This window comes from Oceanobacillus alkalisoli (genome assembly GCF_022213125.1).
Lineage (GTDB): Bacteria > Bacillota > Bacilli > Bacillales > Amphibacillaceae > Oceanobacillus > Oceanobacillus alkalisoli.
On record NZ_JAKNRA010000011.1, the window covers coordinates 57,672 to 113,714 of the forward strand.

67 protein-coding genes, 1 rRNA gene, 1 pseudogene and 2 other annotated features (1 of these 71 cut by a window edge) are annotated in these 56,043 nt (G+C 41.2%); of the genes and pseudogenes, 4 read left to right on the forward strand and 65 right to left on the reverse strand.

From position 1 onward, the window contains the following. The 4 genes and pseudogenes from L3V42_RS13500 to L3V42_RS13515 all read left to right on the forward strand — a co-directional run. A pseudogene (locus tag L3V42_RS13500) lies at window positions 1-335 on the forward strand (ImmA/IrrE family metallo-endopeptidase) (it extends 114 nt beyond the left edge of the window). Window positions 336-426: 91 nt separating this feature from the next. Beyond that, window positions 427-840 (forward strand): hypothetical protein, encoded by a 414-nt coding sequence (locus L3V42_RS13505; protein WP_238472213.1) that lies wholly within the window; start codon window positions 427-429, stop codon window positions 838-840. A gap of 4 nt (window positions 841-844) precedes the next feature. Beyond that, window positions 845-1,450, forward strand: coding sequence for a tyrosine-type recombinase/integrase (locus tag L3V42_RS13510; RefSeq protein ID WP_238472214.1), 606 nt, complete (start codon window positions 845-847; stop codon window positions 1,448-1,450). 366 nt (window positions 1,451-1,816) lie between these two features. Next, a complete protein-coding gene (locus L3V42_RS13515) occupies window positions 1,817-2,734 on the forward strand; it encodes a class I SAM-dependent methyltransferase (protein ID WP_077706763.1) in 918 nt (305 codons plus the stop codon). Window positions 2,735-2,868: 134 nt separating this feature from the next. On the opposite strand, the gene L3V42_RS13520 is transcribed toward L3V42_RS13515, so the two are convergent. The 65 genes from L3V42_RS13520 to rrf form a co-directional block, all read right to left on the reverse strand. After that, window positions 2,869-3,294 carry a YhfM domain-containing protein gene (locus tag L3V42_RS13520; protein ID WP_235763026.1) on the reverse strand — a complete coding sequence of 142 codons (426 nt, stop codon included), beginning with the start codon at window positions 3,292-3,294 and terminating at the stop codon, window positions 2,869-2,871. A gap of 261 nt (window positions 3,295-3,555) precedes the next feature. Next, on the reverse strand, window positions 3,556-3,948 hold the full coding sequence (gene rpsI / locus L3V42_RS13525; protein ID WP_235763025.1) for a 30S ribosomal protein S9: 393 nt from the start codon (window positions 3,946-3,948) through the stop codon (window positions 3,556-3,558). Between the two features lie 18 nt (window positions 3,949-3,966). Beyond that, entirely contained in the window at window positions 3,967-4,404 is a 438-nt protein-coding gene (gene rplM / locus L3V42_RS13530) for a 50S ribosomal protein L13 (protein WP_235763024.1), read from the reverse strand. A gap of 192 nt (window positions 4,405-4,596) precedes the next feature. Beyond that, complete coding sequence (gene truA, locus L3V42_RS13535; protein ID WP_235763023.1) at window positions 4,597-5,340, reverse strand: tRNA pseudouridine(38-40) synthase TruA; 744 nt, start codon at window positions 5,338-5,340, stop codon at window positions 4,597-4,599. A 10-nt stretch (window positions 5,341-5,350) separates the two neighbouring features. Then, window positions 5,351-6,154, reverse strand: coding sequence for an energy-coupling factor transporter transmembrane component T family protein (locus L3V42_RS13540; protein ID WP_235763022.1), 804 nt, complete (start codon window positions 6,152-6,154; stop codon window positions 5,351-5,353). After that, window positions 6,147-7,019 (reverse strand): energy-coupling factor ABC transporter ATP-binding protein, encoded by an 873-nt coding sequence (locus L3V42_RS13545; RefSeq protein WP_235763021.1) that lies wholly within the window; start codon window positions 7,017-7,019, stop codon window positions 6,147-6,149. Before L3V42_RS13545 ends, L3V42_RS13540 begins: the two co-directional genes overlap by 8 nt. Next, window positions 6,995-7,834, reverse strand: coding sequence for an energy-coupling factor ABC transporter ATP-binding protein (locus L3V42_RS13550; protein WP_235763020.1), 840 nt, complete (start codon window positions 7,832-7,834; stop codon window positions 6,995-6,997). Before L3V42_RS13550 ends, L3V42_RS13545 begins: the two co-directional genes overlap by 25 nt. Before the next feature lie 1,041 nt (window positions 7,835-8,875). Further along, window positions 8,876-9,229 (reverse strand): 50S ribosomal protein L17, encoded by a 354-nt coding sequence (gene rplQ, locus L3V42_RS13555; RefSeq protein ID WP_235763019.1) that lies wholly within the window; start codon window positions 9,227-9,229, stop codon window positions 8,876-8,878. Between the two features lie 40 nt (window positions 9,230-9,269). Further along, a complete protein-coding gene (locus tag L3V42_RS13560) occupies window positions 9,270-10,214 on the reverse strand; it encodes a DNA-directed RNA polymerase subunit alpha (protein WP_235763018.1) in 945 nt (314 codons plus the stop codon). Between the two features lie 248 nt (window positions 10,215-10,462). Continuing rightward, window positions 10,463-10,852, reverse strand: coding sequence for a 30S ribosomal protein S11 (gene rpsK / locus L3V42_RS13565; RefSeq protein WP_235763017.1), 390 nt, complete (start codon window positions 10,850-10,852; stop codon window positions 10,463-10,465). Window positions 10,853-10,876: 24 nt separating this feature from the next. After that, a complete protein-coding gene (rpsM, locus tag L3V42_RS13570; protein ID WP_235763016.1) occupies window positions 10,877-11,242 on the reverse strand; it encodes a 30S ribosomal protein S13 in 366 nt (121 codons plus the stop codon). Window positions 11,243-11,260: 18 nt separating this feature from the next. Beyond that, window positions 11,261-11,374 (reverse strand): 50S ribosomal protein L36, encoded by a 114-nt coding sequence (gene rpmJ, locus L3V42_RS13575; RefSeq protein WP_010095733.1) that lies wholly within the window; start codon window positions 11,372-11,374, stop codon window positions 11,261-11,263. Between the two features lie 28 nt (window positions 11,375-11,402). Further along, on the reverse strand, window positions 11,403-11,621 hold the full coding sequence (gene infA, locus L3V42_RS13580; RefSeq protein ID WP_156857249.1) for a translation initiation factor IF-1: 219 nt from the start codon (window positions 11,619-11,621) through the stop codon (window positions 11,403-11,405). Window positions 11,622-11,956: 335 nt separating this feature from the next. Next, the gene (locus tag L3V42_RS13585) at window positions 11,957-12,607 is read right to left on the reverse strand and encodes an adenylate kinase (RefSeq protein ID WP_238472215.1); all 651 of its coding nucleotides are present in this window, start codon (window positions 12,605-12,607) and stop codon (window positions 11,957-11,959) included. A gap of 36 nt (window positions 12,608-12,643) precedes the next feature. Next, a complete protein-coding gene (gene secY / locus L3V42_RS13590) occupies window positions 12,644-13,939 on the reverse strand; it encodes a preprotein translocase subunit SecY (protein ID WP_235763014.1) in 1,296 nt (431 codons plus the stop codon). Beyond that, window positions 13,939-14,379 (reverse strand): 50S ribosomal protein L15, encoded by a 441-nt coding sequence (gene rplO, locus L3V42_RS13595; RefSeq protein WP_235763013.1) that lies wholly within the window; start codon window positions 14,377-14,379, stop codon window positions 13,939-13,941. Before rplO ends, secY begins: the two co-directional genes overlap by 1 nt. A 28-nt stretch (window positions 14,380-14,407) precedes the next feature. Next, a complete protein-coding gene (gene rpmD / locus L3V42_RS13600; protein ID WP_156857253.1) occupies window positions 14,408-14,590 on the reverse strand; it encodes a 50S ribosomal protein L30 in 183 nt (60 codons plus the stop codon). A 13-nt stretch (window positions 14,591-14,603) separates the two neighbouring features. Then, entirely contained in the window at window positions 14,604-15,107 is a 504-nt protein-coding gene (gene rpsE / locus L3V42_RS13605) for a 30S ribosomal protein S5 (RefSeq protein ID WP_235763012.1), read from the reverse strand. A 24-nt stretch (window positions 15,108-15,131) separates the two neighbouring features. Further along, the gene (gene rplR / locus L3V42_RS13610; protein ID WP_235763011.1) at window positions 15,132-15,494 is read right to left on the reverse strand and encodes a 50S ribosomal protein L18; all 363 of its coding nucleotides are present in this window, start codon (window positions 15,492-15,494) and stop codon (window positions 15,132-15,134) included. A gap of 30 nt (window positions 15,495-15,524) precedes the next feature. Next, entirely contained in the window at window positions 15,525-16,061 is a 537-nt protein-coding gene (gene rplF / locus L3V42_RS13615; RefSeq protein ID WP_235763010.1) for a 50S ribosomal protein L6, read from the reverse strand. Window positions 16,062-16,089: 28 nt separating this feature from the next. Beyond that, window positions 16,090-16,488, reverse strand: coding sequence for a 30S ribosomal protein S8 (rpsH, locus tag L3V42_RS13620; RefSeq protein WP_235763009.1), 399 nt, complete (start codon window positions 16,486-16,488; stop codon window positions 16,090-16,092). 29 nt (window positions 16,489-16,517) lie between these two features. Continuing rightward, window positions 16,518-16,703: a type Z 30S ribosomal protein S14 gene (locus L3V42_RS13625; protein WP_156857258.1), complete on the reverse strand. Its 186-nt coding sequence runs from the start codon at window positions 16,701-16,703 to the stop codon at window positions 16,518-16,520. Window positions 16,704-16,729: 26 nt separating this feature from the next. After that, window positions 16,730-17,269, reverse strand: a complete 540-nt coding sequence (gene rplE / locus L3V42_RS13630) for a 50S ribosomal protein L5 (protein ID WP_235763008.1) — start codon at window positions 17,267-17,269, stop codon at window positions 16,730-16,732. Between the two features lie 27 nt (window positions 17,270-17,296). Continuing rightward, entirely contained in the window at window positions 17,297-17,608 is a 312-nt protein-coding gene (gene rplX, locus L3V42_RS13635) for a 50S ribosomal protein L24 (RefSeq protein WP_235763007.1), read from the reverse strand. Between the two features lie 34 nt (window positions 17,609-17,642). Beyond that, window positions 17,643-18,011, reverse strand: coding sequence for a 50S ribosomal protein L14 (rplN, locus tag L3V42_RS13640; RefSeq protein WP_156857261.1), 369 nt, complete (start codon window positions 18,009-18,011; stop codon window positions 17,643-17,645). 43 nt (window positions 18,012-18,054) lie between these two features. Further along, window positions 18,055-18,318, reverse strand: coding sequence for a 30S ribosomal protein S17 (gene rpsQ, locus L3V42_RS13645; RefSeq protein WP_235763006.1), 264 nt, complete (start codon window positions 18,316-18,318; stop codon window positions 18,055-18,057). A gap of 25 nt (window positions 18,319-18,343) precedes the next feature. Beyond that, window positions 18,344-18,544 (reverse strand): 50S ribosomal protein L29, encoded by a 201-nt coding sequence (gene rpmC, locus L3V42_RS13650; RefSeq protein WP_156857263.1) that lies wholly within the window; start codon window positions 18,542-18,544, stop codon window positions 18,344-18,346. Next, entirely contained in the window at window positions 18,534-18,968 is a 435-nt protein-coding gene (gene rplP / locus L3V42_RS13655; protein ID WP_235763005.1) for a 50S ribosomal protein L16, read from the reverse strand. The genes rpmC and rplP overlap by 11 nt, the downstream gene beginning before the upstream one ends. A gap of 17 nt (window positions 18,969-18,985) precedes the next feature. Then, window positions 18,986-19,627: a 30S ribosomal protein S3 gene (rpsC, locus tag L3V42_RS13660; protein ID WP_235763004.1), complete on the reverse strand. Its 642-nt coding sequence runs from the start codon at window positions 19,625-19,627 to the stop codon at window positions 18,986-18,988. Window positions 19,628-19,630: 3 nt separating this feature from the next. Then, the gene (gene rplV / locus L3V42_RS13665) at window positions 19,631-19,972 is read right to left on the reverse strand and encodes a 50S ribosomal protein L22 (RefSeq protein WP_238472216.1); all 342 of its coding nucleotides are present in this window, start codon (window positions 19,970-19,972) and stop codon (window positions 19,631-19,633) included. A gap of 21 nt (window positions 19,973-19,993) precedes the next feature. Further along, window positions 19,994-20,272: a 30S ribosomal protein S19 gene (gene rpsS / locus L3V42_RS13670; protein WP_156857267.1), complete on the reverse strand. Its 279-nt coding sequence runs from the start codon at window positions 20,270-20,272 to the stop codon at window positions 19,994-19,996. A gap of 56 nt (window positions 20,273-20,328) precedes the next feature. After that, the gene (gene rplB, locus L3V42_RS13675; RefSeq protein WP_235763002.1) at window positions 20,329-21,159 is read right to left on the reverse strand and encodes a 50S ribosomal protein L2; all 831 of its coding nucleotides are present in this window, start codon (window positions 21,157-21,159) and stop codon (window positions 20,329-20,331) included. Between the two features lie 29 nt (window positions 21,160-21,188). Further along, window positions 21,189-21,476: a 50S ribosomal protein L23 gene (rplW, locus tag L3V42_RS13680; protein WP_235763001.1), complete on the reverse strand. Its 288-nt coding sequence runs from the start codon at window positions 21,474-21,476 to the stop codon at window positions 21,189-21,191. Beyond that, the gene (gene rplD / locus L3V42_RS13685) at window positions 21,476-22,099 is read right to left on the reverse strand and encodes a 50S ribosomal protein L4 (RefSeq protein ID WP_235763000.1); all 624 of its coding nucleotides are present in this window, start codon (window positions 22,097-22,099) and stop codon (window positions 21,476-21,478) included. The genes rplW and rplD overlap by 1 nt, the downstream gene beginning before the upstream one ends. Before the next feature lie 25 nt (window positions 22,100-22,124). Next, entirely contained in the window at window positions 22,125-22,757 is a 633-nt protein-coding gene (rplC, locus tag L3V42_RS13690) for a 50S ribosomal protein L3 (RefSeq protein WP_235762999.1), read from the reverse strand. 28 nt (window positions 22,758-22,785) lie between these two features. Continuing rightward, the gene (rpsJ, locus tag L3V42_RS13695; protein WP_235762998.1) at window positions 22,786-23,094 is read right to left on the reverse strand and encodes a 30S ribosomal protein S10; all 309 of its coding nucleotides are present in this window, start codon (window positions 23,092-23,094) and stop codon (window positions 22,786-22,788) included. Window positions 23,095-23,672: 578 nt separating this feature from the next. Next, window positions 23,673-24,863, reverse strand: a complete 1,191-nt coding sequence (tuf, locus tag L3V42_RS13700) for an elongation factor Tu (protein WP_235762997.1) — start codon at window positions 24,861-24,863, stop codon at window positions 23,673-23,675. 120 nt (window positions 24,864-24,983) lie between these two features. Next, a complete protein-coding gene (gene fusA / locus L3V42_RS13705) occupies window positions 24,984-27,062 on the reverse strand; it encodes an elongation factor G (RefSeq protein ID WP_235762996.1) in 2,079 nt (692 codons plus the stop codon). 42 nt (window positions 27,063-27,104) lie between these two features. Further along, window positions 27,105-27,575: a 30S ribosomal protein S7 gene (rpsG, locus tag L3V42_RS13710; RefSeq protein WP_235762995.1), complete on the reverse strand. Its 471-nt coding sequence runs from the start codon at window positions 27,573-27,575 to the stop codon at window positions 27,105-27,107. Window positions 27,576-27,615: 40 nt separating this feature from the next. Continuing rightward, window positions 27,616-28,032, reverse strand: a complete 417-nt coding sequence (rpsL, locus tag L3V42_RS13715) for a 30S ribosomal protein S12 (RefSeq protein ID WP_156857276.1) — start codon at window positions 28,030-28,032, stop codon at window positions 27,616-27,618. A gap of 319 nt (window positions 28,033-28,351) precedes the next feature. Then, window positions 28,352-31,960: a DNA-directed RNA polymerase subunit beta' gene (gene rpoC, locus L3V42_RS13720; protein WP_238472217.1), complete on the reverse strand. Its 3,609-nt coding sequence runs from the start codon at window positions 31,958-31,960 to the stop codon at window positions 28,352-28,354. A gap of 292 nt (window positions 31,961-32,252) precedes the next feature. Then, window positions 32,253-35,789 carry a DNA-directed RNA polymerase subunit beta gene (rpoB, locus tag L3V42_RS13725; protein WP_238472218.1) on the reverse strand — a complete coding sequence of 1,179 codons (3,537 nt, stop codon included), beginning with the start codon at window positions 35,787-35,789 and terminating at the stop codon, window positions 32,253-32,255. Window positions 35,790-36,147: 358 nt separating this feature from the next. After that, window positions 36,148-36,750, reverse strand: a complete 603-nt coding sequence (locus L3V42_RS13730; RefSeq protein ID WP_235762992.1) for a class I SAM-dependent methyltransferase — start codon at window positions 36,748-36,750, stop codon at window positions 36,148-36,150. Between the two features lie 162 nt (window positions 36,751-36,912). Beyond that, on the reverse strand, window positions 36,913-37,278 hold the full coding sequence (rplL, locus tag L3V42_RS13735) for a 50S ribosomal protein L7/L12 (protein ID WP_235762991.1): 366 nt from the start codon (window positions 37,276-37,278) through the stop codon (window positions 36,913-36,915). Window positions 37,279-37,323: 45 nt separating this feature from the next. Beyond that, a complete protein-coding gene (gene rplJ, locus L3V42_RS13740) occupies window positions 37,324-37,827 on the reverse strand; it encodes a 50S ribosomal protein L10 (protein ID WP_235762990.1) in 504 nt (167 codons plus the stop codon). A gap of 54 nt (window positions 37,828-37,881) precedes the next feature. Next, window positions 37,882-38,028, reverse strand: a sequence feature (ribosomal protein L10 leader region). Between the two features lie 46 nt (window positions 38,029-38,074). Beyond that, entirely contained in the window at window positions 38,075-38,767 is a 693-nt protein-coding gene (gene rplA / locus L3V42_RS13745; RefSeq protein ID WP_235762989.1) for a 50S ribosomal protein L1, read from the reverse strand. Window positions 38,768-39,162: 395 nt separating this feature from the next. Continuing rightward, complete coding sequence (gene rplK / locus L3V42_RS13750) at window positions 39,163-39,588, reverse strand: 50S ribosomal protein L11 (protein WP_235762988.1); 426 nt, start codon at window positions 39,586-39,588, stop codon at window positions 39,163-39,165. Between the two features lie 183 nt (window positions 39,589-39,771). After that, the gene (nusG, locus tag L3V42_RS13755; protein WP_235762987.1) at window positions 39,772-40,305 is read right to left on the reverse strand and encodes a transcription termination/antitermination protein NusG; all 534 of its coding nucleotides are present in this window, start codon (window positions 40,303-40,305) and stop codon (window positions 39,772-39,774) included. Window positions 40,306-40,452: 147 nt separating this feature from the next. Next, window positions 40,453-40,620, reverse strand: a complete 168-nt coding sequence (secE, locus tag L3V42_RS13760; RefSeq protein ID WP_235762986.1) for a preprotein translocase subunit SecE — start codon at window positions 40,618-40,620, stop codon at window positions 40,453-40,455. A 31-nt stretch (window positions 40,621-40,651) separates the two neighbouring features. Next, the gene (rpmG, locus tag L3V42_RS13765) at window positions 40,652-40,801 is read right to left on the reverse strand and encodes a 50S ribosomal protein L33 (protein ID WP_235762985.1); all 150 of its coding nucleotides are present in this window, start codon (window positions 40,799-40,801) and stop codon (window positions 40,652-40,654) included. A gap of 80 nt (window positions 40,802-40,881) precedes the next feature. Next, window positions 40,882-41,511 (reverse strand): RNA polymerase sporulation sigma factor SigH, encoded by a 630-nt coding sequence (sigH, locus tag L3V42_RS13770; protein ID WP_235763084.1) that lies wholly within the window; start codon window positions 41,509-41,511, stop codon window positions 40,882-40,884. A 143-nt stretch (window positions 41,512-41,654) separates the two neighbouring features. Further along, the gene (locus L3V42_RS13775) at window positions 41,655-42,164 is read right to left on the reverse strand and encodes an NYN domain-containing protein (protein ID WP_235762984.1); all 510 of its coding nucleotides are present in this window, start codon (window positions 42,162-42,164) and stop codon (window positions 41,655-41,657) included. Then, window positions 42,164-42,910: a 23S rRNA (guanosine(2251)-2'-O)-methyltransferase RlmB gene (gene rlmB, locus L3V42_RS13780; RefSeq protein WP_238472219.1), complete on the reverse strand. Its 747-nt coding sequence runs from the start codon at window positions 42,908-42,910 to the stop codon at window positions 42,164-42,166. The genes L3V42_RS13775 and rlmB overlap by 1 nt, the downstream gene beginning before the upstream one ends. After that, on the reverse strand, window positions 42,900-43,322 hold the full coding sequence (locus L3V42_RS13785; protein ID WP_235762982.1) for a Mini-ribonuclease 3: 423 nt from the start codon (window positions 43,320-43,322) through the stop codon (window positions 42,900-42,902). The genes rlmB and L3V42_RS13785 overlap by 11 nt, the downstream gene beginning before the upstream one ends. 2 nt (window positions 43,323-43,324) lie before the next feature. Continuing rightward, window positions 43,325-44,725: a cysteine--tRNA ligase gene (gene cysS, locus L3V42_RS13790; RefSeq protein ID WP_238472220.1), complete on the reverse strand. Its 1,401-nt coding sequence runs from the start codon at window positions 44,723-44,725 to the stop codon at window positions 43,325-43,327. Continuing rightward, entirely contained in the window at window positions 44,715-45,371 is a 657-nt protein-coding gene (gene cysE, locus L3V42_RS13795; RefSeq protein ID WP_235763083.1) for a serine O-acetyltransferase, read from the reverse strand. The genes cysS and cysE overlap by 11 nt, the downstream gene beginning before the upstream one ends. Before the next feature lie 94 nt (window positions 45,372-45,465). After that, window positions 45,466-45,682 (reverse strand) — a binding site (T-box leader). A gap of 55 nt (window positions 45,683-45,737) precedes the next feature. Then, window positions 45,738-47,210, reverse strand: a complete 1,473-nt coding sequence (gltX, locus tag L3V42_RS13800; RefSeq protein ID WP_238472221.1) for a glutamate--tRNA ligase — start codon at window positions 47,208-47,210, stop codon at window positions 45,738-45,740. A gap of 110 nt (window positions 47,211-47,320) precedes the next feature. Beyond that, entirely contained in the window at window positions 47,321-48,418 is a 1,098-nt protein-coding gene (locus tag L3V42_RS13805) for a PIN/TRAM domain-containing protein (RefSeq protein ID WP_235762979.1), read from the reverse strand. A 96-nt stretch (window positions 48,419-48,514) separates the two neighbouring features. Beyond that, complete coding sequence (gene radA, locus L3V42_RS13810; protein WP_238472225.1) at window positions 48,515-49,885, reverse strand: DNA repair protein RadA; 1,371 nt, start codon at window positions 49,883-49,885, stop codon at window positions 48,515-48,517. A 202-nt stretch (window positions 49,886-50,087) separates the two neighbouring features. Beyond that, window positions 50,088-52,517: an ATP-dependent protease ATP-binding subunit ClpC gene (clpC, locus tag L3V42_RS13815; RefSeq protein WP_235762978.1), complete on the reverse strand. Its 2,430-nt coding sequence runs from the start codon at window positions 52,515-52,517 to the stop codon at window positions 50,088-50,090. Between the two features lie 12 nt (window positions 52,518-52,529). After that, window positions 52,530-53,591: a protein-arginine kinase McsB gene (gene mcsB / locus L3V42_RS13820; protein WP_235762977.1), complete on the reverse strand. Its 1,062-nt coding sequence runs from the start codon at window positions 53,589-53,591 to the stop codon at window positions 52,530-52,532. After that, window positions 53,588-54,139: a protein-arginine kinase activator protein McsA gene (gene mcsA, locus L3V42_RS13825; RefSeq protein ID WP_255783470.1), complete on the reverse strand. Its 552-nt coding sequence runs from the start codon at window positions 54,137-54,139 to the stop codon at window positions 53,588-53,590. The genes mcsB and mcsA overlap by 4 nt, the downstream gene beginning before the upstream one ends. 25 nt (window positions 54,140-54,164) lie before the next feature. Beyond that, complete coding sequence (locus tag L3V42_RS13830) at window positions 54,165-54,629, reverse strand: CtsR family transcriptional regulator (protein WP_235762975.1); 465 nt, start codon at window positions 54,627-54,629, stop codon at window positions 54,165-54,167. Window positions 54,630-54,884: 255 nt separating this feature from the next. Next, a complete protein-coding gene (locus L3V42_RS13835; RefSeq protein WP_235762974.1) occupies window positions 54,885-55,586 on the reverse strand; it encodes an MgtC/SapB family protein in 702 nt (233 codons plus the stop codon). A gap of 136 nt (window positions 55,587-55,722) precedes the next feature. Next, a 5S ribosomal RNA gene (gene rrf / locus L3V42_RS13840) occupies window positions 55,723-55,838 on the reverse strand. Window positions 55,839-56,043 lie beyond the last annotated feature (205 nt).

The following is a 56,043-nucleotide window of genomic DNA, read 5'->3' on the forward strand; positions in this document are numbered from 1 at the left end:
GGGGATCTTTGGGATACTACACGTGCTACAAAAGGATTCAATCTATCCATATTAATGATAATATAGATGAGACATTGCAAAGGTTTGTCTGCGCTCATGAATTAGGCCATTCGTTATTGCATAAAAGTGAAAATGCACCTTTTTTAAAAAATAACACCTTTTTCTCTACTAATAAAAATGAGGTAGAGGCTAATACATTTGCAGTTGAATTGCTTATTCCAGATAAATGTATTTATGAATTTAAAGATACAAGCGTTACCATAAATGAAGTAGCTCAAACGTATGGCGTTCCAGAAGAAATGTGCAATCTGAAAAAAATTGATCATATAAAGTAGGTATGCAAATATTGCATTCTTTTTTTTAACACATATATAGAACATATATTCTCACATGTCTATCCTGCTGATATGAAAGGTGGTAAGGAAATTGAAAAATCCAAATGGATACGGCTCCGTATGCAAATTATCCGGTAAACGAAGAAAACCATTCGCGGTCATAGTCACTACTGGATGGAATGACGAAGGAAAACAAAGACGGGAGTATCTAGGATATTATAAAAGTAGAAAAGAGGCAATGGTAGCATTAGCTGATTACAATAATAACCCATATGATTTATCAGCTGGCAAGCTCACATTTAAAGAAGTATATGAACGCTTAATAAAAGAACGTTTCCCTAAAATTTCAAAATCAAATCAACTTGGCTATGAAATGGCTTTTAGAAGATCAGAACCTTTACACGATATAAAATTTAATGAAGTCAGGAAAGCTCACCTGCAATCTGTGATTGATAACTGTGATAAATCATGGGGTACAAAGAAAAAAAATAAAAGTATTATTTAATCAAATGTATAAACATGCTTTAGAAAACGATTTAACACATAAAGATTATGCTAGATTTGTCGAGCTTCCAAAAAATGATACAAAGAATTCCAGAAAACCATTTACTTTGGATGAGATTAATATTCTTTGGGAAAACATCGACCGCTTCGATGATATAGATTCGATTTTAATTATGATTTACAGTGGATTGCGTCCTGGGGAACTTGTGGAAGTGAAAAATAAAAATATTCAATTGGATGAAAGGTATTTTCGGGGTGGCTTCAAAACGGAAGCTGGGACGAATAGGGTCATACCTATTCATAAAAAAGTCCATAAATTAATTGAAAATCGTATGGATCCCAATAATGAATATCTGATTACAAACTTTGAGGGAAACAAACTGAGTTATTATGTTTATTATCATGAGAAATTCAAGAAGATTATGCAACAACTAGAATTGAATCATAGACCACACGATTGCAGACATACCTTCGCAACCCTTATGGATAATGCTGATGCAAATAAATTATCAATCAAACGGATCATGGGTCACGCAGCTAAAGATATCACTGATAAAGTTTATACGCATAAAGATATCAAGCAGCTTCTTATGGCAATTGACAGGCTATAAGAAAGCTGCTTTTTGTAGCTTTGAAACAAAGTTTGATCAGAAAGACATGACAAGCCTGGATAATACCCTAATCAAGACGAATCCATTTTGAAAAAAGGATTGATCAAAATGGATTCTCTCTTTGTGAAATGATATACATTTTTTAGAAAAAGGTTTGACCATTTTCCTCCTTTTGGTGTTAAACAAACGCGCCCGATTGTTGTATTGTATTTTTTGATTTTTTCATGAGATAACATTTAAATACAAGTCAATATTATTGACAAAATAATTTAATTGTGCTATAATTTACAGTTATTATATTTTCGTATATAATAAGATTCTCCTGGCCAGGGGAATCTTATTTTTATTATATGGGGGAATCAATGTATGGAGAAAAATGAATCCAGTTTAACTTCCTTAATTTCAGCTTTTGGTCGAGCATACCATAGTAAATATGACACACCAAAGATTTTTGATGATTATATTGCAAAAGATTTAATTACCCAAAAGGAATTTGAAGATATTCGTAAAAACATGATTCAAGGAATTCAATTTTTTAATCATGAAATTGCTATAAAATTTCAAGATCAACCCGATGAAATATTAAAATGGATTACACAAGTTCAACTCTCACCAACTCCATTAGCACGTGCTGCCTATTGTGAAAAAGTATTATTCCATGAGATAGTACTAGGAGCTGAACAATATGTCATTCTAGGAGCTGGATTGGATACATTTTGTTTTCGGAACCCAGAATTAGACCCTAAGTTGGAAATATTTGAAGTTGATTATCCGTCTACACAAGATTTTAAAAGGAATAGGCTAGCCAAATCTAATTATCAAATTCCTTATAATTTTCACTTTGTTCCAATGGATTTCACCAAAGATATTATCCTACAAAACCTTATTGATGAGGGTTTTCAACCAAACAAAAAAACCTTTTATAGTCTCTTAGGTGTTTCCTATTACTTAACAAAAGAAGAAATTTCAAATTTAATTAAAGAATTATTTGCAGAGATTCCATTGGGAAGTTCCATCGTTTTTGATTATGCAGATGATAAACTATTTGAAGAAAAAGGATTGTCTAACCGAGTTCAGAATATGGTGCAAATGGCATCCGCTAGTGGCGAACCAATGAAATCATGTTTTACTTATGACGAAATAGAAATATTGTTAGAAGATGCAGGATTACTTATTTACGAACATTTATCACCCGATGTTATAAATAATAAATTCTTTAGCGATCGTTCGGATTATTTAAAAGCCTTTGAAACGATTCATTACATCCATGCTGTAAAAAAATAATTATTTGTTTAATATCAGCTTACCCCTTAATCCTCTATTTGATTGAGGGGTAGGCTTATTATTAATTATTACACAATCTGGCCCTTTAACGGCGCAATGCTTATTCAACAACTGCGCCCGATTGCAGTACACATTTATTGATTATCCAAGACATCTTTTAATACCTCTGTACCTTCAGGTGATATATCAAAACCGTTGTTTTCGTGACCAACATACATTACTCTACTTTTTTCTCCTGCATTACCAAGCACAAGATGTAATCCGTGGGTTTCCCCATTTTCATAGCGAATTAAAATATCATAATCAGGCTTTTCAGTATCGACATTAACCTTCTGTTCCCTAGCTTCTGCATTTTCCAAAGACTCTTCAAACCTTGATATGGTTGAGTCTTTATCAATTGTTGCAATATAATTTTCGTTTATTCCACCATAGCCACTAGATTTGGAAATGGAAATCGATGAAATATCATCTAACATAGTCATTTCCTTTTCTTGAGATTGGCAAGCAAATAAAAGTAAAGCACAAAAAAACAAAGTAAGTGATAAAGTAATTTTCTTCAAAAATATCTCCCCTAATCAAATTTACCAGCTAATTTTATGCTACAAAATGGCCCGTTTGTTGCACTATCCCAATCCATCTTATTAATGTAATTGTATCAAACTTAATTTCAAAATCACAGCTTCTTTTTCTCTAAATTATTTGTCTGCTACTTGTATGTTACGTGTATGCTACGTGTGAATTTTCCCCTGTTTTTCAAGCACCGCATATACAGTAAAATCCCCCAACCACACGTGGTTGAGGGATTTGCAAATGTTGATTTATTAACGTTTTGAGAATTGTGGCGCGCGACGTGCAGATTTAAGACCGTATTTCTTACGTTCTTTCATTCTTGGGTCACGAGTTAAGTAGCCTTCGCGTTTTAATGTAGCACGATATTCTGGATCAGCTTGTAAAAGCGCACGAGCTACTCCATGACGAATTGCACCAGCTTGACCAGTGAATCCACCACCGTGAACATTAACTAAAACGTCATATGTTCCATCAGTTTCTGTCGCAACTAATGGCTGGTTTAGAATAAGAAGTTGTGTTTCATATGGGAAATATTCTCTTGCTTCACGACCATTGATTGTAATGTTACCTGAACCTGGTACTAAACGTACACGTGCAGTTGATTTTTTACGACGTCCTGTGCCGTAGTATTGTACTTGTGCCAATGAATTTACCTCCTTTAATTACCCACGAAGCTCGTATACTTCTGGTTTTTGTGCTTGATATTTATGCTCTGGACCTGCAACAACGTGTAATTTCTTATACATCTTACTGCCTAATGCACCTTTAGGAAGCATGCCTTTTACCGCAAGCTCAATCATGCGTTCAGGATGCTTTGCACGTAAATCTGCTGCATTTCGCTCTTTGAGTCCACCTGGATGGTTGGAGTGACGATAATACATTTTGTCGTTCTCTTTGTTCCCAGTTAATTCGATTTTCTCTGCGTTGATGACGATGACATAGTCTCCTGTGTCTGCATGCGGAGTGTAAGTTGGTTTGTTCTTTCCACGAAGGATTGTAGCAACTTCACTCGCAAGACGACCTAGACGCTGGCCTTCTGCATCAACAACAAGCCATTTGCGTTCAATGTTCGCTTCATTTGCCATGAATGTTGTGCGCATGTTAGATTTCCCTCCATATATATAAAATCCGTTTCATTTTTTGTATTTTAAGTTTCTTAAAACATAATTAGATTCCGGGGCTAATCATGGTTTAGAAATAAAATGCCATAAATCATAATATAACACAATGGGTAGGTTTGTCAAGGTTTCTCTTCATTTTTCTTTTAAATTAATACCTAAATTAATATTATTTCATTCATAGATGACTCGCATTAAATATAAACCTTCCGGGCCGATCGTTTTACCTACTTTACTGCGGTCCTTTGCAGCAAATAAAACAGGGATGTCCTCTGGCTCCCATTTGCCTTGGCCAACATCCAGAAGAAATCCAGCAAGGATGCGGACCATATTATAAAGAAAGCCATCACCATAAAATATGAAGCGAAGACCAGACTCATCTTCTTCACACGTCACCGTATACAATGTCCTCACTTTACTCCCTTTAACGCTTGTTTTCACCGAAGAAAATGTAGTAAAGTCATGTTTTCCCTTGACATAGTCACATGCTTCCTTGATTTTTCCTATGTTGAGTGCATGCGGGAAGTAATAGGCATACTTTCGGCTGAATACATCCCTTTCCGGCGATGTTTCCACGATGTAATGGTATTCCTTAGCTATGGCACTGAAACGCGCATGGAAGGCTTCTGTGACGATTTCCGTATTTGATAGATGGATGTCCCCGGGGAGTAGTGCATTTAAGGCTTTTTTCCAATTTTCTGCTGGAAGATGAAGCGGCGTATCAAAATGGATTACTTGTCCTTTCGCGTGCACCCCTGTATCCGTTCGGCCGGAACCATGCACGCGAACCACTTTGCCCTTATGCATTTTCTGTAAACACTTTTCCAGTTCTCCTGCTACAGTCCGCTTATCCGGCTGGATTTGGAAACCAGAAAATCCAGATCCATCATAAGCTAACGTACATTTTATTCGTGGCATTTTATCACACTCACCCGTAAGTTCTTGTTAAAAATAGAATCGCTACAACAAGGATAAAAATAAGGTAGCCCATGATATCAAGCTTGGTAACCTTCAATTCACGGAGTTTCGTACGATTATCTCCACCTTGATAGCCGCGAGCCTCCATCGCCATTGCCAACTCCTCCGCCCGCTTAAATGCACTGATAAATAAAGGGACTAGGAGCGGAACAACCGCCTTCACACGTTCTTTTAAAGGTCCCGTGCGGAAATCAACTCCACGAGAGGCTTGTGCTTTCGAAATTTTATCCGTTTCCTGCATAAGCGTCGGGATAAAGCGTAAAGAAATCGACATCATCAGTGCAAGTTCGTGTACAGGGAATTTAAATCGCTTCAATGGGTGCAGCATATCCTCAATTCCGTCTGTTATCTCGATCGGCGTCGTCGTTAATGTCAGAAGGGAAGTGACAAGTATTAAAAGGAAGAAACGGATTGAAATAGCAAATCCTTGAATAATTCCTCCAGAATAAAACTTGAAGATCCCTAATTCAAAAACTACTGTCCCCTCTTTTGTAACAAACAAATGAAGAATAAAGGTGAATATAATCAAAAACCAAACAGGTGTCAGACCCTTCATGATAAAACGAACTGGAACCTTACTCGTAAGCATTGCCGTTAATGCAAACGCAACTAAAATCCCGTAGCTTAGTACATTATTTGCGAAAAAAACGATAAAGACAAAGAAAAAGATAATTGTTATTTTTGTCCGAGGATCAAGGCGGTGAATCAGTGAATTACCCGGTACATATTGACCGATGATTAAGGAGTTATTCATGTTCATCCACTCCTTTTACAACTTGCCGAATTTCTTCTGCAAGTTCTTTCATCGATTGATTATGGAATGGAATTTGTTTGCCGATTTTTTTCTCGAACTTAATCAGGAATTCGACGACTTCTGGAACATCGAGCTGCACACTTTGCAATGCCTCTCTTTGACTGAACACGTCAACAGCCGTTCCTTCCATAAACTTCTTCCCTTTATTTAAAATCAGGATATGATCCGCATATTTCAATGCATCTTCCATGCTATGGGTTACAAGAATAGTCGTCAGTCCTTCTTGCTGATGCAATTCATAGAACATATCCATGATTTCCTTCTGTCCACGAGGATCAAGTCCTGCAGTCGGTTCATCGAGTACGAGGACTTCCGGCTGAATCGCCAATACGCCAGCTATTGCAACCCGTCGTTTCTGACCACCACTCAAATCAAATGGGGAGCGGTCTAACAATTCTTCCGGTAAATGCACCTGACGGATAACTTCCTTCGTCCGTCTTTCTATTTCCTTTTGATCGACGCCGAAGTTTTCTGGACCGAAAGCAATATCTTTTGCGATTGTTTCTTCAAACAGCTGGTGCTCCGGGTACTGGAACACCACACCGACACGACTTCTTAGTTCTTTCATATTTTTCGGTTTCTCTTCATTTGTCAGCTTGAAGTCACCGATATGAACTTCGCCTTCACTTGGAGCAGTAAGCCCATTCAAATGTTGGATTAAGGTCGATTTACCCGAACCAGTATGGCCAATAATTGCCACGAATGAACCAGATGGAATATGGAACGATAAGCCATCGACCGCTTTATGCTCAAAGGGTGAATTACGCTGATAAATATACGTTACGTTTTTGAATGTAATATCCATAGTTCCTCCAGTAGTTCTTCTTGATTTAATGGTTCTTTAGTAAGCTTTAGATCGACCTGTTTTAACCCCTCTGCCAAGATCGCGACAAATGGGACGTCCAGACCAATATCTCTCAGTTCATTACGCTTTGAAAAAATCTCTCTTGGAGTAGCTTCCTCCCATATTTCACCCTGATTCATCACGATGACCCGTTCTGCTTGAACGACTTCTGCAAGATCATGGGTAATCGTAATGAGCGATAATCCGCGCTGTTCACTCAGTTCCGAAACAGTCCCCATAATTTCTTTTCTTCCTTTTGGATCGAGCATAGCAGTCGCCTCATCTAGTATGAGTACTTTCGGCGAAATAGCTAATACGCTCGCGATTGCTACCCGCTGCTTCTGGCCACCGGAAAGTCGATGTGGCTCCGTTAGACGATAATCCGACATCTGAACAGCTTGTAGCGTTTCTTCAATTCGTTTAACCATTTCTTCTCGAGGAATACCACGGTTCTCCATTCCGAAGGCCACATCGTCCTGCACGGTTGCACCAACAAATTGGTTATCTGGATTCTGGAATACCATTCCAACTTCCCTGCGGATATCCCAAATTGTCTCTTCATTCACGATAATGCCATTTATTAAAATCTCCCCTTCTTGGGGAAATAATAAGCCATTTACTAGCTTTGCGATGGTTGACTTACCTGAGCCATTATGTCCGATAATCGCAACAAATTCACCTTCATATATGGTAAATGACAAGTCTTTCAGCACCCAGGGTGATTGCTCGTCATAGCGAAACGAAACATTCCGAAACTCAATTAACTCTCTTCTCATCTAATCGCCTCCTCCGCTCCAATTACGGACCTTTCTATATCTATGTAATAGTATATCTCAATCCAGATAGAGAATCAGCATCTAAATCTCCTGTCAAAGATTTGCACGAAGAAAGGTACTCCACTCTTCTCTACTAATTATAATCCTGATTTAACTTAATTTAGTTTTATTTTATGAATAGTCTAGTTCACATAAATCTCAAGCAGTTCTATCAGCTACCCAAACATATGAAACAGAGATAATTCGGGAACTGAAAAAGGTCTATAACGGCCTAAACACATAAAACAACAGCCATTTGGGAGTTGAAATGCCTCTTCAACGACCGATACTACAAAAACAAAATCCAGTCGGTCGTTGAGGAGCCTCCTCAACACCCTAGCAACAAGAAACTAGCTTCATTCGGGCATTGATCACGAACCCTATCTTTAAAAACTTAGCAGCCAGAAACAGCAGCAATAGCTTATAAACAATTAAAAACTATTGAATGCTTTCATTCAACGTAAGTGTGCGTAACTCCGAAACTTTCTACTGGAAGTCCGCAGTCCAGACACCCCTCGCACCTGCTGAGCGGCCGGCAAGCCTCCTCGCCCTAACGCGCTGCGGAATCTCGCCAGGCCTATCCTCCCGCAGGAGTCTCGAGGTGTCTGGACTGCTACCAGGAAAGGCCGAATTTGAATCCTTGTTTAATGTTCTGGAGAAGTATACTACTTATCGTGACAGAGTAATTTCTATTTAAAATAACCATCTTACCAGTTCAGTTGCCCGGTGGACGGTGACTCCTGCGGGAACAGCACGAGCCTGGAGACCCCGCAGGGCGGAAGCCCGAGGAGCTCTAGCAGTGCCCAAGGATGCGCATCCGTCCACCGGGCAACTGAACGGCGATTAGAGAGCGAACCATGAGAACGTGCAAATCACTTACGCTGAATGAAAACGATACATACTTCACTGACTAGAAATTCTTGCTGAGGTTGCATATAAAACAAAAAAGGGCTTGGATTCACCTCTTTGGAGAGATTTCGTCCTGCCCTTGCCGTTTTTTGATTAAACTAATTCAATGATTGCCATGGGCGCTCCATCACCTTGGCGCTCACCTAGTTTAAGTACGCGCGTATAGCCGCCTTGTCTGTCTTCATAGCGTTTTGCGACATCATCGAAAAGCTTTTGAATTACCGAGTTATCATCTTCTGTTTCTTTATTATAAAGAAAAGCTGCTGCTTGGCGACGTGCATGAAGATCGCCACGCTTTCCGAGTGTAATCATTTTATCGACTACAGATCTAAGCTCTTTCGCTTTTGCTTCTGTAACTTCCAGGCGTTCATGAATAATTAAATCAGATGCAAGGTTACGAAGTAGTGCCATACGATGATCTGTGGTACGTCCTAACTTTCTAGTCATGGACTATCCCTCCTTTTCCCAAAATCTAAAGGTGACTGCTTTAATCATCATTTCGTAAACCTAAATCAAGATCAGATAGTTTTTGTTTTACCTCATCTAAAGATTTACGACCTAAGTTACGTACTTTCATCATGTCCTCTTCGGTCTTCGTTGTAAGTTCCTGAACAGTATTGATGCCTGCACGCTTCAAGCAGTTATATGATCTTACAGAAAGATCAAGTTCTTCAATCGTCATTTCCATTACTTTTTCTTTTTGGTCTTCCTCTTTTTCAACCATGATTTCGACGTTTTGAGCTTCGTCTGTCAACCCGATAAAGATGTTCAGATGTTCGGAAATCACCTTTGCACCTAAAGAAATAGCTTCTTCAGGGCGGATGCTTCCGTCTGTTGAAACTTCAAATGTCAACTTATCATAATCAACAACTTGCCCAACACGTGTATTTTCAACTTGGTAAGTTACACGTTCCACTGGTGTGAAAATCGAATCGACTGGAATGACTCCAATTGGTTGTTCTTCATGTTTATTTTCCTCAGCCGGGCGATAGCCGCGACCGCGTTCAGCAGTCATTTTCATGTACAAGCGACCTTTGCCGTTAACCGTTGCAATGTGAAGATCTGGGTTCATTACTTCAACGTCACTGTCATAAGTCAAATCTGCAGCAGTCACAGTAGCTTTACCCTGGATATCTAATTCTAATGTTTTTGGTTCATCAGAGTAGATTTTAAGTGCGAGCTTTTTTAGATTCAAAATGATCGTTGTTACATCCTCAACCACGCCATCAACCGTGGAAAATTCATGCAATGCTCCATCAATCTGAACTGAAGTAATAGCAGCACCCGGAAGTGAGGACAGTAAAATACGACGCAAGGAGTTTCCAAGAGTGGCACCATATCCACGCTCAAGAGGTTCAACTACGAATTTTCCAAATGTAGCATCATCACTAATTTCAACCGTTTCAATCTTTGGTTTCTCAATTTCAATCATTCAATAAAACCCTCCTTAAAAACGTCAAAACCCCGGTTAGACAGGCGAGTCTAACCGAAATTCCTCAAGTAGGCAGCCCGTGCATTCTTGCACTACCTGTCTTTCCTTTGTACAAACTATCTATCGTTAATAAACGTTGCAGAGTATAATTTTACCATTATAACCCAGTATAGACAGGTTGACAAAATCTATACGATGTTATCCAAAAAGCTAACGAATCAGCCCTTAAATAACCGAACTACAGTGAATTATACACGACGACGTTTTGGTGGGCGACAACCATTATGAGGAACCGGTGTTACGTCAACAATTGCCGTTACTTCTAAGCCTGCTGCCTGAAGGGAACGAATTGCTGCTTCACGTCCTGCTCCGGGTCCTTTAACAGTTACTTCAAGACTTTTCATACCATTTTCAACTGCTGTTTTAGCTGCAGTTTCAGCTGCCATTTGAGCTGCAAAAGGAGTAGATTTACGAGATCCTTTGAAACCTAATGCACCTGCTGAGCTCCAAGATACGGCATTACCTTTTTCATCCGTAATCGTTACAATTGTGTTGTTGAATGTAGAACGGATATGTGCAATCCCAACTTCTACTTGCTTTCTGACACGACGTTTGCGTGTGTTTGTATTACGAGCCATCTAAAATGTGCCTCCTTTCAATTATTACTGTTTCTTGTTAGCCATTGTTTTACGTGGGCCTTTACGCGTACGAGAGTTGTTCTTTGTTTTTTGACCACGAACTGGTAAACCGCGACGGTGACGTACACCTCTGTAAGATCCGATTTCGATCAGACGCTTAATGTTGAGGGATACTTCACGACGTAGGTCCCCTTCAATCGTAACAGACTCAACTGCCCGGCGGATACGTCCGAGTTCATCTTCCGTTAGATCGCGTACACGAGTATCTTCAGAAACGTTTGCTTCTTTAAGAATTTGCTTTGCAGTCGTTTTGCCGACTCCGTAGATGTACGTTAATGAGATAACGACTCGTTTATCACGTGGAATATCAATACCTGAAATACGTGCCAAGATCATGCACCTCCTATTTTAGCCTTGTTTTTGTTTATGTTTTGGATTTTCGCAAATCACCATTACTTTACCTTTTCGCTTAATTACTTTACATTTTTCGCAAATCGGTTTTACAGATGCTCTTACTTTCATCCTTATTACCTCCTTTAATATCGGAGCATTATTTATAACGGTACGTAATTCGACCTCTTGTTAAATCATACGGAGAAAGTTCAACTGTAACCTTGTCACCTGGTAAAATTCGGATATAGTGCATACGAATCTTACCGGACACATGCGCTAAAACGGTATGACCGTTCTCGAGTTCGACATGAAACATTGCGTTCGGCAGTGTTTCCGTTACAGTACCTTCTACTTCAATAACATCATCTTTTGCCATTCGTTTGATCTCCTTCCTTTAAATCAGTCACAAGCCCAAGTAATTGTTAGGATGGTAAATCGCAATTTCCCAATTGTGACATGATCAGTTTCTAGAAGGCTATTGGGATATCTGGAGAAAAGCTTTGAGCTCTATGCCATAATAGCCTTGAGCTACATCTGCTTCGATTTACTCCATCCGCTAATAAGATGTACCAATCATCCACAAAAGTGGGATCTGTGTACGTTACGTTTAAGCTTTCAGATGAGCTTTAAAGTTATAGCTATCTGTAAGTTACTACGCCCTTCATTATAACGTCAGAAAGCCAGAATTGCACCTAATCTGGTCATCCCATGTTACGCTTTGTTATCCAGTATTTCCCGAATTCCCTGGAAAACAATCTCAATGTCTTGATCTCCATTTACTCGAGCGAGATATCCTTTATTCTCGTAGAAATCGAGTAATGGTTGCATTTGTTCGAGGTTTACAGCTAAACGATTTTTCACCGTTTCTGGTTTATCATCATCACGCTGGATTAATGCTGAACCATCTTTATCACAAATTCCTTCCTCTTTCGGAGGGTTCAGTTTCACGTGATAAGCTGTTCCACAAGTTGGACAAATTCGCCTGCCAGATAAACGCTCCACTAAGTTTTCTGCTGGAACATCTACATGTAATACGAAATCGATCGATTCATTTAATTCGGAGAGTATCTCTTCCAAACTTTCTGCCTGGGCAATCGTTCTTGGAAAGCCGTCTAAAAGAAATCCATCTTTACAGTCGTCTTTCATTAGACGTTCTCTCACAATTCCAGTCGTTACTTCATCTGGAACAAGTGCACCTTGATCCATAAATTCTTTCGCTTTTTTCCCCAGGTCTGTACCTTCTTTAATTGCTGCTCGGAACATATCCCCTGTAGAAATATGAGGGATGTTATATTTTTCATTTATTTTCTCTGCCTGTGTACCTTTACCAGCACCAGGTAGACCCATTAAAATCAAATTCAATTAGTTTCCCCTCGCTTCTTCAATGTCGGCAGGATATTACTTAATAAATCCTTTGTAGTGACGTTTCACTAGTTGGCCTTCAAGCTGCTTCATTGTTGTCAATGCGACCCCTACAACGATTAGTAAGCTCGTTCCGCCGATTTGTACGGATTGTGGCAAGTTCGCAATACTTCCTAATATAATAGGCAGGATGGAAACAGCAGCTAGGAAAAGCGCTCCTACAAATGTCAGACGCTTCATTACGCGGGATAAATAATTTTCCGTATTATGTCCTGGACGGATGCCCGGAATATATCCACCTTGTTTCTGCAGATTCTCTGCCATCTGCTCTGGGTTCACCTGAACAAATGTATAGAAGTAGGTGAACGCAATAATTAGCGCTGTATAGATAACCATTCCGATCGGTTGCGTATAATCAAAAATCATCATAATCGTACTTGCAAAAGAATTCCCCTCATAAAAACCAGCGACTGTCGTTGGTGCTACCATGAAAGCAACTGCAAAGATGACCGGAATTACCCCGGCAGCATTCACTTTAATCGGTAGATGAGTAGACTGACCTCCAACCGGTGAGCGGTTAACGAGTCGTTTTGCGTATTGTACTGGGATTTTTCTCAGTGCCTGGTTGACGTAAATGACACCAACAGTTACTGCGATGATGACAAGTACAATGATAGATACGATAATAATGTTGATGAATAAGTCGTCCCCGGCATTTACGAAATACTGGCTGAATAGTTGGTTAACCCCGTTTGGTACAGCTGCAACAATTCCTGCGAAGATTAGGATGGAAATTCCATTTCCTACTCCGTGAGCAGTAATCTGTTCACCTACCCACATCAAGAATGCTGTTCCCGCTGTTAATGTCAGGGCAATTATCAGGAATTTCACAAAATCTGGGTCTTGGATTAGTAAGCCGCCTGCCATAGCATTGAAACCAATTGACATGACGATAGCTTGAATGAATGCAAGCCCAACTGTACCATAGCGTGTGACTTGAGCAATTTTCTTACGGCCCATTTCTCCTTGTTTCTTCCACTCTGTAAACTTCGGTACAACATCCATTTGCAGAAGCTGCATAATGATAGATGCCGTGATGTAAGGCATAATCCCCATTGCGAATATAGAGAAGTTCTGTAATGCCCCTCCACCGAATGTATTCAGAAATCCGAATACGTTTTGCTGATCTGACATGAATTCAAGTGCTGCTCGATCTGTGAATGGTACAGGAATAAATGTGCCTAGACGGAAAACAATGAGCATCGCAAGCGTGAAAAGTATTTTCCGTCTAATGTCAGCAACACGCCAAAAGTTGGAGATTGTGCGAAACATTAGATCACCTCAGTTTTACCGCCCGCAGTCTCAATCGCTTCTTTTGCAACTTGAGAAAACTTATGAGCTTTTACTGTGAGCTTTTTCTCAATCGTGCCATTACCAAGTACTTTAATACCTGCATTTAATTTGCTTACGACACCTTCTTCAAGTAATAGCTCAGGTGTAACTTCAGTGCCTTCTTCAAATTGATTTAACTTATCTAAGTTTACAATTGTATAATCTTTACGGTTGATATTTGTAAAGCCACGTTTAGGTAAACGTTGGAATAAAGGTGTTTGTCCACCCTCAAATCCTGGACGTGTGCCACCGCCGGTACGAGCTTTTTGCCCTTTCTGTCCGCGGCCGGAAGTTTTTCCGTTTCCTGAAGACATTCCGCGGCCAACACGGTTTCTTTCTTTACGAGTACCTTCGTTTGCTTTTAGTTCATGAAGTTTCATCGGAGCACCTCCTTATCTTTAGTATTTCTTACGCTTCATTAACGTCTAATAAGTGGGATACTCTATTAATCATACCACGGGTTACTGGTGTGTCTTCAAGTACCACTGTTTGACGGATTTTCTTTAAGCCGAGTGCTTCAACAGTTCTGCGTTGTACTTCAGTTCCGCCAATAACACTGCGTTTGAGGGTGATTTCTAATTTGTTAGACATATTGTTTCCCTCCTTATCCTAACAGTTCTTCAACAGACTTTCCACGTAGTTTCGCTACTTCTTCTGCTGTTTTCAGATTTTCTAACCCATTGATCGTTGCACGAATCACATTAATTGGAGTGCTTGCTCCGTGTGATTTTGTAAGAATATCGCCTACACCTGCAAGTTCTAAGACCGCACGAACTGGTCCACCGGAGATAACTCCAGTACCTTCAGTAGCTGGTTTCATCATTACGTTACCAGAACCAAAACGTCCAATAATATCATGTGGAATCGTAGTTCCTACAAATGGTACACGAATTAAGTTCTTCTTCGCATTGTCTACTGCTTTTTTGATTGCTTCTGGTACTTCTTGCGCTTTACCAGTACCGAAACCGACATGGCCGTTCTTGTCGCCGACTACAACCAATGCAGCAAAACGCATGCGGCGTCCACCTTTAACAACTTTAGAAACGCGGTTGATGGATACAACACGTTCTTCTAAATCTAATTTGTTCGCATCGATTTGATTATTCATTAAAATGGTAACCTCCTTTGTCGATTAAAATTCGAGACCTGCTTCTCTTGCAGCCTCTGCTAATGCTTTAACGCGTCCATGATACAAGTAGCCTCCACGGTCGAATACTACTGATTTGAAGCCTTTTTCAATTGCGCGTTTTGCGATAGCCTCTCCTACTTGTTTCGCAGCTTCAACATTACTGCCTTGCGTGATGTTCAATTCTTTATCAGCAGTAGATGCGCTCGAAACCGTAACACGATTTTCATCATCGATTAATTGTGCGTAGATATTTTTATTAGAACGGAATACGTTTAGACGTGGACGTTCAGCAGTTCCGAATACGTCTCTGCGTACACGTGCATGTCTCTTTTTTCGCATTTCATTTCTAGCTGGTTTTGTGATCATCAAGGTCACTCCTTTCTCACCTAACTAATCTTACTTAGCAGTTTTACCTTCTTTACGGCGCACATATTCGCCAACATAACGAATTCCTTTACCTTTATAAGGCTCCGGCGGGCGGATTGCGCGGATATTCGCTGCAACTGCACCAACTAATTCTTTATCGATACCTTTTACGGTTAATTCAGTGTTTTTGGGAACGTCAATTTCAATTCCATCGATAGCATCAATTTCTACCGGATGAGAATATCCTGCGTTAACTACTAGTTTGTTGCCCTGCTTTTGTGCACGGTAACCAACACCCGTAATTTCAAGTGATTTTTCGAAACCTTTTGTAACACCTTCGACCATGTTTGCAATCATTGTACGGCTCGTTCCGTGTAGGGAGCGATATTCTTTTAGATCACTTGAACGCTCTAATGTTATGACGTTATCTTCCATTTTAATTGCGATATCTTGATGAATTTCTTTAGAAAGCTCGCCCTTAGGTCCTTTAACAGAAACCTTATTACCTTCAAGCTTCACTTCTACCCCTTCTGGGATTTCAATGGGTTTTAATCCTATACGAGACATTTTCTGCACCTCCTTGGGTTAAAAAATATTACCAGACGTATGCAAGCACTTCGCCACCGACTTGTTGGCTGCGAGCTTCTTTGTCAGATAGTACACCTTGTGAAGTAGACACGATTGCAATACCTAATCCGTTCAACACTCGTGGTACTTCATCAGCTTTTGCATAGACACGTAAACCTGGTTTACTGATACGTTTAATTCCTGTAATTACTTTCTCTTGGTTTGCACCATATTTCAGGAAAATACGCAGTACACCTTGTTTGTTGTCTTCGATATATTCATAATCCTTAACGAAACCTTCACGTTTCAGGATGTCAGCAATTTCTTTTTTAATTTTTGAAGCAGGAAGCTCCAATTTTTCATGTTTTACTGTAACCGCATTTCGAATGCGAGTAAGCATATCTGCGATTGGGTCTGTCATTACCATACATCATTACCTCCTTCCCAAATTGGGGTTTACCAGCTTGCTTTTTTGACACCAGGAATTTGACCTTTATAGGCAAGTTCACGGAAACAAATACGGCAAAGTTTAAATTTACGAATTACAGAATGTGGACGGCCACAACGCTCACAGCGTGTATATTCTTGTACTTTATACTTCTGTTTACGTTTTTGTTTTGCGATCATTGATTTTTTAGCCACTATTTTCCCTCCTTATTGCTTGGAACTTATTTTTGGAAAGGCATGCCTAACTCAGATAAAAGTTCACGAGCTTCTTCGTCTGTATCAGCTGTAGTTACGATAACGATATCCAGTCCGCGCACTTTACTTACCTTATCGTAGTTAATCTCCGGGAAAATAAGTTGCTCTTTCACACCTAGTGTGTAATTTCCACGTCCGTCAAAAGCATTTTTAGAAATACCGCGGAAGTCACGTACACGTGGGAGTGAAACCGCAATTAGCTTTTGTAGAAACTCATACATACGCTCACCACGAAGGGTTACCTTTGCGCCGATTGGCATTCCTTCACGTAAACGGAAACCTGCAATTGATTTCTTCGCACGAGTAATAAGTGGTTTTTGACCAGAGATTAATGATAATTCTTCAACAGCACTATCCAATGCTTTTGAGTTTTGTACCGCATCACCAACACCCATGTTGATTACGATCTTTTCGACTTTCGGTACTTGCATAACAGATTTATAGTTAAATTTATTCATTAAAGATGTAGTAACTTCATCTTGAAACTTTTCTTTTAATTGGTTCATCATGGCGCCCTCCTTTCAACTAGAAACTTATTTATCTAACGCTTCTCCGGATTTCTTCGCAATTCTTACTTTCTTTCCGTCACGAACTTCGTAGCCAACACGAGTTGGTTCACCGGATTTAGGGTCAATTGGTAATACATTGGACACGTGAATCGCAGCTTCTTGATTTAGAATACCGCCTTGTGGGTTTTCTTGAGAAGGCTTCGCGTGTTTCTGTACCATGTTGACTCCTTCGACAAGTACACGGTCTTTCTTCGGATACACTTCAAGGATTGTACCTTCTTTGCCGCGGTCTTTCCCGGCTAATACTTTTACTTTATCACCTTTTTTTACATGCATGCTTGACGCACCTCCTTAGTAACGAAAGATTCACTTATAATACTTCTGGAGCAAGAGATACGATTTTCATGAATTTAGCATCACGTAATTCACGTGCAACCGGACCGAAGATACGAGTACCTCTTGGGCTTTGGTCATCACGGACAATTACTGCAGCATTTTCATCAAAACGAATATATGAACCATCTATACGACGCGCACCAGATTTAGAGCGAACGATAACTGCTTTCACGACGTCACCTTTCTTGACAACGCCTCCTGGTGTTGCTTTTTTCACTGAGCAAACTACAACATCGCCAATATTAGCAGTCTTACGGCCTGATCCGCCTAAAACTTTAATTGTCTGTAGTTCACGAGCACCAGAGTTATCTGCAACTTTTAATCGACTTTCTTGTTGTATCATAACACTGTTACCTCCCTTCGGATCTGTTCCGAATCAACTTAAATTAGATAATGATCGCTTCTTCTACGATTTCCACTAGGCGGAAACGTTTTGTAGCTGAGAGTGGACGTGTCTCCATAATGCGCACGATGTCACCAGTTTTTGCTTGGTTGTTCTCATCATGTGTTTTGAACTTTTTGGAGTACTTAACACGTTTACCGTATAATTTGTGAACTTTATATGTTTCAACTAGTACAGTAATTGTTTTGTCCATTTTGTCAGACACCACGCGGCCCGTGTATACTTTACGATTATTACGTTCAGACATACTTGATTAAACCTCCTTCTTCAAGTCAGTTATTTGCGGTTAATTCACGTTGACGTGCAACGGTTTTTAAACGAGCAATTGATTTACGAACTTCACGAATACGTGCAGTGTTTTCCAACTGACCTGTAGCAAGCTGGAAGCGTAAATTAAATAATTCTTCTTTTAGTGATTTTACCTTTTCATCAATTTCGGCAGTGGTTAGTTCTCTTATTTCTTTAGCCTTCATTGCTTTCACCACCAATTTCTTCACGTTTTACAAATTTCGTTTTAATCGGTAATTTGTGAGATGCAAGTCGTAGGGCTTCACGTGCTACTTCTTCATTCACTCCTGCGATTTCAAACAAAATTTTCCCTGGTTTTACTACTGCTACCCAGCCTTCTGGAGCACCTTTACCGGAACCCATACGTACTTCTAATGGTTTAGATGTATAAGGTTTATCCGGGAATATTTTGATCCATACTTTACCGCCACGTTTCATGTAACGAGTCATTGCAATACGGGCAGCTTCAATCTGACGACTTGTAATCCAGCTAGCTTCTGTAGCTTGTAGGCCGTAATCTCCGAATGATACTGCAGTACCGCCTTTTGCTTGGCCTCTCATTTTACCACGGTGTTGTTTACGATATTTTACACGTTTAGGCATTAACATACAAAGTGCCCCCTTCCTTAGTTTTCTTTTTTAGTTGGAAGGACTTCCCCACGATAGATCCACACTTTAACGCCGAGCTTACCGTACGTTGTATCAGCTTCAGCATGAGCATAATCGATATCAGCACGTAATGTGTGTAGTGGTACTGTTCCTTCACTGTAATGTTCTGCACGAGCGATGTCTGCACCGCCAAGACGTCCAGATACTTGTGTTCTGATTCCTTGTGCACCTGCACGCATTGTACGTTGGATAGCTTGTTTCTGCGCACGACGGAATGAAATACGGTTTTCTAATTGACGTGCGATGCTATCTGCAACTAGTTGCGCATCGAGGTCAACCTTTTTAATTTCCACAATATTGATGTGAACTCTCTTACCAGTTAATTTATTTAACTCTTTACGTAGAGCTTCAACTTCTGAACCGCCTTTACCAATTACCATTCCTGGTTTACCAGTATGAATCGTAATGTTCACTCGGTTTGCTGCGCGTTCAATCTCGACAGAAGAAACAGCAGCAATCTTTAAGCGGTTATCAAGGAATTCTCTGATTTTAATATCCTCATGTAGTAAGTCTGCATAGTCTTTATCAGCGTACCATCTTGACTCCCAGTCTTTAATGATTCCTACGCGAAGACCCGTTGGATTTACTTTTTGACCCACTAACTACCCCTCCTTCTTTTCAGTTACCACAACTGTAATGTGGCTTGTGCGTTTATTAATTTGACTTGCACGTCCTTGAGCACGTGGACGGAAACGTTTCAATGTAACACCTTCATTTACATATGCTTCAGAAACGACTAGATTGTCTGTGTCCATCTCGTAGTTGTGTTCTGCGTTTGCGACTGCAGAGTTCAGCACTTTCTCTACGACTGGGGAAGCACTGCGGTGTGTGTTCTTTAAGATTGCGATAGCTTCACCGACATTTTTTCCTCGAATTAAATCAACGACTAAACGTACCTTACGAGGAGCGATACGAACCGTTTTTGCAACAGCTTTTGCTTGCATGCGAAGTAGCCTCCTCTCAAATTAGCGATTTGTTTTCTTATCGTCACCAGAGTGTCCTCTAAATGAACGAGTTGGCGCGAATTCACCTAATTTATGTCCAACCATATCTTCTGTTATATAGACCGGAACATGTTTACGCCCATCATATACTGCGATTGTATGACCAACAAAAGATGGGAAGATTGTAGAACGGCGAGACCAAGTTCTAATCAGTTGCTTCTTGTCACTCTCGTTCATTTCATCCACCTTTTTCAATAGATGGTCATCTGCGAAAGGTCCTTTTTTCAAACTACGACCCATGGATAAACCTCCTTCCAGAGTTTAGAGACGGGTTATTCGTCTCCCGTCCTATTCATTTATTTTTTACGTTTACGAACGATATATTTATTAGACGGCTTGTTGCGTTTGCGTGTCTTGTAACCAAGAGTTGGTTTGCCCCATGGTGATAATGGTGATGGCATACCGATTGGTGAACGTCCTTCTCCCCCACCGTGCGGGTGATCGTTCGGATTCATAACAGATCCGCGAACTGCCGGGCGCTTGCCTAACCAACGAGAACGTCCTGCTTTACCAACACGGATTAGTTCGTGTTCAATGTTTCCAACTTGGCCGATTGTTGCACGGCAAGTGCTTAGCACTAAACGAACTTCACCTGATGCTAAACGAACGAGTGTATATTTCCCTTCACGTCCTAGAATTTGCGCTTCTGCACCGGCTGAACGAGCTAATTGACCGCCACGACCTGGTTTTAATTCTACGTTATGAATAATGGTTCCTACTGGAATGTTTTCAAGTGGTAGTGCATTACCTGTTTTGATATCAGCCTCAGCACCTGATTCAACTACTTGACCTACTTGAATTCCTTTAGGAGCTAAAATATAACGTTTCTCTCCATCTGCATAATGAACTAATGCAATGTTTGCTGTGCGGTTCGGATCGTACTCAACTGTAGCAACGCGTCCTGGTATTCCATCTTTGTTTCGTTTGAAATCGATGAGACGGTATTGACGCTTGTGACCGCCACCTTGATGACGAACAGTAATTCTACCTTGGTGGTTACGTCCAGCTCGTTTATTGAGTGGAGCTAATAAGGTTCTTTCTGGGGTATCCGTAGTGATTTCTGTAAATGAAGATACAGACATGTTACGTCTACCATTTGAAGTTGGTTTAAACTTCTTAATCGCCATCTTTTTTCCCTCCTTCACATAAATGATTTTTAGCCTTCAAAGAAGTCCAGTTCTTTACTGTCTTCCGAAAGCTCTACGATAGCTTTTTTTCGATCAGAACGGTACCCGCTATATTGGCCCATTCTCTTAAGTTTACCTTTAAGGTTGAGTGTGTTTACATTTACTACTTTAACGCCGAAGATAAGTTCCACTGCGTCTTTGATTTCTGTTTTGTTCGCTTTAGGATCTACTTCAAACGTATATTTCTTATCTACCATTAAATCAGCACTGTGTTCTGTAATGACAGGGCGCTTTATAATATCACGTGGATCTCTCATTATGCAAGCACCTCCCCTGCTTTTTCGACCGCTTCCTTCGTAATAACTAACTTGTCATACGTTATTAAATCGAGAACGTTCAATTCTTCTACAGCAAGTACTTTAACTGTTTGAAGGTTGTTTGCTGAACGTACGATTGTTTCTTCTTTATCAGCAGTCACAATTAATGCTTTGTCATCTACTTTTAATGCATCTAGTAAATTAATGACTTCTTTTGTTTTTGGTGTGTCGATTGCTAGTGACTCTAAAACAAAGATGCCTTCTTCTTTTACTTTAGAAGCTAAAGCGGATCTAAGAGCTAAACGACGAACTTTCTTTGGCAGCTTGTAGCTGTAGCTGCGTGGGGTAGGTCCGAATACTACGCCACCGCCAACCCACTGTGGTGAACGAATGGATCCTTGACGCGCACGCCCAGTTCCTTTTTGACGCCACGGTTTACGACCACCGCCACGTACTGCTGAACGGTTTTTAACAGCGTGTGTCCCCTGACGAACTGCCGCACGTTGCATTACAACTGCTTCGTGTAACACGTGTTCGTTAGGTTCGATGCCGAAAACCGCTTCGTTTAATTCTACTTCTCCTGCATTACTTCCGTCTTGTTTAAACAATGTAACTTTTGGCATGACAAATCCTCCCTTCTTCTAATAATTAATTTCCTTTTATTGAACTTGTTATTTTAACGTAAGATTTTTTCGCACCTGGAACATTTCCTTTAACAAGTAGCAGGTTTCTTTCTTCATCAACACTTACTACTTCAAGGTTTTGAATTGTCACTTGTTCGTGACCCATTTGTCCTGGCAACTTTTTGCCTTTGAATACTCTTGATGGGTCTGCTGCCATTGCCATTGCACCTGGGCCTCTATGGTAGCGGGAACCGTGACTCATTAGACCACGAGCTTGGTTGTGGCGCTTAATGTTACCTTGGAATCCTTTACCTTTAGAAGTTCCTGTTACATCAATTTTTTCTCCAGCTTCAAAAGTACCAACGCTAATTTCTTGACCTACTTCATAGTCATCGATATTAGCAGTACGGATTTCACGAACGTAGCGCTTAGGATTGGTACTCGCTTTTTCAGCATGACCTTTTTCCGCTTTACTCGCACGTGTTTCTTTCTTATCTGCAAAACCTAACTGAATGGCAGTATACCCGTCATTCTCTTCCGTTCTTTTTTGTAATACGACGTTTGGCTCAGCTTGAATCACTGTTACAGGGATTAGTTCACCAGCTTCAGAGAATAACTGAGTCATGCCGATTTTACGACCTAAGATTCCTTTCGTCATCCGTTACACCTCCTATAAAAACTTATATTTATAATTTAATTTCAATATCAACACCAGATGGCAGATCTAGTCTCATCAATGAGTCTACTGTTTTTGGTGTTGGATTCACAATGTCGATTAAACGCTTATGTGTGCGCATTTCAAATTGCTCACGAGCATCTTTGTATTTATGCACCGCACGTAATACAGTAAATACGTTTTTCTCTGTTGGTAATGGAATCGGTCCGGATACGTTTGCTCCAGAACGTTTTGCCGTTTCAACGATTTTTACTGCTGATTGATCTAAGACACGGTGATCATAAGCTTTCAAACGAATTCTGATTTTCTCTTTTGCCATTATTTTCCCTCCTTCGCCCATATTAATATAGACATTCTCCGTGAAAATTTCTCGAGCACAGCGCCATGGCAAAGCGGCCGGGTGTGCCAACAACCTTTCACTTCATCGCCGTTTTTTGGCCAACATTCACATTATACATATAAACGTCTGCCAAAGCAACCTTTTTTATCATTTGCGATTCGATTGCACATCTACATATTATACGCATGTTTTCGCTCGAATGCAAGACTTTATGAAGGTTTTTTGCAACTTTTTACGAGGAAAATGCATATTTTTTAAGATCACGAACATATAGTTGATAATAACGGTCCTTTTCAGAAAAATATGAACGGTTCGAAGCATTGGATAGTCACTTCTCTCCAGGCTTCGCAGCGTAATAGCGCAAGGCAGACTAAGAACGCCACGTCCTGTGGCAACGTCTGCATTAGCACGTCCTATCCGCCGAGGCTTGCCGGACGCCTGCAGAAAGCGAGAGGTATCGGGACTGCGGACACTGAAAAGGAATAAATTTTACTGATTTACCTAACAAAAAAACAGGCAACTGAGATTAGCTGCCTGTTTTTTGTATAGGTTTAGACTTATTTAGTGATTTCTGTAACTACACCAGAACCTACTGTACGTCCACCTTCACGGATAGAGAAACGAGTTCCGTCTTCGATCGCGATTGGTGAAATAAGTTCTACAGTCATTTCCACGTTGTCACCAGGCATTACCATTTCAACGCCTTCTGGTAGTTGAACAACGCCAGTTACGTCCGTCGTACGGAAGTAGAACTGTGGACGGTAGTTACCGAAGAATGGAGTATGACGTCCACCTTCTTCTTTTGATAGAACATAAACTTCAGCTTTGAAGTTTGTGTGTGGTGTGATTGATCCTGGCTTAGCAAGAACCTGACCACGGCTAATGTCTTCACGAGCTACCCCACGAAGCAATGCACCGATGTTGTCTCCTGCTTCTGCATAGTCAAGAAGCTTACGGAACATTTCAACACCTGTAACAGTTGTTTTACCAGGAGCTTCGTTAAGACCGATGATTTCAACTTCATCTCCGACTTTAACTTCTCCACGCTCAACACGTCCAGTAGCAACTGTACCACGACCTGTAATAGAGAATACGTCCTCTACAGGCATCATGAATGGTTTGTCAGTGTCACGTTCTGGAGTTGGAACATATTCGTCAACTGCGTTCATCAGTTCAACGATTTTTTCTTCGTACTCTGCAACACCTTCAAGTGCTTTAAGAGCAGAACCAGCGATAACTGGTACATCGTCACCTGGGAAGTCGTATTCAGTTAATAGATCACGAACTTCCATTTCTACTAATTCAAGTAACTCTTCATCGTCAACCATGTCAACTTTGTTTAGGAATACTACGAATGCTGGTACTCCAACGTTACGAGAAAGTAGAATGTGCTCACGAGTTTGTGGCATTGGGCCATCAGCGGCAGATACTACTAGAATAGCACCGTCCATTTGCGCAGCACCTGTGATCATGTTCTTAACGTAGTCTGCGTGTCCTGGGCAGTCAACGTGTGCGTAGTGACGAGTTTCAGTTTCGTACTCTACGTGAGAAGTAGCGATTGTAATACCACGTTCTCTTTCTTCTGGTGCGTTGTCAATTTGGTCGTAACCTCTTGCGTCACCATCACCATTTACTTTTGCCATTACTGTTGTAATTGCAGCAGTTAGAGTAGTTTTACCATGGTCAACGTGTCCAAGAGTTCCAACGTTAACGTGTTGTTTGGAGCGGTCGAATTTTTCTTTAGCCATTTTATAGTTCCTCCTTTAATTAAATAAAAGTAATTTTATTGTTTATTAACTTAAGAATAAAGATAAAATTTATTCTTTGTCCTCACTAATTGTTATACGTTAGTTCCGTAAAAAAATCAATTATTGTCCAGCGTTTTTCTCGATAATTTCTTCTGAGATGCTCTTCGGTACTTCTTCGTAATGATCGAATGTCATGGTATACGTACCGCGGCCTTGCGTGTTAGAACGCAGAGCGGTTGCGTAACCGAACATTTCAGAGAGTGGTACGTAGGATTTAACAAGCTGTGCGTTACCGCGAGCTTCCATTCCTTCAATACGTCCACGACGAGAAGTAACGTCACCCATGATATCTCCCATGTATTCTTCTGGGATAACAATTTCAACATACATCATAGGTTCAAGCAGAACTGGACTACATTTGTTCTTCGCTGCTCTTAATGCCATAGATGCTGCAATCTTAAACGCCATTTCGTTAGAGTCGACATCGTGATAGCTACCATCATATAGTGTTGCCTTCACATCGATTAACGGATATCCAGCTAATACACCAGTTTCAAGTGCTTCTTCGATACCTTGCTCAACAGATGGGATATACTCACGAGGAACAACCCCACCAACAATTGCGTCTTCGAATTCAAATCCAGCGCCTTCTTCATTCGGTTCAAACTTAACCCAAACGTGTCCGTATTGTCCACGGCCACCAGATTGACGAATGAATTTACCTTCCACTTCCGCAGCTGCACGGAATGTTTCACGGTAGGCAACTTGCGGAGCACCTACGTTAGCTTCTACTTTAAACTCACGCTTCAAGCGGTCAACAATAACGTCTAGGTGAAGTTCACCCATACCCGAGATGATTGTTTGACCAGTTTCCGTATTTGTTTCCGTCTTGAATGTCGGGTCTTCTTCAGCAAGTTTCGCTAGCGCTGTACCCATCTTATCTTGGTCTGCTTTCGTCTTCGGCTCGATTGCAACCGAGATTACCGGCTCAGGGAATTCCATAGACTCTAAGATAACAGGATTTTTTTCATCGCAAAGTGTATCTCCAGTTGCAGTGTCTTTTAGTCCGACTGCTGCAGCGATTTCTCCAGCGTAAGCAATAGAAATTTCTTCACGGGAGTTAGCGTGCATCTGAAGGATACGACCAACACGTTCGCGTTTGTCTTTCACTGTGTTTTTCACGTAGGAACCGGATTTTAGCGTTCCGGAGTAAACACGGAAGAATGTCAATTTACCTACGAACGGATCCGTCATTACTTTAAATGCCAATGCTGCGAATGGCGCATTGTCATCTGATTCACGTGTAACTTCTTCTTCTGATCCTGGGACGATACCTTCGATTGCAGCAACGTCTGTTGGAGCTGGAAGGTAGTCAAGCACACCATCTAGAAGTAATTGTACACCTTTGTTTTTGAAGGCAGAACCACAGAATACAGGGTAGAAATCTACAGATAGAGTAGCTTGACGAATTGCTTTTTTCAATTCACCTTCTGTGATCTCTTCACCTTCAAGATATTTCATCATTAGATCTTCGTCTGTTTCCGCAACTGCTTCGATTAACTCTGCACGAAGTTCTTCTGCTTGGTCTTTTAGCTCAGCAGGGATTTCAGATGCTTCATCAACTGTACCTAAATCGTCTTTGTAGAAGTGAGCTTCCATTGTGATTAGGTCAATGATTCCGTTAAAATCGTCCTCTGCTCCAATTGGCATTTGAACTGGATGCGCATTTGCACCTAAACGGTCTCTCAACGTTTTAGTAGCATATAAGAAATCAGCGCCAGTTTTATCCATCTTGTTAATGAATACCATTCTTGGTACGCCATATGTTGTAGCTTGGCGCCACACTTGTTCTGTTTGTGGTTCAACTCCAGATTGAGCATCAAGAACTGTAACTGCACCATCAAGAACTCTTAGCGAACGCTCAACTTCAACTGTGAAGTCCACGTGCCCTGGAGTATCAATAATATTGATTCGATGGTTTTTCCATTGAGCTGTTGTAGCAGCGGATGTGATTGTAATTCCACGTTCCTGTTCCTGCTCCATCCAGTCCATTTGTGACGCACCTTCGTGCGTTTCACCAAGTTTGTGAATACGTCCTGTATAGAAAAGAATACGCTCGGTTGTAGTGGTTTTACCAGCATCAATATGTGCCATAATCCCAATATTTCGCGTCTTTTCCAAGGAGAACTCTCTAGCCATGTATTCTTCTCCTTCCTATTAAGTGCTTTTATTAGTTTAATCTTACCAACGATAGTGAGCGAATGCTTTGTTCGCTTCTGCCATCTTGTGCATTTCTTCACGGCGTCTAACTGCTGCGCCCGTGTTATTAGAAGCATCGATTATTTCATTAGCAAGTCTATCTTCCATTGTTTTCTCACCGCGCAGACGGGAGTAATTTACAAGATAACGTAAACCTAAAGCTTGACGACGTTCTGGGCGAACTTCAATCGGTACTTGATAGTTAGATCCCCCAACACGGCGTGCACGCACTTCAAGTACAGGCATTACATTCTTCATCGCCTGTTCAAAAACTTCCATTGGATCTTGTCCTGTACGCTCTTGAACAAGGTTGAATGCTTTATAAAGAATCTTTTGTGCCTTACCTCTCTTCCCATCAACCATAATCTGGTTGATAAGGCGAGTAACTAATTTTGAACTATAAAGTGGATCTGGTAAGACATCGCGCTTAGGTACTGGTCCTTTACGTGGCATATGTCTACCTCCTTTCTTCTCTATCTGATTTCAGTTTCAATTAATTTTCTTTTGGCTTTTTCGCACCATACTTGGAGCGTCCTTGCATACGTCCTTCTACACCTGCAGTATCAAGTGCACCACGTACAACGTGATAACGTACCCCAGGTAAGTCTTTTACACGTCCACCGCGAAGTAAAACAACGCTGTGCTCTTGTAAGTTGTGGCCAATTCCAGGGATGTATGCAGTAACTTCCATGTTATTAGATAAACGAACACGCGCATATTTACGTAATGCTGAGTTCGGTTTTTTAGGAGTTAGTGTACCAACACGAGTACATACACCACGTTTTTGTGGAGAATTTAGTTTTGTGAACTGCTTTTTAAAGCTGTTGTATCCTACGTTAAGTGCAGGAGAGTCATACTTTTTAGGCTTGCTCACGCGACCTTTACGGATTAATTGGTTAATTGTAGGCATTCTATCGTTTCCTCCTTCCTCTTCATTTATGGATGATTATAACAAGCTATTTAGAAGTGAGATGTAACACCACACATCCAGGTGGTTCATTCTAAGGTAAAAAAGAATGATTGGCGGAAAACCCACCAAAACTCTTCTTTATTGCTATAGTCGAAACACCAACTTCTTTAACGTTTACTTCCTTCATCCTTAAAAGTAACAAGTGGAATCGGAAGCACCTTGAATATAGTAACATTGACGGTTTTCAATGTCAATATTTTTCTTGTTAATTTTCAGGTGCTTCCTATTTTTCACTTGATTGTCTTGACTTCATTTGTATTTATTGTACGGTCTCTTCCGTTTCTTCGTTACCTTCTGTTGCAGGCTGGTCTAACCCCGCTTCAATCGTACGGTATTGTTGCATTCCAGTACCTGCTGGGACAAGTTTCCCGATAATGACGTTCTCCTTCAGACCAAGGAGCTCATCACGTTTCCCTTTGATTGCAGCATCTGTAAGAACTCTTGTTGTTTCTTGGAAGGATGCCGCAGATAGGAAGGAATCTGTCTCAAGAGATGCTTTCGTAATTCCTAACAAGACCGGTTTTCCAATCGCAGGATTTCCATTGTTTAGAAGAACTGGTGCATTGATTTCCCTGAACTGATGTAACTCTAATAAAGATCCTGGTAAAGCGTCCGTATCTCCAGCATTAACTACACGGACTTTGCGGAGCATTTGACGCACCATTACTTCAACGTGTTTATCGCCGATTTCAACACCTTGCATTCGGTATACCCGTTGTACTTCACGCAATAGATAATCTTGAACACCTTCGACGCCTTTTACGCGCAGCAGTTCTTTCGGGTCAACCGATCCTTCTGTCAATTCTTGACCTACTTCTACTTGGTCACCTTCTGCAACTTTCATTCTTGCATTATATGGTACAGGGTAAGAGCGCTGCTCAACCGTACCTTGGATAACAATTTCATATTTGTCTTTTGTTTCTTTAATTTCCTGGACCGTACCGCCGATCTCTGTAATCGCGGCTTCCCCTTTCGGATTACGAGCTTCAAATAGCTCTTGAATACGTGGTAAACCTTGGGTGATATCATCTCCTGCAACACCGCCAGTGTGGAATGTACGCATTGTTAACTGTGTACCTGGTTCCCCAATGGACTGGGCTGCAATAATACCTACCGCTTCTCCAACTTCCACATCTGAACCTGTTGCAAGGTTACGTCCATAACACTTCTGACAAACACCATGCTTCGTATTACATGTAAACGCAGTACGAATGGTAACTTCTTTAATACCAGCATTGATGATCTCTTTCGCCTGGTCTTCGTTGATCATTTCGTTATGCCCTGCGATGATTGTTCCATTTTCCGGATGAACTACATCATTGAATGCTGTGCGGCCTACTAGGCGGTCAAATAATGGTTCAATTACTTCTGAGCCATCTTCTAAGGAAGTTACGACAAGGCCACGGTCTGTTCCACAATCTTCTTCACGGATAATAACATCTTGCGCAACGTCCACTAGACGTCTCGTCAAGTAACCAGAGTCGGCCGTCTTAAGCGCCGTATCCGCAAGTCCTTTACGGGCACCGTGTGTAGAAATAAAGTATTCAAGAACCGTTAACCCTTCACGGAAGCTGGATTTGATCGGGAGCTCGATAATCTTACCAGATGGGTCGGCCATGAGTCCACGCATTCCAGCAAGCTGTGTAAAGTTCGATGCGTTACCCCGTGCTCCAGAGTCACTCATCATGTAAATTGGGTTCCGGTTGTCGAGCGATTCCATCAGTTTCTCCTGGATGTAGTCCTTCGCCTGTGTCCAGATTGCAATAACACGATCGTAACGTTCTTCTTCCGTCACAAGACCACGACGGAATTGCTTAAGCACTTTATCGACTTTTTCTTGTGCTTCATCTAAGATTTTTTCTTTACCCGGCAAGACGACAATATCTGAGATACCCACCGTCATACCAGCCTTCGTTGAATACTTGAATCCTAAATCTTTCATGCGGTCAAGCATTTTGGATGTTTCAATAATCTTAAAGCGTTTAAAGACTTCTGCAATAATATCGCCAAGAAAGCCTTTCTTAAACGGCTTAACAATTTCACTGTTTTTAATTAGCTCTGTTACATCTGTTCCCGCTTCTACAAAGAACTTATCTGGCGTTTGCTGCTCCAAGTTCGTCCTTGTCGGCTCATTAATATACGGGAATGAGTCTGGTAGTATTTCATTAAAGATCAGTTTACCAACTGTTGTAAGTAATAGCTGGTTGTTCTGCTCTTCTGTAAATGTCTTATTGTTTAAGCTACCTGCTTGAACTGCAACCCTCGTATGCAAATGGACATTTCCATTATAGTAAGACATGAGTGCTTCATTCGCGTCTTTGAAAATACTTCCCTCACCGATTGCATCTTCACGTTCCAATGTTAAATAATAGTTTCCTAAAACCATATCCTGTGAAGGAGTAACAACCGGTTTACCATCTTTAGGGTTAAGAATATTTTGGGCTGCAAGCATGAGAAGACGAGCTTCCGCTTGAGCTTCTGCTGATAACGGCACGTGAACTGCCATTTGGTCACCGTCAAAGTCAGCGTTATAAGCTGTACATACGAGCGGGTGCAAGTGAATGGCCCGGCCATCTACGAGCGTTGGCTCGAAGGCTTGAATCCCTAAACGGTGCAGAGTAGGTGCACGGTTTAAAAGCACTGGATGTTCTTTAATAACATCTTCCAGTACATCCCATACATCCGGATGAACCCGTTCAATTTTACGTTTTGCAGATTTAATATTGTGCGCAAGCCCTCTATCAACCAATTCTTTCATAATGAATGGCTTGAAGAGTTCAAGTGCCATTTCTCTTGGAAGTCCACACTGGTACATTTTTAAACTCGGTCCAACTACGATAACCGAACGGCCAGAGTAATCTACCCGTTTTCCGAGCAAGTTTTGACGGAAACGACCTTGCTTCCCTTTCAACATATGAGAGAGGGATTTTAACGGTCTGTTTCCTGGACCAGTAACTGGGCGACCTCTACGTCCGTTATCAATTAAAGCATCTACCGCTTCTTGAAGCATACGTTTTTCGTTTTGCACAATAATGCCTGGTGCTCCAAGATCCAGCAATCTTTTCAGGCGGTTGTTTCTGTTAATTACTCGGCGGTACAGATCATTCAGGTCCGATGTTGCAAAGCGGCCACCATCAAGCTGTACCATTGGGCGGATTTCAGGTGGAATAACCGGCAGGACATCTAAAACCATCCAATCTGGTTCATTCCCGGAATTACGAAATGCTTCCATGACTTCAAGCCGTTTGATTGCTCTTGTTCTGCGCTGACCTTGAGCAGTCTTCAGCTCTTCACGTAATGCTTTTACTTCTTTTTCCAGATCAATATCCTGAAGAAGCTTACGAATCGCTTCAGCACCCATTTCAGCTCGGAAGGATTTTCCGTATTTATCGTAATACGCACGGTATTCTTTCTCGGATAATAGTTGTTTCTTCTCAAGTGGTGTGTTGCCCGAATCTGTGACAATATATGCAGCAAAGTAGATGACTTCTTCTAATGCTCGTGGTGACATATCAAGCACTAATCCCATCCGGCTTGGAATTCCTTTGAAATACCAAATGTGGGATACCGGTGCAGCAAGTTCAATATGTCCCATTCTTTCACGGCGTACTTTTGCTTTTGTCACTTCCACTCCACAACGGTCACAAACAACGCCTTTATATCTAACTCGCTTGTATTTCCCGCAGTGACATTCCCAGTCCTTTTGGGGACCGAAAATTCTTTCACAGAACAGGCCATCTTTTTCTGGTTTGAGCGTTCGATAATTAATTGTTTCTGGTTTCTTTACTTCTCCGAAAGACCATGAACGGATTTTCTCAGGGGAAGCTAAACCAATTTTCATATATTCAAACGTATTTACATCTAGCAAGGGGCAATCCTCCCTTATTTAGTGTGCTGTATTTATATAAGAGAAGGAGAATTGATAGCCCATTACCAATTCTCACTCCTGTTTAATTGTAGAAAGTTATAAAATTTAATTGCTGTACGTAACTAAATCCTTGAACAGCCACGTCCAGCTCTAGCGCCCAGCAACTATCAAACTTCACACTCTTCCAATCGATAAGTCAACATCGGCTCTCTACGTTCGCCGTGTTTCCTTTATCTCATTCCAGAGTGCTCCAGTTTGTACGTTGCTAACCGGGCGCTTACGCTTTTGGTTATTAATTTTCTTCGATATCTAAATTGAGTTTGGATGCTGCTTGAACCTCTTCATCCTCTAGCTCACGCATATCGATTTCATCTTCTTGGCTGTTCAGCATTTTCACGTCAAGCCCTAAGCTCTGAAGCTCTTTAATCAATACTTTGAATGATTCAGGAACTCCCGGTTCAGGTACATTATGACCTTTCACGATTGATTCGTATGTTTTCACACGGCCAACCGTGTCATCGGATTTGACAGTTAAAATCTCTTGCAGGGTGTATGCTGCACCGTATGCTTCAAGTGCCCACACTTCCATCTCACCGAAACGCTGACCACCAAATTGTGCTTTACCTCCAAGCGGCTGCTGGGTAACAAGTGAATATGGTCCAGTGGAACGTGCGTGTAGTTTGTCATCAACCATATGTGCTAGTTTCAGCATATACATGACTCCGACAGATACGCGGGTATCAAAGGACTCACCTGTTCTTCCATCGTAAAGGACGGTTTTCGCATCTCTTGCCATCCCAGCCTCCTCCAATGTCGCATAGACATCTTCCTCCGTTGCTCCGTCAAATACTGGAGATGCAACGTGAAGTCCAAGCAGTCTTGCCGCCATTCCAAGATGGAGTTCGAACACTTGTCCGATGTTCATTCGCGATGGTACCCCAAGCGGGTTCAGCATAATATCAATCGGTGTTCCATCTGGCATAAACGGCATATCTTCTTCCGGTAAAATCTTCGAGATAACACCTTTGTTTCCGTGCCGTCCTGCCATTTTATCCCCTTCAGATATTTTACGCTTCTGAACGATATAGACGCGAACAAGTTGATTCACACCTGGCGAAAGCTCATCTCCGTCTTCACGGTTAAATACGCGAACGTCAAGAATGATTCCTCCACCGCCATGTGGCACACGCAGGGATGTGTCTCTTACTTCACGGGCTTTCTCTCCAAAAATCGCATGAAGCAGACGTTCTTCAGCAGAAAGCTCCGTAACTCCCTTAGGCGTTACTTTACCGACAAGAATATCTCCGTCTTTCACTTCCGCTCCAATCCGGATGATTCCTTCTTCATCAAGATTTTTCAGTGCGTCTTCTCCGACGTTTGGAATATCTCTTGTAATTTCTTCCGGACCAAGTTTTGTATCACGAGCTTCCAGTTCAAATTCTTCAATATGAATGGATGTATATACGTCATCTTTGACGAGACGCTCACTCATAATAATCGCATCTTCATAGTTATAACCTTCCCAAGTCATGAAGCCGACTAACACGTTACGACCGAGTGCAAGTTCTCCAAGCTCCATTGACGGACCATCTGCAAGGACTTCGCCTCTTGTTACGCGGTCCCCTTCTTTAACGATTGGACGCTGGTTATAACATGTTCCTTGGTTTGTACGTTGGAACTTCTGTAATCTGTATGTGTCCGTATCTCCTTCAACTTCTTTACCGTCCACTTCAGAAATACGGCGAATGACGACTTCTTTTGCTTCAACACGCTCCACAATTCCGTTGTGGCGACAAATAACAGCAGCACCAGAATCTTTACCATTCACATACTCCATACCCGTACCAACAATTGGAGACTCAGGAACAAGTAACGGAACAGCCTGCTTCTGCATATTTGCACCCATTAGTGCGCGGTTCGAGTCATCATTCTCAAGAAATGGAATACATGCTGTCGCCGCAGAAACAACCTGCTTTGGTGACACATCCATATAATCAATCTTATCCCTGGATACGACAATGTTATCTTCACGGAAACGAGCAATTACTTCTTCATTCACGAAGCGGTTATTCTCATCTAATGGAGCATTCGCTTGCGCAACGATGTAATTATCTTGCTCATCAGCCGTTAAATAGTCGATTTGTTCCGTTACTTGACCGGTTTCTGGGTCAACACGACGATATGGGGACTCAATAAAACCGAATTTATTTACCTTTGCATAACTCGATAAGGAGTTGATCAAGCCGATGTTCGGTCCTTCAGGTGTTTCAATTGGACACATACGCCCGTAGTGGGAATAGTGTACGTCACGAACTTCGAATCCTGCTCGTTCACGGGTCAGACCTCCCGGACCAAGCGCTGATAAACGACGCTTATGTGTAAGCTCTCCTAGTGGGTTCGTTTGGTCCATGAACTGGGATAACTGCGAACTACCAAAGAACTCTTTAATCGATGCAATAACAGGACGAATATTGATCAGTTGCTGTGGTGTAACACTTGATGTGTCCTGAATGGACATTCTCTCACGCACTACACGCTCCATACGAGATAAACCGATTCGGAATTGGTTTTGAAGGAGCTCACCAACCGAACGCAGACGACGATTCCCTAAATGGTCGATATCGTCCACATCACCAACATTATGCAATTGATTAAAGAAATAACTGATTGATGCCAGGATGTCCGCTGGTGTAATATTTTTAATGTCTCTGTCTACACCGCCGTTTCCAATGATCGTTAACTCCCGCTCACCTTCTGGATCTGTCGGGTCAACAATCCGAATCGATTGCAATACAATATCCTCATCTAACACACCGTCATGCGGGCTGAAGGTTTTTTCTCCCAGTTTTTCTTCTTCTCTTTCAAGAAGCGGGATTAATTTGTCTAATAACTTACGTTCTAGACGGTCACCTTTTTCCGCAAGAACTTCTCCTGTTTCCGGGTCAGCTATTGTTTCAGCTAATACCTGATTGAACAGACGGTTCTTGATGTTTAGTTTTTTATTCATTTTATAACGACCAACGTGTGCCAAGTCATAGCGCTTCGGATCGAAAAAGCGTGTGACCAAAAGGCTTTTCGCGTTTTCAACTGTCGGAGGCTCCCCTGGACGAAGGCGTTCGTAAATTTCTAGTAATGCTTTTTCAGTTGTTTCAGTATTATCTTTTTCAAGGGTGTTTCTTAAATACTCATTATCACCGATCAATTCGATGATTTCCTGATCCGTACCAAATCCTAATGCTCGTAACAGCACTGTAATCGGTAATTTCCGCGTTCGGTCAATTCGTACAAAAGCGACGTCTTTTGCATCCGTCTCAAACTCAAGCCATGCACCACGGTTCGGAATAACAGTGGCTTGCACACCACGTCTACCGTTCTTATCAAATTTATCACTGAAGTACACACTTGGGGAACGTACAAGCTGCGAGACGATTACACGTTCAGCTCCGTTAATAATGAACGTTCCTGTATCAGTCATCAACGGGAAGTCACCCATAAATACTTCTTGTTCCTTCACTTCACCGGTTTCGTTGTTTAATAACCGAACCCGTACTCGAAGCGGGGCATTATAGGTCACATCTCTTTCCTTTGATTCGTCCACAGGATAGTTAGGCTCACCTAAACTATAATCTACAAACTCTAATGATAGGTTTCCGGTGAAATCTTCAATTGGTGAAATATCTCTGAACATTTCCCGTAACCCTTCCTCCATGAACCATTCATAAGAAGCGGTTTGAATTTCGATTAAATTTGGCAGCTCCAACACTTCACTGATACGTGCATAGCTTCTACGCTGGCGATGCTTGCCATATTGAACTAGTTGTCCTGTCAACTGCTTCACCCCTTAAAATCTTATGTTTTCGCAGATTTTCTTCTACGGAAATTTTTTCATAAATAAAAACGATAATGGAAACATAAACCAATTTCGTTTTATTGCATACGCATATCTTCGTAAGGTTACCTCTTCGTTTAGAACTGTATTTTTTAAAGAAAATAAAATACAGTTGTACAACTCGTTTAAATTTTGGTAAACTATATGAAGAAATATTAATCAAGCTGTCTAGAATACTTCATCCATTGTCCCCGTCCATAGATAAAATATACGTTTATACCCGTATAATCCTCGTTCCGACTTGACAAATGGAGCCAATCTTAGCATTATAGTATGTTACCACAACAAGGCCATCAGGTCAAACTTTACGTGCTCTTAAAATATAATAACCTTTTTCTCTAGCAACGACTGTCACATTTCCGAATAGTTCGTTGATCTTTTTCTGCGCAGATGGCGCACCTTGTTTCTTTTGGATGACTACCCACAGCTCACCATTCTTCACTAAAGCTTTTTCCGCATCCTCAAACATCCCATGCACGATATCCTTGCCAGCTCGAATTGGCGGGTTCGTGATTATCGCAGCAAAAGTTCTTTTTTTCAACCCTGAAAACCGGTCGCTATTTACAACTGCCACATTTGACAAACTATTTTCCTTGGCATTTTCCTCCGCTAATCGGATCGCTCTTTCATTTACATCCGCAAGCACTACATCCCTCTTTGGAAAAGATCCCGCTAAAGAAATGCCAATCGGTCCATAACCACAACCAAGATCCAAAAAGTCTCCTTGGACGGATGGTTCGGCAAAACACTCAATCAACAAACGCGAGCCAAAATCGATTCTATTTTTAGAGAAAACATTCGTGTCACTTGTGAATGTATACGTCTGATTCCGTAATTCCGCTTTCCAGGTTTTTGGTGAACTATCTGTATGGGGCTTTTTTGAATAGTAATGCTCGGTCATTCGGAACACCACGCTTCTGATTATCATTTATCGTGTGTAAGGCGGGACCTTAAAAGTCGCAACCTTAGAAGTAATTGTAATGGAATAGATAGATGAAGAATAAGAAATTGTTATGAACAAGAGCCCGTCGACATGAACGACGAGCTCTTTATTTAAATAAACTTATTTAACTTCTACTTCAGCGCCAGCTTCTTCAAGCTTACCTTTAACTTCTTCAGCTTCTTCTTTCGCTACGCCTTCTTTAATTGCTTTTGGTGCGTTATCCACAAGGTCTTTTGCATCTTTAAGTCCAAGACCAGTGATTTCACGAACTGCTTTAACAACTTTAATTTTAGAAGCGCCTGCTCCTGTAAGAACAACGTCAAATTCTGTTTGCTCTTCAGCAGCTCCGCCACCAGCAGCTCCGCCTGCAACTGCAACTGGAGCAGCAGCTGTTACGCCAAACTCTTCCTCAATAGCTTTTACTAAGTCGTTTAATTCTAAAACGGACATTTCTTTAATCGCACTAATCATTTCTTCTTTAGTCATGATTTAAATCCTCCTAATTAATTTTAATTTTTATACGTTCTGGCATTATGCGCCTTGTTCTTCCTCTTCTTTATCAGCAACAGACTTAACTGCATAAGCAAGGTTGCGGATTGGTGCTTGCAGCACGCTGAGTAACATAGAAACCATACCTTCGTAGTTCGGCAGGTCAGCAAGCTCTTTAATCTGTTCTAAAGAAACTACTTGCCCTTCGATGACGCCACCTTTAATTTCAAGCTCTTCATTCTCCTTAGCGAAGTTGTTAAGGACACGAGCAGGTGCTACGACGTCATCTTTTCCGAAAGCAATAGCGTTCGGTCCGGTAAGCACATCGTTTAGACCTTCTAATTCTGCAGCTTCTACAGCACGACGGGTCATCGTGTTTTTGTAAACATGAAACTCAATACCTTCTTCACGTAGTTGTTTACGTAATTCAGTAACTTGCGCAACGTCAAGTCCGCGGTAGTCGACTACAACAGACGTTTGACTTTCTTTGAACTTATCTGCGATTTCTTGTACAATTTGCTTCTTTTGTTCCAATACATTAGACATTGTTCCACCTCCTAATTACTTATACCATACCGTTCTATTAGCATTTTCCGTATCAAGTCTATAAAAAAAGCCCTCAGATAGACATGAGAGCTTTATACCACTTTCCAAATAAGCGTACTTGGATCGTTTTTATAAAACACCTCGGCGGGAAATTAAGCGACGGGTCGCACCTGCTGTCTACGGTATAATGTATTCTTTTATAACGTAATCAGTATATCAGATGACTTATTTCAAGTCAATGATTTGTTTATTTGTACCCAGAAACGTCAACCTTGACGCCAGGTCCCATTGTTGAAGCAACAGAAACGTTCTTCAAGTAGTTACCTTTTGATGATTGAGGCTTCACTTTAACAATTTGATCAATGATTGCTTCTAGGTTCTCAACAAGTTTGTTTTCATCGAAAGAAGCTTTACCGAATGGAACATGAACGTTGGACTGCTTATCAACACGATATTCTACTTGTCCAGCTTTAATATCGTTAACTGCTTTTTCCACTTCAAATGTTACAGTTCCAGTTTTCGGGTTAGGCATTAGACCACGAGGTCCAAGCACTCTACCAAGCTTACCTACTTCAGCCATCATGTCCGGAGTTGCAACAATCACATCAAAATCAAACCAACCACCGTTGATTTTCTCGATGAATTCTGCCTCACCTACATAGTCAGCTCCAGCAGCTTCTGCTTCTTTTGCTTTTTCACCTTTCGCGAAAACAAGTACGCGTTGCGTTTTACCAGTTCCGTGCGGCAGAACCATTGCTCCGCGGATTTGTTGGTCCGCTTTCTTCGGATCTACTCCCAGACGGAATGCTACTTCCATTGTTTCGTCAAAACTGGCTTTTGCAGTTTGTTTAGCAAGGGAAACAGCTTCATTGATTTCGTATGTTTTTGAACGATCAATCAGCTTTTCTGCTTCTTGATACTTTTTACCTCTTTTTGCCATTATATTTCCTCCTCTATTGTGGTGTTAGCGGTTATACCTCCCACGTTTGAACCTCCCATGACTAAAAGTCAAAGGATTCCTAGAAACAGAGCATACCTTGTAAATGCATTTCTTAGCTTACAGCAGTTTCTCTTATATATCCTAGGCACTACCCGTAATTCCTACGGTGAAAGCTTAAGTTTATGGGTGCGTTGCACTCCTCCAGCTATCCGACTGCTTTGTTTTCGCTTTTCGGATAGCGGGGAGGGGGTGTTCGACTAAGTATGCCACGTCCTGCGGCAACGTCGAACCACTCACTTCCTGCGAGCGAGTCTGCACGCACCTAAACGGTTGCTTACTCTCTTGTGAAATAGCTGTGATTCCAGAGGGAGACCACAGCTAACCAAGTTTTGAAATTAGTCTTCGATTGTAATACCCATGCTTCGGGCAGTACCTTCGACCATACGCATAGCAGCTTCAACATCTGCTGCATTCAAGTCTTGCATTTTTGTTTCTGCGATTTCTTTTACTTCAGCACGTTTAACTGTAGCCACTTTTGTTTTGTTTGGCTCACCAGATCCAGCGTTAATTCCTGCCGCTTTCTTAAGCAGAACAGCTGCTGGTGGAGTTTTCGTAACAAATGTAAATGAACGGTCTTCAAATACCGTAATTTCTACAGGGATAATTAAACCTGCCTGTTCTTGTGTACGTGCATTGAACTCTTTACAGAATCCCATAATGTTAATACCCGCTTGACCAAGTGCTGGTCCAACCGGTGGTGCTGGAGTAGCTTTACCAGCAGGGATTTGCAATTTCACTAATTTGATTACTTTATTAGCCACGAGACACACCTCCTTAAAGTCCGTGATGTGGTATTAGGGATTTCCCCTCCCACTCTTACTCAAGTACTTCAACTGCGAAGCACATAAATAACATAGAAATTCTACCATGTATAAAGTAAAATTGCAAGGGGGAATTTTATTTTATACTATAAACAATCATACTACCAATTAACCTGAGCTGTTCTATAGTTTCTCCACCTGAGTAAAATCTAGTTCGATAGGTGTTTCTCTACCGAACATATTGACATGGACTTTTAACTTCTGTTTATCCAGATCAATATTTTCAATCGTTCCTTCAAAGTCTGCGAATGGTCCTTCTTTCACCTTCACATTCTCTTTCAATTCAAAATCAACTTGTACTTCAGATGCTTGGACTCCCATTCGTTTCAGAACAGCATCAACTTCATCCGGTAATAATGGTGTTGGTTTTGTTCCGTGACCACTTGAACCGACGAATCCAGTTACGCCTGGTGTATTCCGTACAACGTACCAGGAATCATCTGTCATCACCATTTCTGTTAAAACGTAACCAGGGAAAGATTTCTTTTTAACTACTTTCTTTTTCCCATTTTTAATTTCTGTTTCTTCGTCCTCCGGAACAACAACGCGGAAAATTTTATCTTGCATCCCCATTGTTTCTACTCGTTTTTCGAGGTTGATTTTCACTTTATTTTCATAACCAGAGTACGTATGCACAACATACCAATTTTTCTCCATGTATTCAGGACAGTACGCCCTTTCCCTCCCTTAGATAGTATAATCGGAGTACACCTGTTTTATCCCAATATGAAAAACCCGGCTGATTGCGGGTTTTCTTTTGAATGTATATTTATTTTCATTATAGCATAGTTAACGGATTATTATTCAAAGAAGTTCTAAAAGCTGTGAAATTCCGAAGTCGACAATGAAAAAGAAGATGGCGATTAAAACAACAGTCGTTAATACGATCACCGTATAACTTCTTAGTTCCTTGCCAGTTGGCCAGCTCACCTTTTTCATTTCCCTTGAAACATTCTTCAAGAACTTAAACATTCTTTGTACCCCCCAAGCTCCACCTCATGCGCTACTTTGTCTCTTGATGTAATGTATGTTTCCCACAGTGCTTGCAAAATTTCTTCATTTCTAATCTGGTAGATGTTGTGGATACATTTTTATTTGTTGAATAATTTCTACTTGAACAAATAGCACATGCTAAAGTTATCTTCCTACTCATCTTATCATCCCACTAACAGGGTATTTTTTCAACTAATAATGTAGCACGTTTCCTCGCTCTGTGTCAACGGCATCTTTCTATTAAATCTTTATTTCATTTCCTTTAATCAGTTGCTCGAGCTTTTTCTTTACTCGTTGCAGCGCATTATCAATCGACTTGAGGTGTCGTCCTAGCTTCGTAGATATCTCTTGATAGGAACACCCATCGAGGTAGAGGTGAAGTACTTGCTTTTCGAACCCGCTTAATAATTCTGAAAGCTTCAGTTCCATGTCTACGAGTTTCTCTTGATTCACCAATAATTCTTCAGGATCTATGGACCTTGAGCCTGCAATCACATCGATTAGCGTTCGATCTGATTCTTCGTCAAAAATAGGCTTGTCCAATGAAATATAGGAGTTTAGCGGGGTATGTTTTTGCCTTGTGGCTGTTTTGATAGCGGTAATTATTTGCCTCGTAATACATAATTCGGCAAAGGCTTTGAAAGAAGAAAGCTTCTCTTTGTCATAGTCACGAATTGCTTTGTAAAGACCTATCATTCCTTCCTGAACGATATCCTCACGATCTGCTCCAATCAAGAAGTATGTCCGCGCTTTACCTTGGACAAAATTGCGGTATTTGTTGATTAGAAAATCTAGCGCATGTTTATCTTCTTGATGAACTAAATGAATAAGCTTTTCATCATCAAGCATATGTAAGCCTGAATATTCCATGTCTAGTTGCTTGACTTCCACCAAGAATTACCCCCGTTCACATATGATAAGCTAACTGTAAACGTTATTATATACAGGAGAAGTGCTTTCGTCAATATAGCTTGAAGCATTTTAACGTAAAAAGGAGAAAAAAATCTATTTTCTCAATTTTCTCCTCTTCTCATTTTTTCAAAGCGCTCAAGAATATCTTGATCGAGGATGATTTTTGTTTGAGGCTGTTTTTTCTCCTGTTCCTTCAAACGTTCATCAATTTCTTCCTCCATATCGCGAATATCGACTTTCAGCTCACGGGCGGAGATGCGTAATGCCCCTTGAGCAAAAATCGTGCGCTGCTCTGTATAATCGTTGGTCGCTACATAAACTTGTGTCTTGACGTTTTTTAATTTTTTGATTAACCGTTCAATACGTTCATCAGCGGTTTCATTTTCTTTCGTATAGATAACTTCTATCTTGAACTGTTTTAGCTTGCTCTCTTTACCCGGCGCCTCGTGGGCGTCAAACACGATAATAACCTTCATCCCCGTAAATGCCTGGTACTCAGCCATACGCTCAATGAGAAGATCCCTTGCCGCGGCCATATCCCCGTCACGCAGACGTTGCAATTCCTCCCAATCCCCAATGATGTTGTAACCATCTACTAATAATATATCCATTAGCTTTCACCCAGCGGATTTCGCTTTCTATAAACTTCATATAACAATAAGCTGCAAGCAACGGAAGCATTTAATGATAAAACTTCGCCGTACATCGGGATACTTACCGTCCAATCACACTTTTTCCGGACGAGTCGTGAGATACCTTTTCCTTCATTGCCAATGACGACTGCAATTGGTATCGTGCCATCCAGCCTACGGTAATCTTCTGTTGCCTCACCCTCTGTACCAACGACCCAAACTTGTCTTTCCTTTAATTCATCGATTGTATCTGCAATATTCGTTACCCGAACAACCGGAACATGTTCAATAGCTCCTGCTGCCGTTTTCGCGACGGTTGCTGTGAGACCAACAGAGCGGCGTTTCGGAATAATCACCCCATGAACACCTGTAGCGTCTGCTGTTCGTAAAATAGAACCTAGATTATGCGGATCTTCCAGCTCGTCCAAAATAATAAAAAAAGGATCTTCCCCTCTTTGTTCCGCTCGTTCGAAAAGTTCTTCCAAATTTCCATATGCATAAGATGCAACATATGCAACAATTCCTTGGTGATTCCCATTGGAAAGATGATCAAGTTTCGCTTTCGGAACGTGCTGAACGATTGTTCCAGCCTCTTTTGCAAGCTGCTTTAATTTCTTTACCGTATTGGGATTCAACTGCTCGGCAACAAATACTTTATTTACCGAACGCCCCGAGGAAAGTGCCTCCATGACGGGGTTTTTCCCTATGATTATTTCATCGCTCATTGTTGTTCTTCCTTTCCTCCATTGTTGTTGTAATGAATGTTACAGCAGCTTCCATTAGTTCATACAGCCGGTCTTTATTTTCATCTATATAATGATAGCCTAATAACGCTTCAAAGCCTGTACTATAGCGATACGTCTGAACACTGCTATTCTTAGGAATGGAGCCGGACTTTGCATTTCTTCCCCGGGCGACAATGCGCTCTTCTTCCGGGGAAAGCAGTCCGGCTTCCAACCAATGAAACAGTACGGCGGCCTGGCCTTTTGCCGATACAAAATTTACAGCTTTTTGATGTAGCTGATTTGGCTTGACCTGACCCGTTTTGAGTAAATGTTCTCTGACATATACTTCATAAACAGCATCACCCATATAAGCAAGCGCTAAACTTTTCATTTGTTTTGCTTGAAGTGCCATGCTTAGCCTCTTTTCCAGCGAACTCCTTGCGCGGTATCTTCTAAAATAATTGATTTATCTTTTAGTAGATCTCGTATTTCATCTGCACGTTGGTAATCCTTATTTTTCCTTGCTTCATTTCGCTCTTCAATCAGCACCTCGATCTCTTCATCCAAGAGTTCCTGCTCTTCTTCCAAATCAATACCAAGTGTTCCAAGTAACGTAACAATTGTATCTTGGAATGCTTCCAGTATGGATGTATGAGTTTGTTCCTCGGCAAGGTAGATATTCGCTTCTTTTGCAAGGTCGAACAATACGGAAATCGCATTTGCCGTATTAAAATCATCATCCATTTCCTTTTCAAAATCAAGGGTGAACTGCTTGATTTTAGCAAGCCACTCCTCCTGGCTATCGACGAGATTCATGCTTGTTTGTTTACGATGCTCCAAATTATGATAAGCTGTCTTAATTCGTTCTAGACTGATTTTTGCACTATCCAGTAATTCTTCTGTGAAATTAATCGGATGGCGGTAATGCACACTCAGCATAAAGAAACGCAGAACTTGAGGGTCATGCTGATCGATTAAATCTTTTGTCAAAACAAAGTTTCCGAGGGATTTCGACATTTTTTCATTATCGATATTGATATAGCCATTATGCATCCAATAATTCGCAAACGGCTGGTCGTTCATTGATTCCGATTGAGCTATTTCATTTTCATGGTGCGGGAACGTCAAATCCTGACCGCCTGCGTGGATATCAATCGTTTCACCAAGGTACTTCTTCGCCATAGCCGAGCATTCGATGTGCCAGCCGGGTCTGCCATCGCCCCATGGTGAGTCCCAAGCAACTTCTCCGTCCTTCGCTCGTTTCCAAAGTGCAAAATCAAGTGGGTCATCTTTCTTTTCCCCGACCTGAATCCTTGCACCTACTCTCAGCTCATCAATCGACTGCTGTGAAAGCTTTCCGTACCCTTCAAAGGAACGTGGTTTGAAATAGACGTCACCTTCCACTTCATAAGCGTAACCTTTATCAACTAAGCCTTGGATAAAATCAATGATTTCATCCATTGTTTCGGTTACGCGCGGGTGGTAGGTTGCTCTTTTAACACCTAAAGCTTGCACGTCGGCTAAATATGCATCAATGAACCGGTCTGCAAGTGTCCGAACATCTTCGCCACTTTCTTCTGCCGCTTGAATAATCTTATCATCGACATCAGTAAAATTAAGGACATAATCAACTTCATAACCTTTATATTCAAAATAGCGTCTTACCGTATCAAATACAATCGCAGGTCGGGCATTCCCGATATGAATATAGTTATAAACGGTTGGGCCGCATACATACATCTTCAGCTTCCCTGATTCTATTGGTTTAAAATTTTCTTTCTCTCGCGTTAACGTATTAAATAATTTAATCGACATGTTGGAAATGACTCCCCTTCTTCAGCTTTTCAATTTCTGCTTGCAGTATATCAATTTGGCTTTGTATCTCATTGATCCGATCAGCAACCGGATCCGGAAGCTTATGATGATCCAGGTCTTTTACGCGTATTCCGTCTTGGATGATCACTTTGCCAGGGATTCCAACTACAGTGGAGTTATCAGGAACGTCTTTTAAAACGACGGAACCGCCCCCGATTTTCGCGTTCTCTCCAATCGTAATATTACCAAGAACCTTTGCCCCTGTGGATATGAGGGCATTTTTCTTTACTGTCGGATGACGCTTTCCTTTTTCTTTACCAGTTCCTCCAAGCGTGACTCCTTGGTAAATCGTTACGTTATCGGCAATTTCACACGTCTCGCCAATGACGACTCCCATTCCATGGTCAATAAATAGGCGTCTGCCGATTTTTGCCCCGGGATGGATTTCGATCCCTGTCAGGAATCTGCTGATTTGCGAAATCGCACGTGCAAAGAAGAACAATCTTCTGTTATAAAACGCATGGGCAATCCGGTGAAACCATACGGCGTGAAGACCGGAATAGGTTAGAAAAACTTCAAAATAAGTTCGCGCGGCGGGGTCTTGGTCAAACACAACTTCCATATCCTCTTTCATCCGCTTAAATATACCCACCGTCATACCACCTTTCATTTTAATGGCTTCCTTAAACCCAAGTTCACAAATCGAGTTAATCAACATAAAAAAAGCGTCTCTGCATGAGGACAGAGACGCTTGATGCGCGGTTCCACTCTGTTTGAAGAAATTGCTTCCTTCCAACTTGGACTCTTGTTAACGGTAGAGTTCCGCTATTATGTACTATATTTCCATAATAGACTCTGAGGGGCACTTCGGAAGTTTCATTTAAAATCACTCGCAGCCAAGGTGATTCTCTCTGGATAAACGAAGAAAGTCCTACTCTTCCTCTTCAACGTTCAAATATTTACTATTACTATATTACAGTTTCCCGAATTTGTGAACTAGAAAGCTCTGCAATTAATTCACATGTTTTCCCCGAAGAACTCTGTCCAGACGAATCATGACGATTTCTTTGCCAAGCAGCGCGATTGCTTGCGGCAATTCCGGGCCATGGGTTTGACCAGTTGTTGCGACACGAATCGGCATAAATAGCTTTTTCCCTTTATGACCGGTTTCTTTCTGTGTAGCTTTCGTTTGGGCTTTAATTTCGTCAGCGGTAAAAGATTCAAGTGTGTTCAACTTATCTCTAAAGCTTTGAAGAACTTCTGGAACCTGTTCTTCTTCAAGCACTTTAATTGCATCTTCGTTATAATTTATTTCTTCTGTAAAGAACAATTCGGTCAGTTCGACAATTTCTTCACCATAACTCAATTGTTCCTGATAAAGGGCAATTACATTTTCCGCCCACTTGCGTTTATCTTCACCCATGTTTTCCGGCAGTTTTCCAGCAGCAATTAAATGCGGCATGGTAAGGTCGATTACTTTTTCAAGATCGACATTCTTAACGTATTCACCGTTCATCCACTTTAACTTTTGTTGGTCGAAAATAGCTGGAGAAGTCGATAATCTGTCCGGATCAAAGATATCAATTAACGTTTCCTTATCGAAAATCTCTTCTTCTCCAACAGGAGACCAGCCAAGTAAACTAATGAAATTGAACATCGCTTCTGGCAGGTAACCGAGATTGCGATATTGCTCGATGAATTGTAAAATATGTTCATCTCGCTTACTCAACTTCTTCCGGTTCTCATTTAAAATAAGTGTCATATGGCCATATGTCGGCACTTCCCAATCAAAAGCATTAAAAACCATCATTTGTTTCGGTGTATTGGAAATATGCTCTTCTCCGCGAAGCACATGCGAGATTTTCATTAAATGATCATCTATTGCAACTGCAAAGTTATAGGTTGGAATCCCGTTCTTTTTCACGATGACCCAGTCACCAAAATCACTGGATTCAAATGTAATATCACCACGCACAAGGTCATGGAATGTATAGGTTTCATTGTCAGGCACACGGAAACGAATACTTGGAAGTCTGCCTTCTGCTTCGAATGCCGTAATTTGCTCTTCCGTCAGGTTACGGTGGGCACCAGAATACTTCGGCACCTGACCTTTCGCGCGCTGCTCCTCCCGCTCTTGTTCCAGTTCTTCTTCTGTCATATAGCATTTATACGCAAGTCCGCGCTCCAAGAGCTCGTCCACATATTTCCCATATAAATCAAGACGCTCGGTCTGGCGGTATGGTCCGTACTCTCCGCCCACATCCGGGCCTTCTTCCCATTCGATACCTAACCATTTCAAATAGCGGTGCTGACTCTCTTCGCCACCTTCCACATTTCTCTTTTCGTCGGTATCTTCCGTCCGAATAATAAATTTTCCATTATAATGTTTCGCGTACAGATAGTTAAACAGCGCTGTTCTTGCGTTACCAATATGCAAATGACCTGTTGGACTTGGTGCATAACGTACCCGAACCTCATTCGTCATGATGTTTCCCCTCTCTTTTTGAAAATTATGTACCGTAACGCACTTGAAAAGTGATAACAATATAGATGTCATCACTTTTCAAGCATTATCCTTAATAAGTTATACCTTTTTTACAGTGCTTTTTCAAGTGTTTTTGGTTTGGCGAAGATCATTCTGCCTGCAGAAGTCTGCAAGACACTTGTAATAATGACCTCAATTGTTTTTCCGATATAGTCACGGCCTTCTTCGACAACAATCATTGTTCCATCATCCAAATAGGCGATTCCCTGGCGCTGTTCTTTCCCGTCCTTGATTACTTGGACGACCAGTTCTTCTCCTGGTAGGACGACCGGTTTGACTGCATTTGCAAGATCATTAATATTAAGCACAGGAACACGCTGCAGATCACACACTTTATTCAAGTTGAAATCATTCGTTACCACAATTCCATCCGTCACTTTAGCGAGTTTAATCAGCTTGCTGTCCACTTCAGCGATCTCTTCAAAATCACCTTCATAGATCTCTACTGTAATCGGTAATTCTTTTTGAATACGATTCAGCACATCAAGTCCGCGCCGCCCGCGGTTACGCTTCAACGCATCCGAGGAATCCGCAATGTGCTGCAGCTCTCCTAATACAAATTGAGGGATTACTAATGTCCCTTCCAAAAACCCTGTACTGCAAATATCAGCAATTCTACCGTCTATTATAACACTTGTATCAAGTATTTTCGGTTTCGGCATTTCATCTTCTGAATCTGCATCACCTTGATCAGTAGTTTCTTTCAGTTTATCCTTTTTCCCTGTCCGCAGTAAACTCGAAAATTCCTCCCGGCGCCTGAAGCCAACACGGAAACCTAAATAGCCAAGAATTATCGTAATAAAAATCGGCAGTACTTGTGAGAATACTTGGATATTGATATCCTGAAGTGGCATCGTAACGAGATAGGCTATGACAAGTCCGACAATCATTCCTAAGCTACCAAATAATAAGTCCATTGCCGGCAGTTTAATAAGGGTATCTTCTATCCATTTGAAAAAGTTTACGACGTGATCCACAAAAAATGAAGAGAGTAAAAATAAAATAATTGCACCTAATGTCATGCCAAGATATGGGTTTGTCAGCCAGTTCATATCTATATTTAATAAATTAATAATCATGGGGATATACAGGTAACCAATCGTTCCACCAAGGACAATAAAAAAGATATGAACAACTTTTTTTAACATTTTCTCACCTCCTTATGCTTATTATTACCTTTATTTTTCTTTTATAACCCTACGGATAGGAGAGATAAGCTCATTTTTTCACTAAAAGCGTTAAATTCATCTTGCAAGTCCTATTTCTAATGCTTCTTGAATGGTGGAAACACCAACTACTTGAATATCTTTCGGAATCGTCCAACCATCCAAATTATGTTGCGGGCAAATTACCCGCTCGAAACCAAGCTTAGCTGCTTCCTGTACACGTTGTTCAATCCGGGAGACCCTTCTGATTTCTCCAGTCAGTCCAACCTCACCGATGAAAATATCCTTTGGTTCTGTCGGCTGGTCCCGGAAGCTGGATGCAATGCTAATGGCAATTGCCAGATCAATTGCGGGCTCATCCAACTTCACTCCGCCAGCCACTTTCAAATAAGCATCCTGATTCTGCAACATGAAACCAACCCGCTTCTCCAAAACAGCCATGAGCAGCGGAACACGATTCGAATCAATGCCAGTAGCCATTCTACGCGGGTTTCCAAAGCTTGACGGAGCAATGAGTGCTTGAATTTCTACTAGAATCGGCCGCGTTCCTTCCATTGATGCAACTACTGTAGAGCCTGCTGTGCCAGTTTTTCGCTCTTCCAGAAATATTTCCGAAGCGTTCACGACTTCACGTAAACCTTCTTCACGCATCTCAAAAATTCCCATTTCATGTGTACTGCCAAAACGGTTTTTCACACTGCGTAAAATCCGATATGTATGATGTCGTTCCCCTTCAAAATACAACACTGTATCTACCATATGTTCCAAAAGTCTTGGCCCAGCGATTGCCCCTTCCTTCGTTACATGTCCAACGATAAAAACAGAAATATGATTTGTCTTCGCAATCCGCATGAGTTCCCCAGTGCTTTCCCGTACTTGGGAAACGCTTCCCGGTGCACTCGTTACTTCTTCCCGGTAGATCGTTTGAATCGAATCCACAATAACAAGTTCTGGCTTCAACTTTTCAATCTGTTGACCTATATCATATAAATTGGTCTCACTTAATACGTATAATTCTGCTTCTTGCACTCCTAGACGGTCTGCCCGAAGTTTCGTTTGCCTCGTTGATTCTTCCCCGGAGATATAAAGGACACGCATTTTTTTCTTAGCGATCTGGGCTGATATTTGCAATAACAACGTCGATTTCCCTATCCCTGGGTCCCCACCGATTAACACGAGGGAGCCCGGAACAATTCCACCGCCGAGCACACGGTTGAATTCTCGCATTTCAGTTGTAATTCGTGGTTCTTTTTGTGATTCAAGTTGGGTAATCGGTTCTGGTTTACTAACCGTCCGCTTACCGCTTGTAACATGCCTGCCGCCGCTGCCTCCAGCCTGTACTTCTTCGACCATTGTGTTCCAGTTTCCGCAGCCGGGGCATTTCCCCATCCATTTCGGAGATTCATAACCACAGTCTTGGCAGACAAATGTATTCTTGCGTTTAGCCAAACTCATTCGATCCCTTCTTCTATTGTATACGATTATTACTTTTCATAGGTTACATAGTAGTTTCAATTTCTCAACTTTTTCCTAAATTATGCCACACACTGGGATAGAAAGCATATTTTCCAAGCTTTTACTTTTAAGCTTAAGTGCAGTAAAAGCTAGAAGAGGTGACTCTTCTAGCTTTTATCTGACTGGTGCTACTGCTTTATTTTAAAATGATGAATTCACCTTTGTTGTTTAGGCCGATTTTCACGGACTTGCCTTTTTCGACCGTTCCTTTCAGTAATTCCTCAGATAACATGTTTTCGATATTTTGCTGAATGGAGCGTCTTAGAGGTCTTGCTCCATATTCCGGGTCGAATCCTTCGTTAGCAATTTTCTCGATTGCTTTATCTGTCAGTGATAGTTCGATTTCTTGTTCTTCCAATCTTTCTTTCAGTTCTTCTAACATAAGCACAACAATGTCTTTCATATGCTTCTTCTCTAAAGAATGGAAAACAATCGTTTCATCAATCCGGTTTAAGAACTCTGGACGGAAGGCTTTCTTAAGTGCGTCCATTACTTTTGATTTCATATCGGCGTGTTGCTGGCTTTCGTCTGCAACATTGAAACCGACAAATTTATTACGACGCAACTCACTTGCACCAACGTTTGAAGTCATAATGATGACTGTATTACGGAAATCAACGGTTCTACCTTTGGAGTCTGTTAAACGCCCATCTTCCAGCACTTGAAGCAGGATGTTAAAGACTTCCGGGTGGGCTTTTTCCACTTCATCCAAAAGAACAACAGAATATGGTTTTCTGCGGACTTTTTCCGTTAATTGGCCGCCTTCTTCATAGCCGACGTACCCTGGAGGGGATCCGACTAATCGTGCTGTAGAATGTCTTTCCATGTACTCCGACATATCAACGCGAATCATCGCGTCTTCATCTGCAAACATCACTTCAGCAAGGGCTCTTGCAAGCTCTGTTTTACCGACCCCTGTAGGGCCTAAGAAGATAAACGAACCAATTGGACGCTTCGGATCTTTCAGTCCTGAGCGGGCTCTACGAATGGCAGTCGATATAGCTTTCACTGCTTCTTCTTGGCCGATTACACGATTATGGAGAATTTCTTCCATATTAAGAAGACGCTGCGTTTCATCTTTCGTAAGCTTAGCTACCGGTACACCAGTCCAAATCGATACGACACTCGCAATATCTTCAATGGTTACTTCCGAGTCCATTTGACCTTGCTTCTCTTTCCATTCATTTTTCGTTTTCTCGAGTTCTTCACGATATCGCTGTTCTGTATCACGTAAAGATGCTGCTTTTTCAAATTCCTGACTTTGAACAGCCGCGTCCTTTTCTTTCCTGACGTCTGCTAATTTCTGTTCCAGTTCTTTTAAGTTCGGCGGAATCGTGTAGGAACGAAGACGAACTTTAGAACCAGCCTCATCAATTAAGTCGATTGCCTTATCCGGCAGGAATCGTTCTGTAATATAGCGATCCGATAGTGTCGCACTCGCTTCAATCGCTTCATCGGTAATGGTTACACGATGATGGGCCTCATAGCGGTCACGCAAACCTTTTAAAATAAGAATCGTTTCTTCAACAGATGGCTCATCCACTTGAATCGGCTGGAAACGACGTTCAAGTGCTGCATCTTTTTCAATATATTTCCGGTACTCATCCAGCGTCGTCGCTCCAATACACTGGATTTCTCCGCGGGAAAGGGATGGCTTTAAAATATTCGATGCGTCAATTGCACCTTCTGCGCCCCCTGCACCAATTAATGTATGCAATTCATCAATAAATAGAATAACATTCCCAGCTTGGCGAATTTCTTCCATGACCTTTTTTAAACGGTCCTCAAACTCTCCACGATATTTCGTCCCTGCAACGACCGTCCCCATATCAAGCGTCATCACGCGTTTATCACGGAGGGTTTCCGGTACTTCATTATCAATAATTTGCTGGGCAAGTCCTTCTGCCACTGCTGTTTTACCAACACCCGGTTCCCCAATTAATACAGGGTTATTTTTCGTCCGGCGACTTAATACTTGTATGACACGTTCAATTTCTTTGGAACGACCAATAACCGGGTCAATTTTACCTTCTCTTGCACTTACCGTTAAATCTCTTGCAAGGGAATCGAGCGTCGGGGTGCTCGCGTTTGATTGCTGGCCGCCACGCCCTCTTCTGCCTGCTTGAGACTCATTACTGCCTAATAGTTTTAAAACTTGCTGACGGGCTTTATTTAGGCTTATTCCAAGGTTATTAAGAACCCGGGCTGCAACGCCTTCTCCTTCCCGGATAAGGCCGAGTAAAATATGTTCCGTCCCTACATAGGAATGGCCAAGCTTGCGCGCTTCATCCTGTGATAGTTCCACAACTTTTTTTGCTCGTGGAGTGTAGTGAATCGATTGCATCGGCTGTTTACCTACTCCAATTAATTTCTCCACTTCTTCTTGAATTTTTTCAACTTGTACTCCTAATGATTGCAGAGCCTTCGCCGCAATCCCCTCGCCTTCGCGAACAAGCCCGAGCAAAATATGCTCTGTTCCAATGTTATTATGTCCGAGACGTACTGCCTCTTCTTGTGACAGTGCAAGCACCTTTTGCGCCCTTTCTGTAAATCTTCCAAACATCATCTGGCATCCCTCCTATTTCTCTAATTCAAGTCTTTCTCTGATGAGCGAAGCACGAAATACATCGCGCTCTCGCGGTGTTAAGCGTCTGTTAGCATAATATTGTAAGAATCCTGGTTGTGTTAGAGTCATTAATTCATTTAATATATTTTTAGATATATTTTCAATAATACCTAAGTCTATACCTAAACGCACGTTAGAAATGCATTTAGCGGCTTCCTTCGATTCAATGATTCGGGCATTCTTCATCGTTCCATAAGACCTGAAAATACGATCCTCCAGACTGATTCCTAGTTGCTCGGTAATATAGCTCCGGGCAAGCCGTTCTTGCTCAATCAGCTGCTTCACGACACTGGCTAAATCAAAGACTATATCTTTCTCTGATTTCCCGAGGGTGATCTGATTCGAAATCTGGAAAATATTACCTAGTGATTCACTGCCTTCCCCGTATATTCCACGCACGACCAACCCGAACTGATTAATCGCAGGGATCATCCGGCTCATCTGCTTCGTGATCACCAGAGCCGGCAAGTGCATCATCACGGACGCGCGCATTCCTGTTCCCACATTCGTTGGACAGCTCGTGAGATATCCAAACTTCTCATCGAACGCATAGTCAACTTTCCCCTCTATCCAATCATCCAGCTGTGAAGCTTGTTTCAGACCATCGGCAAGTTGATATCCAGGGAAATAAAGTTGGATCCTCAAATGATCTTCTTCATTGATCATAATGGAGACCTGCTCATTTTTAGAAATAAGTGCTGCTGACTGTGGATATCTGGTTAGGCTAGGACTGACGAGATGCTTCTCAATTAAAATCTGATTCTCTATTTCTGATAAATTCTTTGTCGAGATAAAGTGGAAATCCGTATAATCCTGAAAGGACGTTTTATTATACGTATCTTTCATGAAATCATGAACCTTTTTTAATTCATCTTCTTTCCCTAGAATAGGATACATAACATTAGCGAAGTTCCGAGCTAAACGAATCCGGCTGCTTAAAACAATATCGCTATCGGTACCCTCTTTTCGCATCCAAGGACTTATCGCTTCGTTTAGAAAATGCTCTAATGTCATCCTTCGCTTTCCCCCCTCTTAGCTGATCCCTGTGTTTCCAATGCTTTTATTTTATCTCGGAGAATCGCGGCTTCTTCAAAAGCTTCTTCCTCTATTAACTTCTTCATTTGGATACGATATTCCTCTAATTGACGTTTTTTTTGTATATTTCCACCTGTGCGTTTTGGTATTTTACCAGCATGGGCTGTATTCCCTGCATGAACCCGTCGTAGTATAGGACTTAAACGTTCTGAAAAAGTTTCATAACAAGTGGCGCAGCCAAATTTTCCGATTTCCTTAAAGGCCGAAAAAGTCAATTTACAATTCGGGCATTGAAGCTCTTTAATTTGTTTTTTGTCGGACACTTGAGTTCCGAATGGATACGTATCAAAGTTAAATATTCCTGTAAGTAAATCGTGGAGAGAAGATCCCTGATCTTGAGATTGCATATAGCCTTTTTCTTGGGCACAAACTTCACACACGCGAACTTCTTTTTTCTCCCCATTTATTACATGTTTAAAATAAACTGTAGCTGGCCGTTTTTGACACTCTTGACATTCCACACGCATCTTCCTCCTCCTGCCCATAATAGGGTTAATTATAGTATTTCAAAGTATGAAGCATCGCAGTTAAAATACGTGCCCGAATCTCGTCTCGTTCTGGCAGCTGAAATGGTAATGTCGTTCGTTCAATCGCACTATAAATCAGTTTTTCTTCCCGATTCGTAATGATTTCTTCATCCCGTAAACGTTCCAGCACATGAACTGCTGCCTGCTGCGAAATACTTGGATTAATCATTTTAATAATACCATCAATCAACTCTGCCTTATCTTCGTGCTTTACACGAATGATCCGGATATATCCCCCACCACCACGCTTACTTTCCACTATATACCCTTTTTCTGTCGTAAATCTCGTGTTAATCACATAATTAATCTGTGAAGGTACACATTCAAACTGGTCTGCAATTTCACTCCGCTTAATTTCAATTGCATTTTTACCTGTGGAATGAAGTACTTTCTTTAGATACGCTTCAATAATATCTGAAATATTGCTCATTGTTAAGAATTCCCCCTCTCCTTACATATCACTCATTTCTTGCTATGCCGGAACAAAAGGAAATGACATTGACTTTGACTATCTTTGACTATAAATTAATTATACGCCAAAATAGAACTGTTGAAAAGTAATATCCAATATTCTATTCTAGACATTTTTCAAGGAAATAAACGGAAAGAGAGAGATTTAAAATAATAAGCATAAGTTAAAGGTGGAATAACTCCTCCTTTAACCTTGCCCCTTGCACTGTATGTCTCACTTTTCCAGTTGATTGATATTATTAACACCATCTAATTTAGACATTTCTTCAAATAATACAAGCAACTGATTTCCTCCCATACCTTTCATCTTGAAATAAATCTTTCTGAGATCTCTTTCCATTTTTTCCACTTCCACTGCAATAATATTCACATCATACATTTCTGCTATTTCAACAAGCTTGTGTACTTTTATTTTTTGCTCGACAACCATTTCAATCCTTGTGTATTTTCGTTGCGAAGGGAGCAGTTTTTCAAGATTATTCAATACAACTAAACTAATTAAAATGATTAATGTTGCAACAATAGCAGGACCATACATTCCTGCACCTACCACAAGCCCGACACCAGCTACCGCCCATATAGAAGCAGCTGTTGTAAGTCCGCGAATCGTTCCCCCGTAGACAATAATTGTTCCAGCGCCAAGAAATCCAATTCCGCTTATTACATAAGAAGGAATGCGGGCCGGGTCAAACCGTACATTATCATAATGCTCGAGAAACTCAAGAAAACCAAATATCGATAAAAGCATCATCAGACTAGCACCGACACCTACTAATATATGTGTCCGAAAACCTGCGGAGTGATTATTCCACTCTCGTTCAAATCCGATTATTCCAGATAATAATAAGGCAACTAACAGCCTCGTTACAATTACATAGAAATGATCCCCCATAATTTCCTCTATAAGTACTTCCATTTTCTTTTCCTCTTTTCTATATATTATCCTTTATATGGAACCCTGTTCCCTAATAAACAATATACGTAAACGTTACTAAAAAATAAACAAAACAAAAAGACAGACTATCATTTTATGATAATCTGTCTTTTAATATGCCTGGCAACGTCCTACTCTCGCAGAGACAAGGTCTCAACTACCATCGGCGCTGGAAAGCTTAACTGCTGTGTTCGGTATGGGAACAGGTGTGACCTTTCCGCCTTCATTACCAGACATGAAAGTATGTAATTTTTAAAGACAAGTTATATTATATGCATTTTCTTCAGAAAATGCAAGTCTTTTTTAAACTTGTACCCTGAAAACTAAATAAGAGTAATTCACGACATCAAGATATAGAAGTTAGTTAAGTCCTCGATCGATTAGTATTCGTCAGCTCCACATGTCACCATGCTTCTACCTCGAACCTATCAACCTCATC

Excerpts from the sequence above, each read along its gene's own strand:
- rpsE (WP_235763012.1), bottom strand. The coding sequence starts at position 15,107 with ATGAATAATCAAATCGATGCGAACAAATTAGATTTAGAAGAACGTGTT.
- secY (WP_235763014.1), bottom strand. The coding sequence starts at position 13,939 with ATGTTTCGCACAATCTCCAACTTTTGGCGTGTTGCTGACATTAGACGG.
- sigH (WP_235763084.1), bottom strand. The coding sequence starts at position 41,511 with ATGGAATATTCAGGCTTACATATGCTTGATGATGAAAAGCTTATTCAT.
- rplN (WP_156857261.1), bottom strand. The coding sequence starts at position 18,011 with ATGATACAACAAGAAAGTCGATTAAAAGTTGCAGATAACTCTGGTGCT.
- L3V42_RS13545 (WP_235763021.1), bottom strand. The coding sequence starts at position 7,019 with ATGGATATTACATTCAAAAACGTAACGTATATTTATCAGCGTAATTCA.
- rpsH (WP_235763009.1), bottom strand. The coding sequence starts at position 16,488 with ATGGTAATGACAGACCCAATCGCAGATATGCTTACTCGCATTCGAAAT.
- rpmD (WP_156857253.1), bottom strand. The coding sequence starts at position 14,590 with ATGTCTAACAAATTAGAAATCACCCTCAAACGCAGTGTTATTGGCGGA.
- rpsK (WP_235763017.1), bottom strand. The coding sequence starts at position 10,852 with ATGGCTCGTAATACAAACACACGCAAACGTCGTGTCAGAAAGCAAGTA.
- rpmC (WP_156857263.1), bottom strand. The coding sequence starts at position 18,544 with ATGAAGGCTAAAGAAATAAGAGAACTAACCACTGCCGAAATTGATGAA.
- L3V42_RS13560 (WP_235763018.1), bottom strand. The coding sequence starts at position 10,214 with ATGATTGAAATTGAGAAACCAAAGATTGAAACGGTTGAAATTAGTGAT.
- infA (WP_156857249.1), bottom strand. The coding sequence starts at position 11,621 with ATGGCAAAAGATGATGTTATTGAAGTAGAAGGTACTGTAACGGAAACA.
- rplJ (WP_235762990.1), bottom strand. The coding sequence starts at position 37,827 with ATGTCTAATGTATTGGAACAAAAGAAGCAAATTGTACAAGAAATCGCA.
- L3V42_RS13775 (WP_235762984.1), bottom strand. The coding sequence starts at position 42,164 with ATGGATATATTATTAGTAGATGGTTACAACATCATTGGGGATTGGGAG.
- tuf (WP_235762997.1), bottom strand. The coding sequence starts at position 24,863 with ATGGCTAAAGAAAAATTCGACCGCTCCAAACAACACGTTAACGTTGGA.
- rplD (WP_235763000.1), bottom strand. The coding sequence starts at position 22,099 with ATGCCAAAAGTTACATTGTTTAAACAAGACGGAAGTAATGCAGGAGAA.
- rplM (WP_235763024.1), bottom strand. The coding sequence starts at position 4,404 with ATGCGCACAACATTCATGGCAAATGAAGCGAACATTGAACGCAAATGG.
- L3V42_RS13835 (WP_235762974.1), bottom strand. The coding sequence starts at position 55,586 with ATGGAAGTACTTATAGAGGAAATTATGGGGGATCATTTCTATGTAATT.
- rplV (WP_238472216.1), bottom strand. The coding sequence starts at position 19,972 with ATGCAAGCAAAAGCTGTTGCAAAAACGGTTCGTATCGCTCCTCGTAAG.
- rplC (WP_235762999.1), bottom strand. The coding sequence starts at position 22,757 with ATGACGAAAGGAATCTTAGGTCGTAAAATCGGCATGACTCAGTTATTC.
- L3V42_RS13785 (WP_235762982.1), bottom strand. The coding sequence starts at position 43,322 with ATGGCACTTCAAGCAAAACAAATGAAAAGTTTAGCGCTTGCTTATATG.
- L3V42_RS13830 (WP_235762975.1), bottom strand. The coding sequence starts at position 54,629 with ATGAGCAATATTTCAGATATTATTGAAGCGTATCTAAAGAAAGTACTT.
- mcsA (WP_255783470.1), bottom strand. The coding sequence starts at position 54,139 with ATGCGTGTGGAATGTCAAGAGTGTCAAAAACGGCCAGCTACAGTTTAT.
- rplO (WP_235763013.1), bottom strand. The coding sequence starts at position 14,379 with ATGAAACTTCATGAACTAAAAGCAAACGAAGGTACTCGTAAAGAAAGA.
- L3V42_RS13805 (WP_235762979.1), bottom strand. The coding sequence starts at position 48,418 with ATGTTAAAAAAAGTTGTTCATATCTTTTTTATTGTCCTTGGTGGAACG.
- gltX (WP_238472221.1), bottom strand. The coding sequence starts at position 47,210 with ATGACGAATGAGGTTCGGGTACGTTATGCACCAAGTCCAACAGGTCAT.
- rplE (WP_235763008.1), bottom strand. The coding sequence starts at position 17,269 with ATGAACCAATTAAAAGAAAAGTTTCAAGATGAAGTTACTACATCTTTA.
- rplP (WP_235763005.1), bottom strand. The coding sequence starts at position 18,968 with ATGTTAATGCCTAAACGTGTAAAATATCGTAAACAACACCGTGGTAAA.
- rplR (WP_235763011.1), bottom strand. The coding sequence starts at position 15,494 with ATGATCACAAAACCAGCTAGAAATGAAATGCGAAAAAAGAGACATGCA.
- rplW (WP_235763001.1), bottom strand. The coding sequence starts at position 21,476 with ATGAGAGATCCACGTGATATTATAAAGCGCCCTGTCATTACAGAACAC.
- fusA (WP_235762996.1), bottom strand. The coding sequence starts at position 27,062 with ATGGCTAGAGAGTTCTCCTTGGAAAAGACGCGAAATATTGGGATTATG.
- rpsQ (WP_235763006.1), bottom strand. The coding sequence starts at position 18,318 with ATGTCTGAACGTAATAATCGTAAAGTATACACGGGCCGCGTGGTGTCT.
- truA (WP_235763023.1), bottom strand. The coding sequence starts at position 5,340 with ATGCCACGAATAAAATGTACGTTAGCTTATGATGGATCTGGATTTTCT.
- rplA (WP_235762989.1), bottom strand. The coding sequence starts at position 38,767 with ATGGCAAAAAGAGGTAAAAAGTATCAAGAAGCAGAAAAGCTGATTGAT.
- rpsS (WP_156857267.1), bottom strand. The coding sequence starts at position 20,272 with ATGGGTCGTAGTTTGAAAAAAGGACCTTTCGCAGATGACCATCTATTG.
- rlmB (WP_238472219.1), bottom strand. The coding sequence starts at position 42,910 with ATGAGCGATGAAATAATCATAGGGAAAAACCCCGTCATGGAGGCACTT.
- L3V42_RS13730 (WP_235762992.1), bottom strand. The coding sequence starts at position 36,750 with ATGACCGAGCATTACTATTCAAAAAAGCCCCATACAGATAGTTCACCA.
- rpmG (WP_235762985.1), bottom strand. The coding sequence starts at position 40,801 with ATGAGTAGGAAGATAACTTTAGCATGTGCTATTTGTTCAAGTAGAAAT.
- L3V42_RS13540 (WP_235763022.1), bottom strand. The coding sequence starts at position 6,154 with ATGAATAACTCCTTAATCATCGGTCAATATGTACCGGGTAATTCACTG.
- L3V42_RS13510 (WP_238472214.1), top strand. The coding sequence starts at position 845 with ATGTATAAACATGCTTTAGAAAACGATTTAACACATAAAGATTATGCT.
- rplL (WP_235762991.1), bottom strand. The coding sequence starts at position 37,278 with ATGACTAAAGAAGAAATGATTAGTGCGATTAAAGAAATGTCCGTTTTA.
- L3V42_RS13515 (WP_077706763.1), top strand. The coding sequence starts at position 1,817 with ATGGAGAAAAATGAATCCAGTTTAACTTCCTTAATTTCAGCTTTTGGT.
- clpC (WP_235762978.1), bottom strand. The coding sequence starts at position 52,517 with ATGATGTTTGGAAGATTTACAGAAAGGGCGCAAAAGGTGCTTGCACTG.
- rplF (WP_235763010.1), bottom strand. The coding sequence starts at position 16,061 with ATGTCTCGTATAGGATTAAAACCCATTGAAATCCCAGAAGGGGTAGAA.
- cysS (WP_238472220.1), bottom strand. The coding sequence starts at position 44,725 with ATGTCGATTAAATTATTTAATACGTTAACGCGAGAGAAAGAAAATTTT.
- rpsJ (WP_235762998.1), bottom strand. The coding sequence starts at position 23,094 with ATGGCAAAAGAGAAAATCAGAATTCGTTTGAAAGCTTATGATCACCGT.
- rplQ (WP_235763019.1), bottom strand. The coding sequence starts at position 9,229 with ATGACTAGAAAGTTAGGACGTACCACAGATCATCGTATGGCACTACTT.
- nusG (WP_235762987.1), bottom strand. The coding sequence starts at position 40,305 with ATGGAGAAAAATTGGTATGTTGTGCATACGTACTCTGGTTATGAAAAT.
- L3V42_RS13550 (WP_235763020.1), bottom strand. The coding sequence starts at position 7,834 with ATGAGAAGAGAGTTAATTGAGTTTCGGAATGTTTCGTTTCGCTATGAC.
- rpsG (WP_235762995.1), bottom strand. The coding sequence starts at position 27,575 with ATGCCACGTAAAGGACCAGTACCTAAGCGCGATGTCTTACCAGATCCA.
- rpsL (WP_156857276.1), bottom strand. The coding sequence starts at position 28,032 with ATGCCTACAATTAACCAATTAATCCGTAAAGGTCGCGTGAGCAAGCCT.
- rplX (WP_235763007.1), bottom strand. The coding sequence starts at position 17,608 with ATGCATGTAAAAAAAGGTGATAAAGTAAAAGTATTAGCCGGGAAAGAC.
- rpmJ (WP_010095733.1), bottom strand. The coding sequence starts at position 11,374 with ATGAAAGTAAGAGCATCTGTAAAACCGATTTGCGAAAAATGTAAAGTA.
- secE (WP_235762986.1), bottom strand. The coding sequence starts at position 40,620 with ATGTTTAAGTTCTTGAAGAATGTTTCAAGGGAAATGAAAAAGGTGAGC.
- rplB (WP_235763002.1), bottom strand. The coding sequence starts at position 21,159 with ATGGCGATTAAGAAGTTTAAACCAACTTCAAATGGTAGACGTAACATG.
- mcsB (WP_235762977.1), bottom strand. The coding sequence starts at position 53,591 with ATGACATTAGAGCATTTTCTAAACGAAGCGATAAGTCCTTGGATGCGA.